Below are 50264 nucleotides of genomic sequence, written 5' to 3' on the forward strand. Positions count from 1 at the left end.
AAGGCAGGCAAGGCAACCCTTTTCGGGCTGCCCTGCCTGTCTTTTTTTCTTTGGCCTATTTTGCAACAGGCCCTTTTATAGGCATAAAAAAGGATGGGGCCTCATAGGGATAGGGCAGACACCAAAGAAGGATGTGACGATATGACTGAGCGAAAGGGTGGAGAAGGGTATTTGCAGGCAGCGGCTCTGCTGCCGCCCCATCTGCGGCGGCAGGCCCAACAGGTGGACAAGGCCAGTCAAGCCCGGGCAGAGGAGCTGCGCCTGCGGGCGGGTCGGCCCATGGCGGTGGTGTACCCGGAGGGAGAGCAGTTTGTTTCGGGAGAGGCGCCGGTTTGTCCAAGGGATTTGGAACTGGTGTTGGAGATCGCCACCCAGGCCTCCGCACATACCGCCCTAGAGCGGATGCGCAGCGGCTTTTTCACTATACGGGGCGGCCACCGTGTCGGTATCTGTGGCAGCGCGGTGATGAAGGATGGAGAGGTATACAATCTGCGGCAGCTGTCCTCTCTGGCCATCCGTATCGCCCGGCAGGTGCTGGGAGCGGCCGCTCCGGTGGTGGACAGGCTGTGGGCAGGACGGAGATTTCAGAGCACACTCATTCTATCCCCGCCGGGAGGAGGAAAGACCACCTTGCTGCGGGATCTGATCCGGCGGCTAGCGGATGGGGAGGGCCATCCGCCCCTGCGGGTAGGGGTGGCGGATGAACGGGGGGAATTGGCGGCTATGTGGAACGGCGAACCCCAGCTGGATGTGGGCCGGCAGACCGATGTAATGGATGGCTGTCCGAAGGGAACAGGGCTTCTGATGCTGTTGAGAGGCATGAACCCGCAGGTGTTGGCCGCTGATGAGATTACCGCCCCAGAGGACTGTGCCGCACTGTTAATGGCAGCCAACTGTGGGGTAAGTCTGGTGTGTACTGCCCACGCCGCCAATCTGGACGACCTCCAAACCCGGCCTTTGTACAAGCCTCTGTTGGAAAATCGGTGTTTTCAGAAGTTGGTGGTGCTTGCCCGACAGGGAGACCAGCGGGTCTGCCAGGTAAGTGAGCTGTGATCCGTCTGATGGGGGCTCTGCTGACGGCGGGGGGTGGAGCCTTTTTGGGATTTGCTGCCGCGGGACGGCTGACCCGCCGGGCCAGGGTGCTGAGGCAGCTGGCGGGCGCTTTGGAGCAAATGGACCGGGAGATCTCCTTCCGGCTCACTCCAATGCCTCAGGTAATGGAGCGGCTTGGCGTGGAGTATCCTCCGCCGGTGGGAGTGCTTTTTTCCCACTGTTGCCTGGGCTTTGACGAGCTGGGGGGGCGGTCCCTGGCGGAGATCTGGAGGACCGCCCTGACAGAGAGCGATTTGGACCTGGAGGACCGGGAAATCGCGGTTTTGGACGAGCTGGGGGAGGTGCTGGGCCGGTTCGAGGAGTCTGGCCTTCGGACCGCTCTGGCCCGGGCGGCGGAAGAACTGAGCCAGGCGGCGGAGCTGGCCCGGATGGAGGCTGAAAAACGGGGCAGGATGTACCGGGTGCTGGGACTAGCCGTAGGCGGGCTGCTGGTCATTCTGCTGCTGTGAAGGAGCGAAGAATATGGATGTAGATCTGATCTTCAAAATCGCCGCCATCGGAATTCTGGTGTCGGTGCTCAATCAGGTGCTCTCCCGGTCCGGCCGGGACGAGCAGGCCACCATGACCACCCTGGCGGGGCTGGTGGTGGTACTCATGATGGTGGTCCAACAGATCAGCAGCTTGTTTACGCTGGTCAAGGACCTCTTCGGGCTGTAGCCATGGAAACCATGCTGAAGGTGGGAGCGGTGGCGGTGATCGCTGCCCTGTGCGCCGTGATGATCAAGGGCACCGCCCGGCAGCTGGCTCTGGTACTGTCTCTTACTGCTGCCGCCATGATTTTGACGCTGGCCTTTGGGTCAGTAGAGGATGTGGTGGCCATGGCGGAGGACCTGAGAGATATGGCGGGCCTGTCCCCGGCAGTAGTGGCTCCCGTCATCAAAACAGTGGGTATCGCCATCCTTACGCACATTGCCGCCCAGGTATGTAAGGACGCGGGGGAGGGAGGGATTGCCGCTGTCACGGAAACTGCCGGCTCCGCTCTGGCCTTGTGTACCGCCCTGCCCCTGCTGAGGGCGGTACTGGATACAGTGGCGGCCCTGCTGTGAGCCTGTGTTGCTTGGAAATCTGCCACAAAAGAGGAGGGAAGGACCATGATGCGGCGGCTGGCTATGTTGGCAGTGCTGTTAGTGGTACTGACGGGTACAGCCTGGGCCAGCGAAAGCGTGCTGGATGCCCAGTCAGAGGCTTTGGGACTGGAGGCGCTGGAGGATGCCGGGGCAGAGTGGATGCCAGATGTGGACCTGAATGCCGGGTTGGACCTGGATCAGAGCATCGGCCAGCTCTTGGACACCGGTAATGCACAGCTGGGCGGCGTGCTTCGTAAAGCCCTGCGCAGCGGCGCCCTGCTGCTGGCGGTGGTGCTCTTCTGCTCTTTGACTGAGGGAATGGGAGCGGGGCAGGGGCCGGTAAACGCGGTGGCCCTGGTAGGAGCACTGGCAGTAACGGCGGTGGCGGCGGCTGACGCCAATTCTCTCATCGGTATGGGGCGGGAGGCCATCGACCACATGGAGAGCTTCTCCAAGCTACTGCTTCCGGCGGTGACAGCGGCGGCCTCCGCTGCTGGAACCCCCGGCGGGGCAGTGGCCCGGCAGCTGGCCACCATGCTCTTCTCAGATCTGCTCATTACCCTCATTAACCGGGTGTTGCTGCCTCTGGTATATACCTATATCGCTGCCTGTGTGGCTTGGGCAGCGGTGGGCAACGAAGGGCTTAAGCGAATGGCCGCCACATTGAAATGGGCGGTGACCACCGTGCTCACTGCAGTGCTCATTCTCTTTGTGACATACCTCACCATCAGTGGGGTCATCGCGGGCACCACCGACGCCCTTACCGTCAAAGCCGCCAAGTTTACCATGTCCAGTATGGTGCCTGTGGTGGGAGGTATCCTGTCTGATGCGGCGGAAACAGTGCTGGCGGGGGCTGGCATTTTGAAGAACACAGTGGGGATCTTTGGGATGCTGGTGGTGATTGGCATCTGTCTGGTTCCCTTTCTCCAGCTGGGGTTCCACTATCTGACCTATAAGGTGGCCTCCGCGCTCAGCGCTACCCTGTCGGGCAGCCGGGTAGCAGCCCTCATCGACCAAATCAGCGGAGCCTTTGGTCTGGTGCTGGGGATGACCGGGGCCTGTGCGCTTTTGCTGCTCATCTCCATGGTAGCCGCTGTGTCGGCGGCAGGGGGAGGCTGAATATGGTTGAATTTCTGGGAAAGTGGCTTATGGGGGTGACCTGCGCGGCGCTGATTTTGGCATTGGCGGAAGGACTTTCCCCGGAGGGGGGACCTAAGCGGGCGGCACGGCTGGCGGGAGGGCTGCTTCTGCTGTTGGCGGTGGTCAAGCCTCTGTTGGAGTTGGATGGCAGCGCCCTCACCCAGGCCATGACGGAATACCGCCTGGACGCAGAGATCTCTGCCCAGGCGCTGGAAGGGGAGAACAAAACCCTGATGAAGGACATCATAGAAACCCAGTCTGCCGCATATATTCAGGACAAGGCGGCAGCGCTGGGCATCTCCTGCCAGGTGCGGGTGGAGGCTGACGAGGCGGTGGATTATCCAGTTCCAAAGGTGGTCACCGTCACAGGATCGCTCTCCCGTGAACAACGGCGGAAGCTGACGGAACAGATTGAAGCTGACTTTGCCATTCCGGCAGATCGGCAGTATTACGAAAGCGGGGGAGTGGAATGAGCGCTGGGAAACCGGAAAAGGGCAGTCCCCTGGCCCTGTGGAAAGAACGGCTGACCGAGCTGTTCCACCGGTATCAATATGCGCTGCTGGTGGTAGCGGCAGGGGTGGTTCTGATGGTCCTGCCCGCCTTGGGCGGAGAGTCCAAGGCGGAGGAGCCCCAGCAGGAAAGCGTCCAGGAGGTGGAATTTGGAACGGAGGAGCTGGAGGGACGGCTGGAGGAGGCCCTGTCCCAGATGGATGGGGTGGGTGAGGCAAAGGTGGTGCTCACGCTGCGCAGCGGCCCCAGCCAGGTGCTGGCGCAGGACATCCAGCGGTCGATTGGGGAGGATCAGAGCCAGTCCACTCAGTCCACGGTGGTGATCTCCCAGGGGTCGGGCAGCGAGGAGGCGGTGGTCCTTCAACAGCTTTCGCCCCAATATCAAGGCGCACTTGTGGTATGCTCCGGCGGAGATGACCCCGCAGTGCGCCTGCGGGTGGTAGAGGCGGTAGCCGCCCTCACCGGGTTGGGGGCCGACAAGATCTCAGTATCAAAAGGAAAGTGAGGCTGTAACAGTATGAACGTTTGGAAACGCAACGCGGTAGTGGCGGCAGTGGTGCTCTTCGTGTGCGGGGCGGTGTATCTCAACTGGTCCTATCAGAAGGAGCAGACGGAGGATGTGGGCAAGACCTTGGGAGAGGCGGAGCTTGTGTCCATGCAGACAGCGGATCCATTGCTCTCAGCCAGCCCTAACCCATCTGCCACTCCGGCGGCTTCCCCTGACCCGAGTACCAATGCCCAGTCCAGCGGATACTTTGACGCCGCCCGGCTCAACCGTCAGGAAGCGCGGGACAGTGCGCTGTCCATTTTACAGGATGCGGCGGCCGACGAAAGCGCAACCGAAACCATAAAGGCGGAAACCAGCGCGGCCATCCAAACCCTTGCTGACTATACCGTATCGGAGGCCCAGATCGAAAATCTGGTCACTGCCAAGGGGTATGCCGACTGTGTGGCTTTTATCAGTGACGGCAGCGTCAGCGTGGTGGTTTCAGCCTCTGCCGATGGCCTCACCGACGCAGACGTCGCCCGTATCACTGAGATCGTCACAGGCGAAACCGGAATAGAGGCCAGTAATATCAAGATCATTGAGGCGCAGCCCTGACGATTTGCTCCGGCTCCTGGAAAAAATCAGTTGTAATTTCCCGCATTTGTGATACAATATCAGCATACCCCCGCCATAGGCGGGAAAAGCGGAAGGTATTTTCGCGTTTTGCGTACAAAGCGCGCACTGCTGATGTTGCGCCATACCCGGTATGGGGCGGCGGCGGTACAGTACACAAAAGGAGCGTGACCGGAATGGGCGATGGAAAGGAATATATCTCCCGGCCTGACGAGCTGGGCAATATCCACATCTCAGAGGATGTTCTGGCTGTGATCGCGGCGGCGGCTGCCACGGAAGTGGAGGGCGTGGGCAGCCTGTCCACGAACCTGAGCAGCGACATTGCGGAGCTGCTGGGCGGAAAAAAGAATCTGTCCAAGGGCATCCGCATTACTATGGTGGAGGAGAGCGTCCGGGTAGATGTCTCCCTGCTCATCAAATACGGCTATACCATCATTGATGTGGCCAAAGAGGTACAAAACGCTGTGTACCACGCCATTGAGAATACCAGCGGCCTATCTGTGGAGCATGTCAACGTCCATGTGGCCGGTATTCTGTTTGACAAGGAGCACAAGTAAGTGCAGAATAGGACCCGGGGCAGAAGCACCTGCCCCGGGTCTTTTGCGCTTTTTGGCAGGACAGTTCAGAAGAAAAAGCTGGAATCTGAAGTCTAATTTTCAAATAGCTCTTTCCTTTCTGCATACATTTGATGTATAATCATAGCAACAATGAATATCACCGGCCAAGAACGCCGGAATGGAGGAACCATCATGACCAGAACTGCCGCCCGAGAGATCGCTGTCCACCTGACCTTTGAGCTGGGTTTCACCGGACAGACCGCCCGAGAGCTGCTGGACGAGGCCCTCAACCGCAAGACCTTTGCCCTCATTGGGCAGGAGGAGCCCCTGTACGCCGAATTTCCCAACGAGACCCAACGGACCTATATTACCCGTCTGGTAGAAGGGGTGTATGAGCACACCCCTGAGCTGGACGAGTATATCTCCAAATATGCCATTGGCTGGAAGTTCTCCCGGCTGAACCGGGTGGCGGTGGCCATTATGCGGGTGGCCATGTATGAGATTTTGTATATGCAGGATATCCCCAACGCTGCTGCCATCAACGAGGCCCTGGAACTGGTAAAGCACTATGAGGAGCCTGAGGTGGTCTCTTTTGTCAACGGCATCCTGGGGGCCTTTGTCCGTGGAGAGCACATCCCCGACCCAGTTGGTCTGAAGGAGCAGCAGCCGGAGGACCAGGCATAATGCGCACGCTTGGCATCGACACCAGCAACTATACCACCTCTGTAGCTGTCTTTGACGGGGAGGTGGGCGAAAACGCCGGCCGTCTTCTGGAGGTGCGCCCTGGTGAGCTGGGCCTGCGGCAGAGCGATGCCCTGTTCCAGCATGTAAAAGCCCTGCCCAGCCGCTTTGCCCAGCTGAAGGAGGGAGGCTGGCTGGAGGGGCTATGTGCTGTGGGAGCCTCTACCCGTCCCAGGGCGGTAGAGGGTTCCTATATGCCCTGTTTTCTGGCGGGGGAAAGCCAGGGCCGCACCTTGGCTTCCGCTCTGGGCATCCCCTTTTTTGCCTGCTCTCACCAACAGGGCCATATCGCCGCCGCCGCTTGGTCGGCGGGCCGTCTGGATCTGTTGGACAGGCCTATGCTGGCTTGGCATCTGTCCGGCGGTACCACCGAGCTGCTCTATGTGGAGCCGGATGGGGTCAACGTGAAGGCTACTCTGCTGGGTGGTACCAGCGATATCTCCGCCGGCCAGCTGATTGACCGAACCGGTGTGCTGCTTGGACTGGAGTTCCCGGCAGGCCGGGCGGTGGACCATCTCGCCCGGGAGGGAAACGACAGCAAGTTTTCTGTAAAGCTAGATAACTTTACCTTTTCGCTCTCCGGGATGGAAAACAAAGTCAAAACTATGGCGGAGCAGGGGGTAGAAAAAGCCGACATTGCCCGCTTTGCCCTGTTGACGGTGGCTGATGTGGTAAAACGCACCACACTAGCGGCGCTGGAGCAATATCCAGGCCTGCCGGTGCTGTGCTCCGGCGGCGTGGCCTCCAACACCCTGCTGCGTCAGGTGATGGAACCGCTGGGGGCAGTATTTGCTCAGCCACGGTTCTCCACCGACAACGCCATGGGGACCGCCATTCTCACCTGGAGAGCTGTAAAGGCGGGTGACCTTACATGAGTGATGTTTACACGGTTTCTCAGGTCAATCAATATATCAAGACCCTCTTGGACCGAGACCAAGTACTGACTGCCCTGTATGTGCGGGGTGAGATCTCCAACTACAAAGCCTATCCCTCAGGTCACCACTATTTTTCTTTGAAGGACGGGGAGGGGGCCATTCGCTGTGTCATGTTCAAGCGGGAGGCAATCAGCCTCCGGTTCCGGCCGGAGAACGGCATGAAGGTCATTGCCTTTGGCCGGGTGGCGGTGTTTCCGCGGGATGGACAGTATCAGCTGTACTGTTCCACCTTGACCCCGGAAGGGGTGGGAGATCTGCATCTGGCCTTTGAGCAGCTCAAGCAGAAGCTGTACGCTGAGGGCCTCTTTGATCCGGCCCACAAAAAGCCCATTCCACAATACCCCAGGCGCATCGCCCTTATCACTTCGTCCGCTGGGGCGGCAGTGCGGGACATGGTGCGCATCCTGGGGGCACGGTGGCCCATGGCTGAGGTTTTTGTGCTGCCGGTGCGGGTCCAGGGGACGGAAGCCCCTGGCGAATTGTGTGCCGCCCTGGCCTGGGCCAACCGGCATTGGGTGGCTGACCTCATTATCACCGGCCGGGGTGGCGGGTCCATGGAGGACTTGTGGGCCTTCAATGACGAAAACGTAGCTCGTACTATCTATCATTCAGACATTCCAGTGATCTCGGCAGTGGGACACGAGCCCGATGTGACTATCGCTGACTTTGTGGCAGACCTGCGGGCGGCTACCCCTTCTAATGCTGCCGAACTGGCGGTACCAGACCAGAACGATGTGGCGGTGCAGCTGCGGCAGATATCCGGACGGATGGCCCAGGCCATGGGTCGGCGGCTGGAGGCAGCCAGACGAGAGCTGGACCGCGCGTCCCAATGCCGGGCGCTTCAAAACCCTATGAACTATGTGGACGACAAGCGGATGCTGTTAGACTATCAACGGGAGAAGCTGGCGGCGGGCCTGACCGCCTCCCTGAGCCGGGAGCGGGAACGGTTTGCCGCTCTGGCCTCAAAGCTGGATGCACTCAGCCCGTTGAAGGTACTGGGGCGGGGCTACGCCATTCCTCAAAAGGAGGATGGCGGTGTAGTCCGTTCCACTACTGATGTGATTCCCGGCGATGCCCTGCGTTTGCGGGTAGCGGATGGCGAAATATCCTGTCAAGTGGTCTAGCTTGACGGCATTTGGAAAGGATTTATGGAGCATGGCAGAAGAAAAAAAGACCTTTGAGCAGGCCATGAGCCGGCTGGAGGAGATTGTAAAACGACTGGAGCAAGGAGACGCTCCTCTGGAGGAGGCCCTGACTCTTTTTGAAGAGGGGACGGGACTACTGGGCCGCTGTTCGGCCCAGCTGGATAGTGCTGAGCAGAAGGTACGCAAGCTGCTGGCCGGACCGGATGGCCAGCCGGTAGAGGAGCAGTTTGAGGAGGGGCAGGCATGACGGAGCAGGAGCGACTAGACAGCCACAGAGCTAAGGCGGAGGCCTGGCTGCGGACATGTTTTCAGGATCGGGCGCCCAGAGGGGACCTCTACGATGCTATGAACTACAGTTTGCTGGCCGGAGGTAAACGGATCCGGCCTGTGCTGCTGCTGGAGGCCTGCCGTCTGTGCGGCGGGGATCTAGAACAGGCGCTGCCCTTTGCCGGAGCCATTGAGATGATCCATACCTATTCTTTGATCCATGATGATCTGCCCTGTATGGACGACGACGACCTACGCCGGGGCCGGCCCACCAACCATAAGGTATATGGAGAGGCAACTGCGGTGCTGGCGGGCGACGGCCTGCTGACGGCGGCCTTTGAATGGATGCTAGACCCGTCGGTGACGCTGCCCCCCCAGCGGGTGCTGGAGGCGGCGGGGGTGTTGGCCCGGGCGGCCGGTGCCCAGGGCATGGTGGGCGGACAGGTGTTGGATATGGCAGGGGAGGGCCACGCAATGGGCCTGACCGAGGTGGAGGAACTCCAACGCCTTAAGACCGGCGCCCTTATCCGCGCCGCGGCCGAAATGGGTTGTGTGCTGGCTGGGGGCACTCAGGAGCAGCGGCAGGCGGTATGCCGCTATGCCGAGCGCATTGGCCTTGCCTTCCAGATCCAGGACGATATCCTGGACGTGGTGGGGGACGAGGCCACCCTGGGTAAGCCGGTGGGCTCTGATGCCAAAAGTGAGAAAAATACCTTTGTCACCCTGAAAGGGCTGGAGGAGTGCCGCCAGCTGGTTGAGAAATTGACCGAAGAGGCGGTAGCGGCTCTTTCAATCTTCGGAGCAGAGGGAAACAGCCTGTGTTGGCTGGCACGTTCCCTGGCCAGCCGCGAAAAGTGAGGCGAATATGAGAAACGTAGTAGACTTTCTCACCGGTAATTTGATTTTAAATCTGGCAATTCTAGCCTGGGCGCTGGCTCAGTGCATCAAAATGCTGCTGACCCTTTTCACCAAGAAAAAGTTGGACTGGCACTACATCATGTCCAGCGGCGGAATGCCCAGCTCCCACTCTGCTTTTGTGTGTGCCTGCGCATCCTCAGTGGGGTTTATGTATGGCTGGAGCTCTCCGCTGTTCAGTATTGCGGCGGTGGTGGCCATCGTGGTTATGTATGACGCTGCCAACGTCCGCAAAGCGGCAGGAGAGCAGGCCAAGATCCTCAATTATATCATGGACCACTGGACCGAGATGAAGCCCGCCATCTTCGGCAAGGAGCTGAAAGAGCTGCTGGGCCACACTCCATTCCAGGTCCTGATGGGCGGACTTTTGGGTGTAGCAATCGGCATTGTGGGCGCCTGGCTGTGGAGCTGAGTCCCACCTATCTATCCTTCTCTGGGAGGTGTTACCATTCTTAGTCTGGAGCAATGTTCCAACGATCTCAGTGCCCTGACCGATAGCGAGGCTGTGACCCTCTGCGGTTTGCTGCGGGCCCGTATTTTGGACGTGGTCTCCCATACCGGCGGCCATCTGGCCTCCAGCCTGGGGGCGGTAGAGCTGATCGTTGCTATCCATCGGGTATTTGATACCGGCCGGGACCGGCTGGTCTTTGACGTGGGCCACCAGTGCTACGCCCATAAGATCCTTACCGGCCGCAACGAGGCCATGGAGACCTTGAGAAGCCTGGGTGGTCTGGCGGGCTATCCCAAGCCTTCAGAGAGCAGCACCGACGCCTTTATTGCCGGACATGCCTCCAACTCAGTTTCCGTGGCTCTTGGAATGGCAAGGGCAAGAACTTTACAGCATTTGAATTACAGTGTTTTAGCACTGATCGGAGATGGCGCTCTCACAGGTGGATTAGCCTACGAGGGACTGTCTGACGCAGGGGACAGTAAGGAGCCGTTGATCGTCATTCTCAACGATAACGGCATGTCCATTACCAAGAGTGTGGGCGGTGTGGCCGATCATCTGGCCCGCCAGCGGCTCAAGCCGCAATACCTGCATTTCAAGCGGGGCTACCGTAAGGTTATGGGGGTCATCCCCCTGGGCAAGCACATCTATCGGGTAACCCACAAGGTCAAAACCGCCATCAAGGAAACGCTGCTTCCATGCAGTCTCTTTGAGGATATGGGTTTTACCTATCTGGGCCCAGTGGATGGACATGACGTGAAACGACTGACCCGGCTGCTGAAGTATGCCCGGGATCTGAAAGCCCCAGTCCTGCTCCACGTGCGAACTGTAAAGGGAAAAGGCTATACGCCTGCTGAGCGGAATCCTGACCAGTTTCATGGGGTTGGACGGTTTTGCGTGGAGACAGGAGAGGTTATTAAGGGCACCGGCACGAACTTCTCAGCCATTTTCGGACAGACCATGTGCCGCCTGGCAGAGCAGGACCCCAAGCTGTGTGCCATCACAGCGGCCATGCAGGGGGGAACGGGGCTCAATGGATTTGCCACCCGTTTCCCGGAGCGTTTTTTTGATGTTGGCATTGCTGAGGGCCATGCAGTGGCTATGGCTGCCGGCATGGCCAAGCAAGGGATGATCCCTGTATTTGCGGTTTATTCTTCCTTTCTGCAGCGGGCTTATGATATGCTCCTCCATGACGTAGCCCTCCAGGGGCTCCACGTTGTATTCGGTATCGACCGGGCCGGGCTGGTGGGGGAAGACGGGGAGACTCACCATGGGGTCTTTGATCCTGCCTTTCTGGATACAGTGCCTGGTATGACGGTACTGTGTCCTTCCAGCTATTCTGAGTTGGAGGCTATGCTTCGCTATGCCATCTATGAGGTAAAAGGCCCGGTAGCTGTCCGCTATCCCCGAGGCAGCCAGGGGGATTATCAGGAGAACTCTGGCCCGGAAAAGACTGTTATACTGCGTGCTGGCAAGGATATTACCTTGACGGGATATGGTATCACGATCAACAGTTTATTGGAGTGTGCCAATCGGCTGGAGGGGGATGGTATCCAGGTAGAGGTTGTCAAGCTCAATGCCATTACCCCTCTGGACCTTGCGCTGGTAGCGCAATCGGTACAGAAAACGGGGCGGCTGTTGGTGGCAGAGGAGGCAGCTCCAGGCAACTGTGTGGGGCAGCGCCTGGCCGCAGGTCTGTTGGAGTGGGGGATTGCCGCCCGGATGGCGCTGGTCAATACTGGCCCCGGTTTTGTGACCCATGGCTCGGTAAACCAGCTGCGGGCCCTGTGTGGGCTGGACGGAGCATCCTTATACAAAAAGGCGTTGGAGGTCTGTGGGCATGGCAATCGTTAAAAAGAGACTGGACGTGCTGTTGGTGGAGCGTGGGCTGGCGGAAAGCCGTCAGAGAGCCCAGGCAGTCATCATGAGCGGACAGGTCTTTGTAAAAGAGCAAAAGGTGGACAAGGCGGGATCCCAGATCCCAGAGGACGCCCCCATTGAGGTGCGGGGGCAGACCCTGGCCTATGTGAGCCGGGGCGGTTTAAAACTGGAGAAGGCCATGAAGACCTTTACAGGCATCCAGCTGTCAGGGGCGGTGTGCGGCGATATCGGCGCCTCTACCGGCGGATTCACAGACTGTATGCTGCAAAACGGCGCCTCTAAGGTGTACGCTGTGGATGTGGGTTATGGTCAACTGGCTTGGTCTCTTCGCAGCGATGAACGAGTCGTTTGCCTGGAGCGAACCAACGCCCGATACCTGACCCACGAGCAGATTCCCGATGAACTGGACTTCGCCAGTGTGGACGTGTCCTTTATCTCCCTGAAACTTATCCTGCCTGCCCTGTGTAGCTTGCTGAAAGAGGGAGGGCAAGTAGTTTGCCTTGTCAAGCCGCAGTTTGAAGCGGGGCGGGAAAAGGTGGGGAAGAAGGGTGTGGTACGGGACCCCGCTGTCCACCTGGAGGTATTGCAGCAATTTCTGAAAAATGCTGCAGAGGCAGATTTTTCTGTAAAGGATATGACCTTTTCGCCAATCAGAGGACCCGAGGGCAATATCGAATATCTGGGCCATCTGCTGGCCGGTGGGGGCAAAGCCCTTTGGACCGGAGATCCGGCAGCCCTGGTCGAGGCGTCCCACGCGGCCCTGGAAGGAGCCGGACAATGAAGGTAGTATTGAGCCCCAACCCCTATCGGGACCGGGGACTGAAGGCCGCCCAGGCGGCGGAAAAGATCCTGAAGGCCGCAGGAGTGGAGACAGCCGTCTGTCTGCCATTTGCGGTGGAAGGGGGGAATATGGAGTTTCCCAAGCACATCCAGTTTAAGAAGACAGAAGAGGAGCTGAAAGATGCCGATATTCTGGTGTGCTTTGGCGGTGACGGCACCATCCTCCATGCCGCTAAGGATGCCAATCAGTTCCATGTACCTATTTTGGGGGTCAATCTGGGCAGCGTGGGTTTTATGGCGGAGCTGGAACTGGGGGAGCTGTCCATGCTTTCCCGTCTGCCTGCTGGCAAGTATAACGTGGAGAGCCGGATGATGCTGGACGTGACGGTACGCCGGGAGGGCCGGGTGATTTATTCCGATATCGCCCTCAATGATGCAGCCCTCACCAAGGGCGCGGTGGCTCGGGTGGTGGATCTGGAGGTGCTGGGGGATAAGACCACCATCACTAAAATGTCCGCTGACGGGGTGGTTATTTCTACCCCCACCGGCTCCACCGCCTATTCCATGTCGGCAGGAGGTCCCATTGTGGAACCTACGGCGGAAAATATCATTGTTACCCCCATCTGCCCCCACGCCCTGTCTGCTCGATCATTTGTTCTAGGGCGGGAGCGGACGGTGTCTATCAAGCTGGGCCGAATGGCCCGCAAGACCGCCTTTTTGTCGGTAGACGGAGGAAAAGCTTTTAAACTCAATGGTGGGGATGTAGTGGAGACCAGAGTCTCCAAATCCAAGACCAAATTGGTCCGGGTTACCGGTCGAACATTCTATGAGATTTTAAATCATAAATTGGGAGGTGCGTAAGCTATGAAGGCGAAACGGCAGCAGGAGATTTTGCGGATCATTGCGGAGCAGGATGTGGATACCCAGGACCAGCTTCTGACAGAGCTGCGGGCCAGAGGGGTACAGTCCACTCAGGCCACCATTTCCCGGGATATCAAGGAGCTCCATCTGATCAAGGAATTGACGGGTTATGGGACCTATCGTTACGCCGTTTCGGAGCGGAAGGCCTCTCTGAATATTGCCGGCCGGCTGCGTACCATTTTTAAGGAGGGAGTCACCTCCTTTGATGTGGCACAGAATATTGTGGTACTCAAAACCATGCCTGGGCTGGCCTCGGCAGCCTGCGCCGCCATCGACGGCATGGATATCCCCAGTCTGGTGGGCAGCCTGGCGGGAGACGATACTGCCATCCTTATCATGCGCACCAACGAGGATGCGGCGGAGTTCTGCAACGAGATTCATGCGATGCTCAAATGATTCGGGGGAAGCTGTTATCCTGCTGGATACAAGCCCGCTGTGCCTTTTGAGGGACAGCGGGCTTGCTCCCCCTTAGCAATCACAATATCAGATAGACACTTAATTCGGGCCGAGAGGCGCGAATCTGTAAGGCGGTGGCAATCATGCTCTCTCTGCTCCACATCGAAAATATTGCGGTGATCCAGACGGCGGACATCCAGTTTGATCGGGGCTTCAACGCCCTTACCGGTGAGACCGGCGCGGGCAAGTCCATCGTGGTGGACGCCATCGGGGCCATCATCGGCGAGCGTACTAGTCGGGATCTGATCCGCACCGGGGCCAGGTCGGCTCTGGTCAATGCGGTGTTTACCGGCCTTCCAGCCCTGGATTGGTTTCTGGAAAACGGGGTCGGACCAGACGAGGAGGGAAATCTGCTCATTCAGCGAGAGATCCAGCCAGATGGTAAAAATGTCTGCCGCATCAATGGGCGGCTCATCACAGTGTCCCAGCTGCGGCAGCTGGGCCGTCAGCTGCTCAACATCCATGGCCAGCACGATGGTCAGCAACTGCTGGATGAACGGTGCCATCTGGACTATCTGGACGGCTTTGGGGCCACAGGCGGGCTGTTGGAGCAGTTTCGGACGGTCTATGGCAGGCTGGCAGCCCTCCGGCGGGAAATTTCCGCACTACAAATGGACGAGGCGGAGAAGGCCCGGCGGATCGACAGCCTGGAGTTTCAGATCGGTGAGTTGGAGCGGGCCGGGCTGCGGTCTGGGGAAGAGGAGGAGCTGACCGGGCGCCGGGATCTGCTGCGCAATGCGGGCAAACTGATGGAGTCGGTAGAGGGGGCCCATTTGGCCCTGACCGGCGACGAGGAACGGGTGGGAGCCGCTGCTTTGTTGGGAGAAGCGGAGCAGTCTCTTCATGCGGCGGCCCGCATCAGTGCTCAGGCGGCGGAGCTGCTGGATAAGCTCACTGAGGTGCGCTGTGCCGCTGACGACCTGGCCGAACAGGTCCGGGATCTGCGGGACAGCTTTGACTTTGAGCCGGGGGAGTTGGATGAGATCGAGAGCCGGCTGGACACACTCCACCGGCTGAAAAAGAAGTACGGCGGATCGGTAGAGGAAATGCTGGACTACCTGGAACGATGTAAAAAAGAGCTGGATGAGATCCAATTCTCTACCGATACCATTGCCCGACTGGAGAAGGAGAAGGCCAAAGCGCTGGAGAGTGCCCAAACAGCGGCCAAAACGCTCAGCGATGCTAGAAAAACGGCTGCCAAGGCGCTGGAGTGGCGTATTCAAAGCGAATTAGCTCAGCTGGATATGCCAAAGGTCCGCTTTCAGGTAGAATTTGGAGCCAAGCCGGGGGAGTTTGCCATGGACGAAACCGGTATGGACGAGGTCCAGTTTCTCATGTCCGCCAATGTGGGGGAGGACCTGAAGCCCATCCAAAAGATTGCCTCCGGAGGTGAGCTGGCCCGTATTATGCTGGCTCTGAAAAACGTGTTGGCGGAAAATGACCAGGTGGGTACCATGGTATTTGATGAGGTAGACACCGGAGTGTCCGGTCGGGCCGCCCAGAAGGTGGCGGAAAAGCTGGCGGATGTGGCCCGCACCAAGCAGGTGCTGTGCGTCACCCATCTGCCCCAGCTGGCCGCCATGGCTGACGTTCACTTCTCGGTGGAGAAGGGGGAGAGGGGTGGACGTACCTATACCCAGGTGGAGCGGCTTACCCGGGACCGCCGGTGTGAGGAACTGGCCCGGCTTACCTCGGGTGAGCATGTTACAGATGCTACCCTCAGCGCCGCCGGTGAGCTGTTGGACGGTGCACTGGCCCACAAGAAACTGCACAAAAGCTAACTTTTGTTGAGTTAATAGAGCAACACTGTATGTTGGTATAAAAATGGGGGAGGCTATGGCCTCCCCCATTTGAAATTTTTGGGCTGGAAATTGGACAGGGAAGAAGAGGGAGCAATCGCGTTGTTTATGCCACAGGAAGTTTTCCTTGTGAGAACGCTTTTTTTATAGTATACTATGTAGAGTCGATTTTACGAAAAAGAGGTTATTTGCATGGATCACGCCCGTTATGAAAGTCCCCTTTCTTCCCGGTATGCCAGCGACCAGATGCAGTATATTTTTTCCCCGGACAAGAAATTCTCCACCTGGCGGCGTCTGTGGGTCGCCCTAGCTCGGGCGGAGATGGAGTTGGGTCTGCCGGTGACCGCTGAGCAAGTGGCTGAGCTGGAGGCCCACCTGACCGACATTGATTATGAGAAGGCCGCCCAGTATGAAAAGAAGCTGCGCCATGATGTGATGGCCCATGTCCACACCTACGGGGACCTGTGTCCCAAGGCTATGCCCATCATCCACCTGGGGGCCACCAGCTGCTATGTGGGGGACAACACCGACGTTATCCTGATGCGTGAGGGGCTGTGCCTGATCCGGGATGAGCTGGTGCGTGTATTGGACCGTTTGGCCAGGTTTGCCCGGCAGTACAAGGCTCTGCCTACCCTGGGCTTCACCCACTTTCAGCCCGCCCAGCTGGTTACCGTGGGAAAGCGGGCCACCTTATGGATGAACGAGCTGCTGCTGGATCTGGCCGATGTGGAGCATCGCATCAACTCCCTGAAGCTGCTGGGCTGTAAGGGCACCACCGGTACCCAGGCCTCCTTCCTGGAGCTCTTTGACGGCGACCATGAGAAGTGCCGGGAGCTGGACCGGAAGATTGCCGCCGAGATGGGTTTTGCTGCTACTGCTCCGGTGTCCGGCCAGACCTATTCCCGGAAGGTAGACTATCAGGTGCTCTCCACGCTGTCCGGCATTGCCCAGTCGGCCAGCAAGTTTGCCACCGACATGCGCCTGCTGTGCCACCTGAAGGAGGTAGAGGAGCCCTTCGAGAAGAACCAGATCGGCTCTTCCGCCATGCCCTACAAGCGCAACCCCATGCGTTGTGAGCGCATCTGTGCGCTGGCCCGGTATGTGATGGCCGACGCAGTCAACCCCGCCATCACTGCCGCCAGCCAGTGGTTTGAGCGCACCCTGGACGATTCAGCCAACAAACGTCTCAGTGTGCCCGAGGCCTTTTTGGCGGTGGATGCCATTCTCAACATCTATGCCAATGTGGCGGATGGACTGGTCGTACATGAGAAGGTCATCCAGAAGCACGTGCTGGAGGAGCTGCCCTTTATGGCCAGCGAGAATATCATGATGGACGCAGTCAAGAAGGGGGGCAACCGTCAGGATCTCCATGAGCGCATCCGGGTGCTCAGTCAGCAGGCGGGTGCCAATGTAAAGGACCTGGGTTTGTCCAACAACCTCATCGACCTGATCGCCGCCGATCCGGCCTTCTCCATGCTCAGCCGGGAAGAGCTGACCGCCCATCTGGAGCCTGCCCGCTATGTGGGCCGTTGTCCCGAACAGGTGGAAGAGTTTCTGACAGAAGAGGTGGAGCCTGTCTTGGCCCGGTATCCCCAGGCCTTGGCCGGCCAGACCGCGGAGTTAAAGGTATAAATGGGATTTGAACGGGAAAACAAGGAGGAAATCACGATGGAAAAGGCAGTACGGCGCATTGGTGTATTTACCAGCGGAGGAGATGCCCCTGGCATGAACGCGGCCATTCGTTCGGTGGTGCGTACCGCAATCCACATGGGTATTGAATGTGTTGGTATCCGGCGCGGCTATCACGGACTCATCAACGGCGACTTTGTTACCCTGAACTTTGACAGCGTCAGCGGCCTGTCCCGTCGGGGCGGTACGATGCTTTATTCTGCCCGCAGTGAGGATTTCAAGTCTGAAGTAGGCAGAGAGCGTGCTGTGGCCACCTGTAAGCTGCTGGGGCTGGATGCCCTGGTGGGCATTGGCGGCGACGGTACCTTCCGGGGCCTGCTTACCCTTGCCGACAAGGGTCTGAGTGTAATCGGCATTCCTGGAACCATTGACAACGATATTGCCTGTTCTACTTATACGATTGGCTATGATACCGCTTGCAATACCGCTGTTGAGTCTATTGATAAGCTGCGGGACACCATGCAGTCCCACGAGAGATGTTCGGTGGTGGAGGTCATGGGCCGTCACGCCGGCCATGTGGCCCTCAATGTAGGTGTGGCCTGCGGTGCCACTGCTGTACTGGTTCCTGAACAGGTGGTCAATTATGAGACGGATCTGGTAGAGCCCATCCGCCGGGCCCGTCTGTCGGGACGCACCCATTTCATGATCATTGTGGCAGAGGGTGTTCAGGGCGGCGCCTATGAGGTGGCCAAGCAGATTCACGAGGCTACCGCGCTGGATACGCGCGTTACCATTCTGGGACATGTTCAGCGTGGCGGCGCGCCCACCGTCCGTGACCGAGTAGCTGCTACTTATATGGGGTATGAGGCAGTCCGGCTGTTGGCTGAGGGCAAGACCTGTCGGGTGGTAGCTATGGACGGCGAGTCCTATGTAGATTACGATATCCACGAGGCTTTGGCCATGAAGAAGGGTTTGGATCAGCAGACCTATACCGTTATGCGGGCCCTCACCGGCGTGCAGTAACCAGCAAAAAGGGCGGCCATCTGGCCGTCCTTTTCTCTAACATTATAGCAAAAAATAGGAGCCGTTCCCATGAGTGGGAACGGCTCCTTGTATGTTTGAGATTACATCTCGGTGGTGAGGACCTTCTTCAGGCGGGCAAAGCGGGGGAGAGCGTTCTCCTTGGGACCATTGGCCTCACCCTGGATGAGGGGGAGGACATAGTCGATGAAGGGCTGCTCCACACCGTTTCCAGCGGCGTTGATCCACTCACGGGGCACCTTCTTCTCGAAGTTGGCCACGATGTCCAGGGGCTGGAGGACGGTCTCGCACTTGTAACCGCCGTCGCGGGTGCACTGGAAGGCAACCATCTTGTCGGTGGTACCGGCCACAGCGGCCTCCACAGCGGCCTTACCGGCGGCAAAGGCCTCGTCGATGTCGGTCTTGGAGCCCACATGGGAGCCGCAGCGCTGGAGCAGGGAGAGCTCGATGCCGCGCACCTTGGCGCCGGTCTTGTTCTTGATGATGTCAGCCAGCTTGACAGCCAGACCACCCAGCTGGGCGTGGCCAAAGCCATCGGTGGCGGAGGTCTCAGCCTCAGACACGAAACGGCCGTCGGCATAGTGGATGCCCTCGGACACGGCCACCATGCACTTGCCGGTCTTGTTGTAGATGTCGGTCACATCCTTGACAAACTGGTCCATATCAAAATCCACCTCGGGCAGGTAGACCAGGTCGGGACCACAGCCGGTCAGGTTGGCCAAAGCGGCGGAGCCAGCCAGCCAGCCGGCGTGACGGCCCATGATCTCAATAACGGTGACCATGCCGGTATCATAGACGTGGGCGTCCTGCCACACCTCAGCGCAGGAGGTGGCAATATACTTGGCGGCAGAAGCGAAGCCGGGGCAGTGGTCGGTGCCGTTGAGGTCGTTGTCGATGGTCTTGGGCACGCCCATGATGCGGCACTCATAGCCCACCTTCTGCATATACTTGGAGATCTTATTGCAGGTGTCCATGGAGTCGTTGCCGCCGTTGTAGAAGAAGTAGCGCACGTCATACTTCTGGAAGATCTCCAGAATGCGCTTGTAGTCGGTGTCGTCCTTGTCGGGGTCGGCCAGCTTATAGCGGCAGGAGCCCAGAGCAGAGGAGGGGGTGTACTTCAGCAGATCCAGCTCCGCCGCGTCCTCCTGGCCCATATCGTACAGCTTGTCGTCCAGTACGCCCTTGATGCCGTGGGCCGCGCCCAGAACCCGGGTGATACAGTCGGTGTCCAGGGCGGTGCGGATCACACCCAAAGCACTGGCGTTGATGACGGCGGTAGGACCGCCGGACTGGCCGATGATGCAAGCGCCTCTCAGTTCACTCATGAAAGTTGCCTCCTGTTAGTTGAAAGTTTTTTTACAAATTTTTATTTTGCGGGAATATCATATCACGTCCTCTTGAAATTATCAATGAAAACTGTTAAAATCTATTTTGCATTAAGAAAAGGAGATGACTGCTATGCCTCTTGTAACCACAAAGGAAATGTTCCAGAAGGCCTATAACGGCGGATATGCTATTGGCGCTTTCAACGTGAACAACATGGAAATTGTTCAGGGAATCACAGAAGCCGCCAAGGAAGTCAACGCCCCCCTGATTCTTCAGGTGTCCAAGGGTGCCCGGGCTTACGCCAATCATACCTATCTGGTGAAGCTGGTGGAGGCCGCCATCATCGAGACCGGTCTGCCCATCTGCCTGCATCTGGATCACGGCGACAGCTTTGAGACCTGTAAGAGCTGCATCGACGGCGGCTTTACCTCCGTCATGATTGACGCCTCTTCCAAGCCCTTCGCTGAGAACATTGAGATCACCAAGAAGGTGGTGGAGTACGCCCACGACCACGGAGTGGTGGTAGAGGCCGAGCTGGGCGCTCTGGCCGGCGTAGAGGACGAGGTCAATGTTTCCGCCGCTGACTCCCATTATACCCGCCCCGAAGAGGTGGAGGAGTTTGTGACCAAGACCAACTGTGACTCCCTGGCCATTGCCATCGGCACCAGCCACGGCGCTTATAAATTCACCGCCGCCCAGTGCACCCGCAACGAGAAGGGCGAGCTGGTTCCCCCGCCCCTGCGCTTTGACATCCTGGACGAGGTAGTCAAGCGTCTGCCCGGCTTCCCCATTGTGCTCCACGGTTCCTCTTCCGTGCCTCAGGAGTATGTGAAGATGATCAACGAGAACGGCGGCAAGATGCCCGACGCCGTTGGCATCCCGGAGGAGCAGCTGCGTCAGGCCGCCCGGGGCGCTGTGTGTAAGATCAACATTGACTCCGATCTGCGCCTGGCCATGACCGGTACCATCCGTCAGTTCTTCACCCAGCATCCCGACAAGTTTGACCCCCGCGAGTATCTGAAGCCTGCTCGGGCCAACATCAAGGAGCTGGTCAAGCACAAGCTCATCAACGTGCTGGGCTGCGACGGCAAGGCCTGATTTTCATACCGCACGAAAAAAGGAGAGGGGAGACCCTCTCCTTTTTGTGTCTATTTTTCCAAGGTTCCTCTTGTCCCTATCCGGCATAGAATAGCGGGAAAGGGGAGAAGGATTATGTGGCAGCCTGTTCCATACAATCGCAGGTCAGCGGTGAGTTATGCACACCGCTGGGCCTTTGGCCGTAACCCGGCCTATTATGACTACGAAGAGGTGGGGGGCGACTGCACCAGTTTTGCTTCCCAGTGCCTGTATGCCGGTATTGGGGTCATGGATTACACCCCGGAGTACGGCTGGTATTACCTGGACGCCAATAATAAGGCTCCGGCCTGGTCTGGGGTGGAATTTTTTTACCGTTACCTTACCAATGGTCAGCTTCGCCCTGGACCCTATGCTGTAGAGACTGGGCTGGACCTGCTGCTGCCGGGGGATTTTGTTCAATTCAGTCCCCAGGGCGGCGCCTTTACCCATACCGCAATCGTGGTTCAGGTGGGGAACCGGCCTACTTTGCGCAATACCCTGGTGGCTGCCCACTCCTATGATGTGGACCGAAAGCCCTTGAGCAATTACATGTTCCAGGCCATTCGGTATCTTCATATTTTAGGGGGTTGGCGGGAACGAGAAAAATAGTATGTAAAAAGGCCGCCCATAAAGGCGGCCTTTTCTCAGTCTATCAGTCTATGAGTTGGCTGTCAACCAAAAGCTATGTATGGGCAGAATGGCTGGGCTATCTTGATCTTTGATGTGCCAGTTGATCTAAAAGCAGTCACAAAATTGCTTTTCCGGCTATATGGCAGACCGGATGATGGATTGACAAAGGCTTGTAGGAATGGTATGGTGTTTCCGAAGATTGTGCGTTGAATTGGCATGGCTAGAGCCAGCCGGTTGCTGTATTACGTACTGCCGCAAAAACAAAATCAACAACCACAAATTTTTATTTTGTTGTAGAGCCCGTTGGGCCTGGGCTGGGATTTTTCTGGGTGTCAGGCCCGGTGGGGGACCCGTTTCAGCCTTAACTCTTAACTCAACAAAATAAAAATTTTGTTGAGTTAAGAGGAGGTAAAACCATCCTATGGACCACAATGACTATAAACTGACCGCTCCAGAGCTGCTGCGCAACTTCCTGGTCTATCATGAGACCATCCAGGGCCACTCCAAGAAAACTGTGGATGAATACTATCTGGACCTGCGCAATTTCTTCCGCTACATCAAGATCGAAAAAGGCCGGGTACCCCGCACCGCCGAGCTGGACCAGATCGATATCGACGATCTGGATTTGGATCTGGCCAAGTCCGTTACCCTCAGCGATGTGTACAGCTACATGAGTTACCTTAGCCGGGATCGAGTCAAGCACGCCAACAGCCCCACCTCCGGCTACGGCCTGGAGCCCACCGCCCGTGCCCGGAAAATCGCCGCAATCCGTTCTTTTTATAAGTATCTGTCCAGCAAAGCGAAGCTCATCAGCGAAAATCCTATGCAGGATCTGGATTCTCCCCGACTGAAAAAGTCTTTGCCACGGTATCTGTCCCTGGATGAGTCCATCCAGCTGCTGGAGGCCGTGGACGAGCCCAACCGGGCCAGGGATTACTGTATTTTGAGCCTGTTCCTCAACTGCGGGTTGCGGATTTCTGAGTTAGTTGGACTTAACTTAACGGATGTCCGGGAGGAACAGTTGAGGGTGCTGGGTAAGGGCAATAAGGAACGGATGATCTTCCTCAATGAGGCCTGCCGGGATGCTCTGGACGACTGGCTGACTGAACGGAACAACCAGGCGGCGGCAGATAAAAACGCCCTTTTTCTCACCCGTTCCCATACCAGAATGACCACGGCGGCGGTCCACTATATGGTCAAGCAGCGGCTTTTAAAGGCGGGACTGGACCCAGCTCTCTACTCAAGCCACAAGCTGCGCCACACCGCTGCTACCCTGATGCTGCAAAACGGCGTGGATGTACGTACTCTTCAGGAGGTGCTTGGCCACGAGAACCTGAACACCACCCAAATTTACACCCACGTGGATAATGAAAATCTCCGGGCGGCAGCCCGGGCCAATCCTTTGGGTAAGGTGCGGAAAAAGAGCAAAAAATCCAATGATGAAGATGTGTAATGATCTGTAGACGCAAAAATGGCCGCCTTTTGGCGGCCATTTTGTGTTTCTTTACTTATTTGCCAGGGCAGACAGCTCGTTCAGTGTCACCTGATAGGCCCGCCGGGCGTGGGTGAGCCATTGAGGCTCCTCGGTGGGAATTGGCAGCGCCTCCCCCCTGTTATTCAGGATGGTTTCTGCTATCCAAGCCAGGAAGGCGGGGTTCTTTACCAACACCGGCCCAGTGATGTGGGTGCCGATCACATGATTGAGGTAAAATCCTTCGGCCCCTCTCTCCTGCTCATTTCCCATACCCATGGTCATGGCTGAGCAAAGAGGGTTGTCCACTCCGGCGGTACAGGAGCACTTGTTCATAAAGCCCACCACCGGCTGGGAAAACAGGGGTGTTTGGGCGATGATATCGTGGGGCACCCTCTTGTCGGTCTCCACGGTAGTAAACTGCCCAAAGCCCAAGCCCTCATGCACTGTCCCCTTCTGATCGGTGATAGATTCCCCCAGCAGTTCCATGGCATTGCCGGTGAAAAATACCAGCCCACCCTTATCGGCGGCCTTTTTCAGGGCTTCTTTGCAGGGAGACAGCCAGGATAGAGCTGCCTTTTGGATACGTTCTGCGCCTGCCCCCATATAGATGAGGTCTGCCCCGGTAAAATCGGGGGTATCGTCACAGCCAACGGCCCGAATTTCCACCTCCGCCCCACGCCAGGTCAGATAACGGGAGAGTAAGGTGAGATTGGCGTATTCCCCATAGAGGCTCATTGCCTCCGGGTAGAGATGCAGCAACGTGATTTTCATGGCGGCCCCTCCTTATTCCGTCCGCTGGACTTTACTCAGCAGCTTGTCCCGGTCTGAGAAACAGGTGACCACATACAGGTCCTCTTCCCCGTTCCCCGCCAGCAGTTCCACTGCCTGAGCCACAGTGTCCAGACAAGTGATCTTCTCCTGGGGTACCGCCGAGCAGTCAAAGCGCAGGGCCAGGTCGTTGACATACTTGCCACACAGTATCACACGCTGGACATGAGGGGCGCTGAGCTGGTCAAAGTCAATGTCCCACAGCCAGCTGGTTTCGCCAGTGAAGTATTTGCGGCTGATGGCATCCACGATAACCAGTACCGAGCAGGGTTTTCCTGTGTCCTTGATGTACCGCAGATTGGTGTCATAGGCCACCGAGTTCTCATGCTTGCTGGTAAGCAGAGTGCCATGGTGTTTCCCCAGAGTGAAGGTGACCATCCGGCCGTTTTTCAGGATGTAGCTGCCCAGTACCTGTGCAATGGTCCCCTTGTCCACCCCGCACAGCCGGCACAGAGACCAGGCTGCCAGGATGTTGTATACGTTGTAGATACTGCGGAAGCTGAGGGCAAGTTCGGTATCCCCGTCCAGTACCAGCCGTCCATCCTTTAGATCCAGACCTGTTGCGGCAAAATCGGGGGTGTGCCGGTGGTGGCCGCAGACAGTACAGCGGTAGTGTCCAATGTGGTTATAGTGATACAGGGTATATTCCATCTTCCCCTTACACACCGGGCATCGGGCGCCGTCATCATAGATCCCATGGTGCTCTTTTGTGGCCCCATCCCAAGCCTCCAGGCCAAACCACTTTACTTTGTCGTGGCCCTGAGCAAAGCAGGACACCAGAGGGTCGTCAGCGTTAAGCACCAGGGTGGTATCCGGGTGGATGGCGGGCAGAATGGCGTCATACACCCACTCCGGGTGGCCGTTGCGGGTGAGTTGGTCCCGGTAGAGGTTGGTGATGACGAAATGGGTGGGGTGAAACCGCTGGAAGCTGTAGCGGGCATACCGCTCGTCGCTCTCCAGCAGCAATACGTCCCCCTTCATCTTTCCTCCCAGAGTGCAGTGGGTGAGGATGAGGGTGGTGACTCCCTCGATCTGGTTGGAGCCCTCGGCGTTGTACACCACATCTTTCCCAGCGGCCTGAAGAACGGAGGCAATCATTTCCACGGTGGAGGTCTTGCCGTTGGAGCCAGTAACAGCGATGACATAGCTGGGTAGCTTTACCCGGCCCAGCACGTCGGGACAGAGTTTCAGGGCAAACTGGCCGGGAAGACTGCTTCCCTTACCCAGAAGCTTGCCCGCGAAGCGCAGCAGCTTACACAAAACAATGGCCAGAGCCATTCGCATGTAATATCCACTCCTTCCAGATTCTTAACATGCATATTTTAATTATACCCACCCTTCTGTCTGGAAGTCAACGGGCGGGAGGAGCGCAAAGTATATTTTATCGAGAAACGCGATATGCTGTTTTAATTTAGTTCCAGTGCAAACAGCGCAGCACCCAGAGCGCCGTTGAGCTGGGCCTGGTCGGACACGAGCAGTTCTACCCCCAGCTCCCGCTGGATAGCCTCCACCACACCACGGTTCTTGGACACTCCACCCGTCATCATATAGTTGGGCTCACCTCCCAACCGGCGGCACAGGGCGGCGGTGCGGGCGGCAACCGACTGATTCAGGCCGTGGATGATATCCCCCCGGCTCTTGTTCTGAGCAATAAGGGATACCACCTCCGACTCGGCAAAGACGGTACACATGGAGGAGATGACGATCTCCTCCTTCCACTCCAAGCCGATCTGGCTCATCTCCTCCATGGACAGCTCCAAGGTACGGGCCATCAGCTCCAGAAACCGACCGGTACCGGCGGCACATTTGTCATTCATCAGGAAGTTGACCACATTCCCCTCCCCATCCAGCCGGATGACCTTGCTGTCCTGGCCGCCAATGTCGATAATGGTACGCACGCTGGGGTCCAGAAAGTAGGCCCCTTTGGCGTGGCAGGTGATTTCAGTGATGGACTTGTCCCCCTGCTGGATAGCGGTGCGGCCATAGCCGGTGGTGACAGTAGCGGCAATGTCCTCCCGGCGCAGTCCTGCCTGAGTCAGGGCCTGTTCCAGAGCCCGCTCCGCACCCGCCGAGGCCCCCGCCCCGGTGGGCAGGATCACTCCGGCCACCAGGTTTTTGTCCCGATCCAAAATGGCCACATCTGTACTGGTGGAGCCGCTGTCAATGCCCACATAATACCGTCCGCTGCTCATGTTCCTCTCTCCTTTTCTCTGGCTGGGCTGTGCCGGAGCCATAGTCTCGGCAAAGGCCTCCAGCCTGGTTGACAGCTGGCCGCTGCTCCCCGCTGTGTAATCCGACTCAAGCTTGAGCATGGGCACACTTAGCTCGTGCCGCAGCTTGGAGTACTCAAAACCGTAGTAATCGCAGAATTTTACCGTGTGGTATACCACCCCCTTCAGATGAGGGTCGTTGACCAGCTGCCGCCGCCCAGCGGCATCAGTCATACGCATACAGGGGGTCTGTTCCAGCAGAGCTCCAGCATACCAGTCCATCAGGGCGTCAAAATCACCCTTCTCCGGCGGCTGGGCCACGCTGCGGTTGTGGACACAGGTGTCATTACGCACCGGCAGGGGCAGGGACTCGGCCATTGTCTGAAAGAGCTTGTCTCCCACCCGGCCACCCAGTACGCTGAGGTAGGGCTGGCTGGGCTGCTCCATGGGAACAAAGGCAGACCGGAAGACTTGTGGATCAAAGGCGGCTCCTTTGTAGGCCCCGTAGGCCTCCGCCAGTCGAAGCAGTTCCCCCTTCATCCGTTGCCGGGCGCACTGGTCCCCACAGTGGAGCAGGTCCATAAGAAAGAGAAAGTCCAGTTTTCCGTGTTCTTCCAGAATATCGTACACACTGCGGATTACATCGCAGCAGTTGACCAGCACCAGCTCCTTCACCTGCCCTGACAGGCAAGCCTCCAGCACCGCCTTGCCAAAGCCGCACAGGTTGGGATGTCCCAGCTGGTCGCTGAGAGGAAAGCCGTCAGGCATCTGGTCCAGTACGGCGCAGTTCCCTCCCAGAGCGGCCAGCAGCTCTACCGGCGTGTATTTGCAGATATAATGAGTGGTCATAGGGCCTTTTCCCCCTTCTCCTGTTTCAGCATCTCCACAAAGGCCTCCATTCGGGTGGCCAGCTGGCCCTCGCCGCCATGGCTGCGGTCACACCCATCCCCGTCCAGTACCAGACAGGGAATCTCAGACGCCTCAAAGCGTTCTTTGGCCAGCTGTGCACCTCCCAAGGTGTGTTTGCACCCCCAGTGACAGAACCACACCGCGCCGTCGGCTTTCACCTGCCGGGCAGCCTGGATACCCTTGTCGATGCGGCGGGACACTGGACCATTGAAGGCGGAGTACACCACACGCTGGGCCATAGCCTGGAATGGGTCCTCTGAAAAGGTGGGCTGGATACCCTCAAAGCACATATCACACCCAACCAGCTGTACCGCCCGGTTAAAATCGGTGACCTGCCGCAGGGGGGCTACCCAGAATGGGGTGGTGTGATGCCACAGTAGCCGCACCCCCTCCGCTGTCGGGGCCTGCTGGGCGTCCTTCAGGCATTGGAGGGTGAAGGCCTCTGTCTCCGGGGTACCCAGCAGGATATGGAGGGCAAAGGCGGCGAACATCTCCCCTGTCATCTCCCCAATGAGCAGCTTGTCTGCCCGCTGGGTCAGAAAGCGGTCGTAGTTGGCAAGACTGCGATTGCTCCGGGCCACCGTCTCCTCCAGTGCAGACAGGCTCAGTTTCTGGCCGGTCTGCTTCTCCAGAAAAGCCGTCATGTCCTTGAGCTGGCCAGCTACATAGTCTACAGCCCCCTGGTCGGTGCGGTAGGGCACGTCGATCATGAAGTGGGGCACATCAAAATACTCCGCCAACCGACGGAAAGTAAGCATATTGGCATCACATGCCAGAGTGGTGCTGAGGATAAACCGTGGCTTGGGCATCAGCTTCTTTTCCGCCGCCCCAATAAAAATTTTGTGGTAGGAGCAGAAAGTCTCAGGCAGACCCTCGCTCTCGGCATAACGGAGGAAGGTCCCCTCTGCCTGGGTACCGGAGAGGAAGCAGCCAAACCCCTCACAGGAATAAGGGAATAACCCAAGTACCTGTAGCGGCTCGCAGGGCAAAAACAGACTGACCATGGCGGCCTTATCCGGGTGGGCCAGAGGGGCAATCATAGAGTCCATGGTCTGGACCGCAGCCATCTGGGCCGAGCGGGTCATCCCCCTGCCAGGGGCGAAGCGCAACTGCATTTTTTTGGCCCGGTAGCCGGTGGTGAGCCACTGTCGGGCCTTTTCCGGGTCCTTGTCACAAAGTGTCTGAATCCACGCACCAAAGGATGTTACAATGTCTTTCATGGGAAACCTCACTTTTTACAGCGTGAAGCGTGGAGATAACCTATCCCCACGCTTCACGCTCCATACTATCAGGGTTTACAGATTCCGCAGGGGGCATACCCCTGGTCGATCAAATCCTGCCGGGATCCGGTATAGTCCTGGCGGTTGGCTTCATTCATACTCTCCACCCCGGAGCAATCAGGCAGATGAAACTTTTTGGAGTTGGTATTGAGTACGTAGCTGCCTGTCTGATCCTGGCTGTTGTCCTCCCCGCTGCCGGCAGCGGTCTGGGCAGGAGCGGAGACCTGGGGAAGCGCTTCCCCACTCTTGGCGCTGGCGCCGGTGGCGTAGTCGATGGTGACACCCGGTTGGACGTTGTAGGCATAGACACAGAAGGTGACCCCTTCCCCGTCGTCCTCTACACTGTAGGCCTCCATCAGCACCCCGGAAGCCACCAGATTATCCCCGTCAAACACCGGGGTTACCCGGTAGAGCACATGGTTGTCTGTCTCCTTGACGTAGTCGGCCACCATATTTTCAAAGGGGAGCATCCCGTCCACGTTCATGTACCGAGTGCCGGTAATGAGATTTTCCTCGTTGGCGTTCTCGCCGGTAAGCTGGAAGCCGATGAGGTGGCATCGGTTATACAGGTATTGGCCGTCGTACTGGACGTTGATCCAGCCGCTGGGGGTCACCGAGCTGATGCTCTCCCGGTCCTCGGTAGGCATCAGATCCTGTCCCACGCAGGCATAGGCCGACCCGCACCGCCCCAGAGAATCCAGGGGACTATACGTTTCAAAGGAATTGGTGGTATAGTCTTCCTCAGTAAAGAAGGGCTGGTTGTCATTAATGGTCACATAGGGTTCCCCGGCATAGGTAGGCAAGTCGGACAGGCCGTAGGAGACGGCGGTCTGGGCGGCGGGGAGCATATCGCAGCCCCCCAGTAACAGCGCGAACGCCATAGCCAGAACCAACACAGCGGAAGAAATACGTTTCATCTGGTATAGACCTCTTTCGTTAAAATTTTGTGGGAGGAGCCGGGAAATTCCACCATGGAATCCAGGTTAAACCGGGCCGTTGGATCGAAATCCAGGCGGGCGTCGGCAGGATAGACCCGGTTCCATCGGTAGACCACCAGGCGTTCCACCCTGTCCAGCCAGGGGGTCAGGGGCGGAAACTCAGCAAAGCAGTATTCCCCCGCCCCAGCCTGGTCCAAAAAGTCCTCTGCTGGGTGTAGGTTGACAGGGACTGGATCAAATTGCTTGGCGGAATAGGGGGTCATCCAGATAGGGGCTTCTCTCACCATTGCCAGCACATCTGCCCGCAGCAGGCGGTCCATACTTTGCCGCCGGCCATGGAAGGCCATGCCGCCCTTGTCGTCCACACATAGGATCAGCTTCATGTCCCATCCCTCCCTGGTATTTTTTTCGGACATAGATTTTTATTATAGCATCATCCGCAAAGAGAGGCAAGAGAAGGCAACCTCTCCCGTCGGGATACAGAATGAGCCGTCCAGTAGAACTAACGAGAGGACATAGAAAAGGCCGGCTGCGGAAACTCCGCAGCCGGCTGTCATTACGCTCTTGGGTGAGCCTTGTTGTATACGTCCTTTAGTTTTTGACTGACCAACTGGGTATAGATCTGGGTGGAGGAAATGTCGGCATGGCCCAACATTTCCTGGATGGAGTGGAGATCGGCACCGTTTTCCAACAGATGGGTGGCAAAGGAGTGGCGCAGGGTGTGAGGAGTGATATCCTTTTGAATCCCCGCTTTCTCCTGATAGTGTTTGATGATCTTCCAGAAGCCCTGGCGGCTCATACGCTCCCCGCTCATGTTGACAAACAGCGCTTTTTCATCGGGATGTTCCACCATCTGAGGACGCACCCGCTCCACATAGTACTGCAATACCCGTACAGCGGTCTGGTATAAAGGTATGACCCGCTCTTTCCCGCGGCTGACACAGCGGACAAAGCCAGTGGAAAGATTTAAATTGTCCAGGTTCAGCCCAATCAATTCACTGACCCGGATGCCTGTGGCATAGAGCAGCTCCAACATGGCTTTATCCCGAGAGCCTTTGCTATCAGAGGGGTCGGGCTGCTCCAAGAAGAGTTCTACTTCCCGGGAGGTGAGAATGTGGGGCAACTTACGTTCCACTTTAGTTTGGGGGAGTCCACGGGCCGGGTTTTCCCGCACTTGGCCGATCTCCATGAGCCAGGTATAAAAGGATTTGAGAGAGGCTTGGCTCCGTGTAACGGTGGCGGCCGATTTTCCGTGAGCCATCATATTGCTGGTGTAGGCCTCCACATCGGCGTGGGAGGCCTGTACCGGCGAAAGGCCCGCCTCTCCCAGCCAGCCCAAATACTGACGCACATCCCGCAGATAGGAACTGAGTGTGTTGGGAGATGCCCGCTTTTCTTCCATTAAAAATCGTTCATAGCCATTCAGATACTCCATCTGTCCAACACCTTCTTATTTTCTCTCTGTCAACTTACAAGAATAGCTGCCGCATTGGATAGCAGAGCGGGTACCGCAGTCTGCTCCAGCAGGATACACACACAAAGAATGCCGCCGCACATAGCACAGCGGACAAGGCAGTCCCGACCCCAGAGGACTCTCCCCTTTTCCTCGCCCCGCACTCGGGCGGCCAGAGCACGGGCAGACAGGAAACTCTGCACTCCTAATATAAAAAGGACAGGCAGGGACAAGATTTCCCCAATGCCGAACACCAAACAGGCTAACAGCCAGCCAGAGCCGCCAAATGCCCGTACAAAGGATGCGATGGAAAAGGCTAATAAAAAGCCACGGACTCCGAAGAGAATGGGAAGCCCTAAGACGCCCAAGGCGGTAAGACCAAGCAGAAGGGCCAGTAAAGGCCAACGCAAGGTGTCCCACACCTGAGACCACAGTGTTGGGGCGTCCACAGCCCCAGATTGGGCAGCCTGTAAAAAAGCCTGCAAATAGGCGTTCAGACTGGTCTCTCCTGCCCCCCCTACCTGAGCGGCCACCAAACATCCGGTTAGACCACCGGCAAGAAAGCAAATGGAGAGTATGATTAAGGTAGGGATGATTCCTTCCGTTGGTATATTCCAGGCAGCTACAATGGTCCTGCGCACACGCTTCACCTCCCACGGAAAAGCCTATGCGTCATAGAGTATCAGTAGACCTGCCTGTTTATCTGTTGTCTTTACTATAGCCTAACCAGAGACACGGTGCAAGGTAAGGCGAAGAAAAAAGTCATTTTTGTATATTATGTCAAATATTTATGTAAAATAAATTATGTAAACTAAAAATAGCGTGCAGGACATTGGAATTTGCTAATATGACAAAAATACTTTTGCAAAAAGAAGAATATGGAAAAAATCATCAGCAAAAACCGGTATCTTCCCTTCTGTTTACTCCTGTAAGTGAGCTTCATAAATGGGATCTGTCTTTATTTTCATTTTTAAATCAGACTGAGAACATGGAAAAGCTGCCTCCGCACATTAAATTTGCAAGAAATCAAAATCGATCATGCGGTCCGTTTTTGAAAAATGATTGATTTTGATTGGAATAACTACATAGAGAATATGAGCGATTTTGATTATTTTGAAACCGGACAAGCGGTGATTGATTTTGAATGTTTTAAATGTATGAAGGATCGCAAGCAAAGAGCTTTTAAGTGCTTAGACCAGCTATCCCCTCCCCTCTCAAAAAACGATTCATCTCGTAAAATGCAAGAAATATTTCATGCAAAAAAAAGAACAAGCCCTACTTCTCAAAGAAGTTGTTCTTTTGAGTAGCGGAGCTTGTTCGAGTGCTAGTTGGTGATGCCAATTTGTAATATCACAAATTGTATATCTTGCTGTTTAATCTGCCATACCGGCGTCAATGGCCTTAAGAGCAATGGCACATTCAAGCCGCTTGCGTTCCAATTCACAGCCTACCTTATGAGGATGCTTGATATCGCCGCCTACGAGCAAATTGGAGGCCGAGCAGCCGCCGGAGCAATAGAAACGGGCCCAGCAGTGGGCACACTCTTCCCTGGTATATACATTGAGACCGGCAAACTGGCTGGACAGGTTGCTGTCGAAGCTGTTGTCTTTTACGCTGCCCAGCTTGTAAGCCTCATTGCCCACAAACTGGTGGCAGGGATAAATATCGCCATCAGGTGTGACTGCCACATATTCACAACCAGCGCCGCATCCCCGCAGCCGCTTAATGACGCAGGGACCTTGGGACAGGTCCACATTAAAGTGGAAGAAGTTTGTTTCCCGGTGGTCCTTCAGATACTCCGCCAGGCGCTCGTATTCCGCTTTCAGCTCAGGCAGGTCGGCTTCCTGGAGAGCATAGGGATCGTCCTCCTTCCCTACCACCGGCTCCACCGACACATTTTTGCCGATAGAAGCCAGCTCCTTTACATCTTCAGCGAAATCCTTGTGGAACCGGGTAAAGGTGCCGCGCAGATAGTAGTCCTTGGTGCCACGGCCAGCGATGAGCTTTTGAAACTTGGGCACAATCACATCATAGGAGCCCTTGCCGTTGATGGTAGGCCGCAAATCGTCATTGACTTCCTTCCGACCATCCAGAGAGAGTACCGCATTGGACATCTCACGATTGATGTACTCAATATTCTCATCATCCAGCAGCACGCCGTTGGTGGTGATGGTAAAGCGGAAACACTTGTTATGCTCCTTTTCGATGGAACGGGCGTATTCCACGGTGGCCTTCACAGTGTCCATGGCCATCAAGGGCTCACCCCCAAAGAAGTCCACCTCAATGTTGCGGCGGTTGCCAGACTTGGCGATGACAAAGTCAATGGCCTGCTTGGCGGTTTCAATGTCCATGGTCATCCGCTTACCGGTGCCAAAGTCGCCGGTGGAGGCAAAGCAGTATTTACACCGCAGATTGCAGTCATGGGATACATGGAGGCAAAGGGCTTTTACCAGGGCCTGCTGCTGCATGGAAGCAGCTTTGTCCCGGTCAATATAGTCGTCCTGTTCAAAAAGCAGGCCTTCTTTTTTCAGTTCCCGCAGTTCTTCCCAGATCTCGGCCAAAGCGGCTGGGTCATACTGGGGCAGCGCGGCAATCAGCTCCTCCGGTAACTCGCCCTGAAGGCTCTCCCCATCTTCTTCCCTCTTTGCCAAGGCGGTGAGTAGGTCATAGGTCAGCTCGTCCAGCACATGAACAGCGCCGCTGTTGACATCCACGGCGATGCGCACGCCGAGACACTGAAAGGTATGTACCATAAATTTCGATTCCTTCCTCAGAGCATGGAAAAGGGTGGGTTTGCACCCACCCTTGCCCTGTTGTTTGTTAGCGGTTCTCGCACTTCTGATTGGCCACAGTGCAAGAGGTCTTACAGGCGGACTGGCAGGAGGTCTGGCACTCGCCGCAACCGCCGTGGGCGGCGCTCTTCTTCAAAGTCGCGCCGTTGAGCGTCTTAATATGCTTCATTCTGATTTTCCCTCCCAAATAGAAACTTTAAGACATTATACCATAGCGTCCGGTTAATTTCAACGCTTTCTGTGTTTTTTCCGTTTGGTTCCGCCGGAGCCGCTGCCGATCAGCCCGGCGGCTGCCCCGCCGCAGAGGGAGCCGCAGAGCAGACCGATGCCCCCAGCCTCCAAAGATACATCCCGGAAGCACAGAGCACCCAAGGTGAGCACCAGCAGAAAGAGCACTACCCCGGTAAGCAATCCCGCGGCCAGTCCCCCGCCGCAGCGACGCACTGTCAGCAGTCCACCGCAGAAGCCTCCCAGTACACAGCCCACAATGGTGATCTGATAGGTAAGCTCCATGCTCAGCAGTCCGCCAGAGATAGCCGCCGATGCGCCCAGCAGGAACAGCAGGCATACACCCAGGGCCAGCAGTCCTCCCAGCAGGATGCCCAGTGCACAGCGGAGCAGCTTCGCCCCCTGGTCTTCCTCCTTTTTTCGCATAAAAATACCCTCCCTTGCCACAGGTTCCTGATGAAACCTATGCCGGGAGGGCATTTTATATTACTTCTTGTCCTTAGCGTCCTTGGTCTCGCCGGGGCCTTCCTCTGTGGTCTGGGTGCCGCGGGTGGACACAGCCCACTTGGTGAACTCCATGCGCACACGGTCGGAGCTGGTCTCGATCACGATGGTGTTCTCCTTCACTGCGCAGATGGTACCTACAATACCGCCGATGGTGGTGATCTGATCGCCTACGGCCAATTCAGAACGCATCTTGGCAGCGGCTTTCTTTTTCTTGTTCTCCGGCCGGATCAGCAGGAAATAAAACACCGCCACAAGAAGCACGATCGGAATAAGCATTCCCATAAGACTACTTGTCGTGTCGACACTGGTGGTGCTGGACAACATCGCGTTGGCAACCTGTGCTGTCAATACAATCCCCTCCGATTTTAGCTTTGACGATTCGTCATCAGTGGAACATTATAAAACGAAATGCAGGTTTTGACAAGTCTTTTTCGCTATTTTTCACAGATTGTTTCAAATCCTGCCAGCCAGTTTTTCTGAGTATTCCGCCCGGAACGCGGCAAACTGCCCTTTGTCCAAGGCATCTCGGATACACTGGGCCAGCTTATTGTAAAAATAGAGGTTGTGCATGACTGCCAGGCGCATGGCCAGCATCTCCTCGGCCACAAACAGATGGCGCAGATAGGCCCGGGAAAAGTTCCGGCACACCGGACAGTCGCACTGGGGGTCAATGGGCCGCTCATCTGTCTTATACTTCTCATTGCGGATGTTCATGGCTCCCGACCAGGTGAACAGCTTGGCGTGGCGGGCGTTGCGGGCGGGCATAACACAGTCGAAGAAATCCACCCCACGGGCTACCCCCTCGATGATGTTGGAGGGAGTGCCCACTCCCATGAGATACCGTGGCTTATCTTGTGGCATATATGGCTCCACCGCGTCGATGATGTCATACATCACTTGGGTGGGCTCCCCTACCGCCAGACCACCAATGGCATAGCCCTCACAGTCGATTTTAGACGTCTCCTTCATGTGCCAGATCCGCAGATCGGGAAAAGTAGCGCCCTGGTTGATGCCAAAGAGCATCTGATGGGGATTCACTGTGTCGGGCAGGCTGTTGAGCCGGTCGTGCTCCACCTTGCATCGCTGAAGCCACCGCAGGGTGCGCTCGCAAGAAGCCTTGGCGTATTCATAGGTGGCGGGGTTTTCTACACATTCATCAAAAGCCATGGCGATGTCGCTGCCCAGATTGGACTGGATCTGCATAGACTCCTCAGGCCCCATGAAAATCCGCCTGCCGTCGATGTGAGAGGCAAAGGTGACCCCCTCCTCCTTGATCTTCCGCAGACCGGACAGTGAAAACACCTGAAACCCGCCGGAATCGGTGAGAATGGGCCCGTCCCACCGCATAAATTTGTGGAGTCCACCCATCTGGCGCACCACTTGGTCGCCGGGGCGGAGATGGAGGTGGTAGGTGTTGGACAGTTCCACCTGGCATCCAATATCCTTCAGATCAAAGGCGGACAGGGCTCCCTTGATGGCACCCTGGGTACCTACATTCATAAAAACCGGCGTCTGTACGGTGCCATGGGCGCAGGTAAAGACGCCCCGGCGGGCCTTGCCCTCGGTCTTGATTACTTCAAACACAGTAAAACTCCTTTATCTTGCAAGTGTCTTTTATCATACCAGAACTGCGGACAAAGCACAAGGGACAGCCGCCTGCTCCGCGAAAAAACGGACCGTCTCACTGAGACGATCCGTTTTGGTTATGATACACTGTCCATCGTTTGTTTGACCACTGACTCCATGATATCCCCCGTCATAGCTCCCGGTACATAGCCATACACGTTGCCATTGGCGTCGATCATAAAGGTGGTGGGGAAAGCGGAAATGCCGTAGTAGGCAAATACCTCGCCTGTGGTATCCATCACCACGGGGAAGGTATAGCCATGGTCTGAAAGAAATTGCTCTACCTCTTCCTGGGATATATCCTGGTTCATAGGGTTAGTGTCGGTTTTGGGGTTGGCAACCCCAAGTACCACCAGATCCTCCCCATTTTCTCCATAGGCCTCATACAGTTTTTGAATGTCGGGCATTTCGCTCTGACAGGGGCCGCACCAAGTGGCCCAGAAGTTGAGAAATACTGTCTTGCCCTTGTAGTCGGACAGGGTATGGGTATTGCCATACTGGTCGGTGAGGGTAAAGTCAGGGGCTTCCACCGTTGGGTTCTGGCTGGGAGAGGGCTGGGCGCTTTCCGTGACATCAGGGGTTGGGGATGCTGTTTGTGTACTTTGGTCTGGAGTCTCCGTGGCGGCTCCCCCTCCTACCACGGATAGGTAGCTGGTAATGCCGTTCATAAAGCCAGTGAGCGTCATGATACCCATGAGCACCAGCAGAGCTGCCCCCACTTTGCCGGTGTACCGGACCACCTTCTGGTGTTTCTTGAAGAAGTTCAGCACCGTGCCGGTAAAGATGCCCACCGCCAGAAAGGGAATGACAAATCCAGCGGTATAGACGGCGATGAGCAGAAAGCCCTTGCCTGCGCTGGCGGCGGAAGAGGCCATCAGCAGTACGCTGCCAAGGGTGGGTCCTACACAGGGGGTCCAGGCAAAGCTGAAGGTGAAGCCAAGAACCAGGGCCACCAAGGGGTTCATGGCCCATTTGTCCAGCCGAAAGGGCAGCCGGTGCTCCTGCTCCAAAACTGACGCCTTCCCTAAAAATCCGAACTGATATATGCCGAAGAGGATCATGATGATACCGCTGATCCGGGCAAACCAGGTCTGATTGCCGCTGAAGAAGCGGCCGGCAGCTGTAAAGCCTAATCCCAGTATAAAGAAGGCAAAGCTGATTCCCACCACAAAGAACAGCGTGTTGATCAGCACCTTGCCTCGGGGGTAGCGGATGGCACCGTTCTCGTCCACTACCCGGGCGCCCCCAGCCAGATAGCCTACATACAGAGGTACCAGGGGGAGCACACAGGGAGAGAAAAAGCTGAGCAGACCTTGGATAAAGACGGTGAGTACCGGCACGCCGGTCTCCAGCTGCAGATTCATAGGGACTCTCCTTTTTGTGTGGATTTCAGCTGGCGTTCCAGGTCAATAAGCCGGACCTGAGCCAGCTTGGCCCGGCAGCCTTGGTCCAGATCGTCAAAAAGGTGATCCATCACACCGGCCATACCAGAGGCCACCATACAGCCGCAGTCTACCCCACCGCCACTGTGCCAGGCGGGCTCCACAAATCGTACCGCCAGCGCATCAGCCACTACATCCAAAGTCAGTTCCGCAGGGTCAACAGTGATCTGATAGCCTCCCTCGGTCCCGGTCCGGGTGGTTACCAGCCCCGCCTTTTTCAGCTTGGCCATTACCTTGCGGACCCGGGCCGGGTTGGTGCAGATGTTGGAAGCGAGCTCCTCGCTGGATAGCATACACCCCCGTTTGTCCAGATAGATCAGGGCGTGGACCGCCACACAGAACAGGCCATTCATGAAAGGTGATTCTCCTTTACACTTGTTTCAGCAGGTACTCTTCCGCCCAGTGGGCAGCGTTTGCTCCGTCAGCGGCGGCGGTGATGACCTGCCGCAGAGCCTTGGTACGCACATCCCCGGCAGCAAAGACTCCGGGTACGTTGGTACGACAGCTCTCATCAGCTATCAAGTATCCAGCCTTGTCGGTTGTGACCTGCCCAGTGAAGAGTGCGGTATCTGGCACACGACCCACCGCCACAAAGAGGCCATCACAGGCCAGCTCTGTTTTTGCTCCGGTCACCACATTCTCCAGTTCTATTCCTGTCAGGCGCTTCTCCTTGCGTAATGCTGTAACACGGCTGTTCCAGAGGATCTCCACCCCAGCCTCCTCTAAAGCCTTGTGATATACCGCCGATGCCCGCAGACTGTCCCGCCGGTGGATCAGGTATACCTTTTTGCAGAGTTTGGACAGGTAGAGGGCATCCTCCACAGCGGTGTTGCCGCCGCCGTTGACCGCCACCACCTTGCCCCGATAACCCATGCCGTCACAGGCGGCGCAGTAGGCGACACCTCTCCCCCGCAGTTCACTCTCTCCGGGGAGGCCCAGCTCCCGGGGGTAGGCCCCGGTGGCCAGAATCACCACGTCGGCGGTGAGATCGCCCTCGCTGGTGTGGAGCACCTTGGGAACGGCGGTCAAGTTTGCGCCAGTCACCTCAGCATAGATGGTCTCTGCCCCGTACTTCCTGGACTGTTGCTCCATCTTCTCCCCCAGCTCAAAGCCATCCACTCCATCGGGAAATCCGGGGTAGTTGTCGATGGTGGAGGTGGTGGCCATCTGCCCACCGGGAGACAGCTTTTCCACCACCGCTGTTTTCCGGCCGCTGCGGGCGGCATAGAGGGCGGCCGTATATCCGGCGGGACCGCCGCCCACGATCAAGATCTCATACTGTGCCATGCCGGTTACCTCCTCTTTCTATTAGAGCCCCATCCAGTCAATGATCTGGGCCTTGGAACCGGGGTTTACAATGGGCTCCCCAGCCACCCCATTCCGGAAGAAAAACAGGGTGGGGATTACCTCTACCCCAAACTGCTCCTCCAGACCGGGCTCCTCGTCAATGTTGATCTTGCCAACTACCACCTGGCCGTCAAACTGCTGGGCAATTTGATCCAGCACCGGAGCGATCCGGCGGCAGTAACCGCACCAGGGAGCCCAGAAGTCCACCAGCACCGGTTTGTCGGAATGGAGTACCAGTTCTTCAAAGTTTTCTTTTGTAATGGTAATGGGAGTCATATCCATCGTCCTTTCTTGGTTTGATTCAGGCTGTGGGCCTGTTTTAGCATATCCTTTAAACTGTAACTTTATTTGTTGCACTTTATACTGTAACTATATCAGTTACAGTTAGCGTTGTCAACCCTTTTTCCTGCTTTTTTGCTGGGGCTGCTGATGGACACCTTTCAGATGGGGGCGGCATAGGCTGTCATGTGGCAAAGCCACAAGCTAAGCGGATCAAAGGAGTACAATATGAACCACTATCTTCCCTCTGATCGGGAGTGGAGACGGAAACAGGAGGGCGCGGCCTGCTGCTGTCCGCCGGGCTGTTGCCCGCCGCCTTGTCCCCCTCCCTGCCCTGTGCCCGGACCTACTGGTCCCACAGGGGCAACCGGTCCTGCAGGCGCTACTGGTCCTACCGGACCTGCCGGGTCGGGTGGAGCAGGTCCCACCGGTCCTACGGGGGCCACGGGCCCGACTGGACCTGCCGGTCCGGCCACGCCGGGTCCCACCGGTCCTACCGGAGCTGCGGGAACCACTGGTCCTACCGGACCGACTGGACCTCAGGGTGTCTCCGGCCCGACTGGCCCAACCGGTGCAGCCGGTGCTACCGGCCCCACCGGTCCTCAGGGTATTCCCGGCCCGGATGGAGCCACTGGCCCAACTGGGCCCCAGGGCATTCCCGGTCCGGATGGAACTGCGGGTGCTACCGGTCCTACCGGACCCACTGGACCCACTGGCGCTGCTGGGACAGCGGGTGTTGCCGGTCCCACTGGTCCCACTGGTGCCGCCGGGACAGCGGGTGCTGCCGGTCCCACCGGACCCACTGGTCCTGCCGGCACTGCCGGTACGGCGGGTGCTACCGGTCCTACTGGACCTACTGGCCCAACCGGCCCTGCCGGGGAGACCAACGCGGCGGCTACGGTAAGCACGTTGGAGTCTAACGCCACACTGGCCCAGACCATCAGTATCGTTAACCAAATCATTCAGAATCTTCAGGCCGCCGGTCTGATGAATTCCTGACCTGCGGGAGAGGAGGGCATTGGGCTCTCCTCTCCTCATTTGAAGGGGGAAAACAGCATGAAGATCGTAGTCTATGCCATCAGCAAAAATGAATCCCAATTTGTGGACCGTTGGATGGATTCTATGGGAGAGGCGGACCAGGTGGTGGTGCTGGACACAGGTTCCACAGATGATACCGTGGAACGGCTGCGGGCTCGGGGCGCTCAGGTCACGGTGGAAGAAATCTCCCCCTGGCGGTTCGATGTGGCCCGCAACCGCTCTCTGGAGCTGGTGGAGGAGGATGCGGATATCTGCGTGTGTACCGATCTGGACGAGATATTTCACCCTGGTTGGCGGTCGGCTCTGGAGACAGCCTGGACCCCGGAAGCCGGTCAGGCCAGATACCGGTACACCTGGTCTTTCCGGTCCGATGGCGGCGAGGGGGTAGTGTTCTGGTATGAGAAGATCCACCGCCGCCACGGCTATCGTTGGGTCCACCCGGTCCATGAGGTACTCCAGTGGGTGGGTCCTGGCCAAGCGGGGCCCATGGTGACGGCAGCAGGGGTACAGATGGACCACCACCCGGACCCAAGCAAATCCCGGGGGCAGTATCTTCCTCTGCTGGAGTTGTCGGTACAGGAGGCCCCGGAGGATGACCGCAATGTCCACTATCTGGGCCGGGAATACTTTTTCTATGGGCGATGGGAGGACTGTATCGTCACCCTAAGGAGGCACCTGTCTCTGCCCACTGCCACCTGGAAGGATGAACGGGCGGCCTCTATGCGGTATATTGCCAAAGCGTATTTGCAGAAGGGAGACCCCATCCAGGCCAGAGGCTGGTTTTTCCGGGCTGCCGCTGAGGCTCCACACCTGCGGGAGCCCTGGATGGACCTGGCCATGCTGTGCTACCAGCAGGAAAATTGGGATGGGGTGCTCTATTTCACTGGGATTGCTCTGGCTATCACTGTACGTCCGGATACTTACATCTGTGAGGCCGAGCCCTGGGGGCCCCTTCCCTACGATCTGCGCTGTCAGGCCTATTTCCGTACCGGACGAAACAGTCTGGCTTTGGAAGAGGCTCAAAAAGCCCTGTCTCTCTCCCCCACCGATCCCCGTCTAAGGGGTAATGTGGCTGTGTTGAGCCGAATGCAATGAGAAATAAGGGTATGAAAAGGCCGGGGCTGCGTGGCAACCCCGGCTTTTTCAAAAAATCTTAGCAAATAAACATGGCGTCTCCAAAGGAGAAAAAGCGGTATTTCTGCTCCACTGCCTCCTTGTAGGCGGCCAGAATGTGCTCCCGGCCTGCCAGGGCGGACACCAGCATGATGAGGGTGGACTCTGGAAGGTGGAAATTGGTGATAAGACAGTCCAGTGCCTTAAATTTGTAGCTTGGATAAATAAAGATATTGGTCCACCCAGCGCTTTCCTTCAAGGTACCATCCTCCGCCGCCCAGCTCTCAATAGTGCGGCAGGAGGTAGTGCCCACACAGATCACCCGTCCCCCTTCCCGCTTGGTACGGTTGATGAGTTCGGCGGTTTCCGCCGGGACCATACAATACTCAGAGTGCATCTCGTGATCCAGGATGTCCTCCTCTTTTACCGGACGGAAGGTGCCCAAGCCCACGTGGAGGGTCACATAGGCCAGATTTACCCCCATGTCCGCCACCTGCTTCAGCAGATCCTTGGTAAAGTGGAGCCCGGCAGTGGGGGCCGCGGCGGAGCCTACCTCCCGGGAGTAGACGGTCTGATACCGCTCCGGATCGTTCAGCTCCGCTTTAATATAAGGCGGCAGGGGCATTTTGCCCAGCTGCTCCAGCTTCTCCAGGAAGATGCCATCATAGTCGAAGCGGACCAGCCGGTTGCCGCCCTCCAGCACCTCGGTGACCTCCGCGGTAAGCTGTCCCTCTCCAAAAGATACCTTGGTGCCCGGCTTCATTTTGCGGCCCGGCCGTACCAGGCACTCCCAGGTCTTGTTTCCCCGATCGATGAGCAGCAGCACCTCCACCGCTCCCCCACCGGGCTCCCGATGGCCGATCAGCCGGGCGGGCAGCACCCGGGAGTCGTTGAGTACCAGGCAGTCTCCCGGCCGCAGCAGCGTGGGCAGGTCGTAGAAATGCATGTGTCGGGTTTCCCCGGTGTGCTTGTCCAGTACCAGCAGCCGGGATGCATCCCGCTTTTCCAGCGGAGTCTGGGCAATCAGCTCTTCCGGCAGTTCAAAGTCAAAATCTGATGTTTTTATGGCTTGCGCACCTCGATTCCAGTATAGTAAAAGGTAAGGATATCCTTGTAAGTATACCCCTGCTGGGCCATGGCGTAAGCACCCCACTGGCTCATGCCTACGTTGTGGCCCCAGCCGGAGCCGTTGATGGTAAATACGGTGGAGCCGCTGGTGCTGCTGCCGCCGCCGGACTGGGCCTGGCTGACCTGGCCGCTGCCATCAATGAGATAGGCGTTGTTTCCCAGAGCAGCGGTGTTGCCGCTGCCGTCAATGGCATAGGCACCATCCAAACTGCTCAAAGTGCCGCTGCCGTTGAACGTGTATCCCCCAGTCCCAGTGGAGCTGCCGCCGCCGGAGCTGGTAATGGTATAGTGGATGGAACGCAGCCCTAGGAAGGTGCGGCAGTCATCCCGAATCTTACTCCAGCTTTTGCCGGAGGAGTCGATAAAGGTAATCTCAATGGCGTTGCCGGTGGGACTGGTCTTGGTAACCTTGAAGTCCACGATGCCCGAGTTGGCATATCCCTTGGAGTTGAGCAGGTCGGTAAGCTCCTGGGCGGTATAGGTCACAGTCCAATTATAGTTGGAGATCTTGGAGGATACCGATGCCTCATAAGGATCGTACTTCCCTACCAAATACCCCACATCGTTTCCCCATACATTGACGGCGCTCTCGGTGGCGCCGCCGTCATGGGAGGAATATACCGCCTCAATGAGGGAACCGCCATACCAGGCGTATTCTCCATAAGTCTCGTCCACTGCCCGGCTGCTGGTGGCGGTCACCTCATCCATTCCATAGTAGACCTGGCAGTCGGTGGAGTTGCACAGATCAAAGCCCTGGCTTTGGTGCTTGCTTGACACATAGTTGCGATAGGCATAGGTGCGGGCACACACGGCCTGGGCCTTCAGGGCTTCCAAGGGCCAGGAGGCGCTCATCTCCTGGACGATAACTCCCTGAACATAATCCTCCAGGGGGATGACATTGCTGACAGTCAGGTTGCCGCCGTTCACCCGCTGGTACTGAAAACCGCCATAGTAGGTGCAATTCCTGAAGATGGTCTCGGTCTGGATGGAGTTGTCCAGGCCGGGAGCAATGCCCAGGCACAGACTGCTTCCTCCATCAAACTGGAATAAAATCTGGCTGGTACCCGTCTTGACCACCGATACACCGTAACTGGAGGTGCCTGTCACTTCGATGCCAACCAGGCCCAGGCTGGTCTGGGCGGCCTGGGCTTCCTCCTGGCTGAGATAGGCCCCCACCCGTGCCTGCCATTCCCCATTGATCCAGGCCGCAAATCCGCCGGGGTAGAGCGAAGCGGCGGCAGAGGCGTCCGCATAAGAGCCATAGGAGCCGGGCAGCTTCAAATGCCAGCACCCCACCGCGATATTGGAGGTCAGGGTATCGAAATAACCAGACCAGTTTCCGGAGGTGCCATAGTACACATTCTGGGTCTTGACCACCGAAATAGCGGTTTCCGATGTCTGGGCCAGCTGCACAAAGTTCCGGCTGCTGTCATAATAGCCCAGCCGGTAGCCGCTGCCCACGTCGTTGAGCAGATTAGCGCCGGGCAAAGCAGTGGAGCCGTAGAACAGCCCAACCTTGATGGTGGGGTTGACGGTCACAGATGCTGCTCCGGCAGGAACTGTTCCCAGCGGTATTGCAATAGCCAGACCAAGGGCAACAGTCTGCACAAATTTTATCACTATTTTTCTGTTCATTTGTTGGAAATCCCATCTCGCTTTCGTTGACAGTTTACCAGAACTTGTGGTACAATTTTGCAAACTAACTAGCGAAATTCACACTTGCAGAATAGAGGCGCGGCTGTTCAAGAGTACCGCGGGGAGGGCGACCGGGCCCGGAGAACCGTGAGAAAGGGGAGGCCGCCGAAGGGACGTTCCCCGGCGGGGCGTTTACCTGGTTGCCCGGTGAAGATCCGTGCGACTGTCGCCGCAAACGCGGCGGAGTGCTGTCTGCTTTTGTCGGATAATGGCAGGGTCGCGCTGTCCCTGCCATTATAGTACAAAATCAGCAGTTCTGTAAACTGCTGATTTTCTTTTTTATCACCAGTTTCCGGTCTGAGACAGGCCGGTGATGGAATAGGATTTGAGCAACGGAGGTATCGGTCATGGAAAAATATAAAGTAGGCGTCATCGGCGGCACCGGTATGGTGGGCCAGCGTTTTGTTTCCCTGCTGGAGAATCACCCCTGGTTCCAGCTTACTGTCATTGCGGCCAGCAGCCGCTCCGCTGGCAAGACCTATGAGGAGGCCATCGGCTCCCGCTGGGCGCTGGAGAACCCCATGCCCGAGGAGGCCAAGGGTATGGTGGTCATGAACGCGGAGGCCGATATTGAGACCATTGCCTCCCAGGTAGACTTTGTCTTCTCCGCTGTAGATATGAAAAAGGAAGAGATCCAGGCTCTGGAGGAGGCCTATGCCAAGCACGAGTGCCCTGTGGTCTCCAACAACTCCGCTCACCGCTGGACGCCCGACGTTCCCATGGTGGTGCCCGAGATTAACCCGGAGCATATCAAAGTCATCGAGGCCCAGCGAAAGCGACTGGGGGTGGAGCGCGGGTTCATTGCCGTCAAGTCCAACTGCTCCCTCCAGAGCTATGTTCCCGCCCTGCACCCCCTGCGCGGCTTCGGTCTGAATCAGGTGCTGGTCTGCACCTATCAGGCCATTTCCGGCGCGGGCAAGACCTTTGATACCTGGCCTGAGATGGTGGACAATGTGATCCCCTACATCGGCGGCGAGGAGGAGAAGAGCGAGCAGGAGCCCCTGAAGCTGTGGGGCAAGGTGGAGAACGGGGTCATCGTCAATGCCCAGTCCCCTTCCATTACCGCCCAGTGCCTGCGGGTGCCCGCGTCCAACGGCCACATGGCTGCTGTGTTCGCACGGTTTGAGAATAAACCCTCTATGGAGGAGATCAAGGAGATTTGGGCAAATTTCAAGGGCCGCGCCCAGGAGCTGGCCCTGCCTTCCGCTCCCAAGCAGTTTTTGCACTACTTTGAGGAGCCCGACCGTCCCCAGACCCGGCTGGACCGGATGACTGAGGGCGGCATGGCGGTCTGTATCGGCCGTCTGCGTCCTGACACGCAGTACGACTATAAGTTCGTCTGCCTGTCTCACAATACCCTTCGCGGCGCCGCAGGCGGCGCAGTCCTTCTTGCCGAACTTCTGTGCGCGGAGGGTTACATTTCAAGGAGGTAACCCTATTATGAGAGAGCCTGTTTTTACCGGAGCCTGTTCCGCCATCATCACCCCGTTTGACCACAGCGGCGCCATCAATTATGACCAGTTTGGGAAGCTCATTGACGAGCAGATCGAGCGTGGCCTGGATGCCATCTGTGTCTGTGGTACCACCGGCGAGTGTTCCACCCTCACCATTCGGGAGCACATTGCTGCCGTGGAATACTGTGTCAAGCGGGTAAATGGCCGGGTCAAGGTCATCGCTGGCGCGGGGAGCAACGACACCTCCGCTGCCGTCTACCTGTCCCAGCACGCTCAGGACTCCGGCGCCGACGCCCTGCTGCACGTCACCCCCTACTACAACAAGGCGTCCCAGACTGGCCTCATCAAGCACTACGAATACATAGCCGACCGGGTACAGCTGCCCATTATCCTCTATAATGTGCCGTCCCGGACCGGTGTTTCCTTTACCGCTGAAACCTATAAGGTGCTCTCCCAGCACCCCAACATCAATGGCGTCAAGGAGGCCAGCGGCAACTTCTCTCTGCTGGCCCACACCCTAGCCATCTGCGGCGACGACTTCTACGTCTGGTCGGGCAATGACGACCAGGTGGTGCCCATGATGAGCCTGGGCGCCAAGGGTGTTATCTCGGTGGTGGCCAATATCGCCCCCGAAATCATAATCCAGATGACCCATCTGTGCCTGGAGGGCAATTTTTCTAAGGCTGCCGCCATTCAGCTGGGGTACATGGACTTTATCGATGCCCTCTTCCTGGAGGTCAACCCCATTCCAATCAAGGCCGCTATGAATCTGGCGGGCTACGACATCGGCTCTCTGCGTCTGCCGCTGTGCGATATGTCCGACGGTCCGCTGGAGGTCCTCCGTCAATCCATGATGAAGGCTGGACTGCTCAAAGCATAAGAGGCTTGACCCAGGAAAGGATGTTATAATATGTTTCGATGGATCCTCTCCGGCTGCAACGGCCGGATGGGCCGGGCGGTAGAGCGTCTGTGCGCCGCCCAGCCTGATTTGGAGATCGTGGCCGGATTTGACCTGTTGGGAATTGCTGAGGGGGATTTTCCTGTCTTCTCCTCCCCTGCTGAATTCAAGGGGCAGGCCGACGTGGTAATCGACTTTTCCTCCCCTGCTGCCCTGCCTGCCCTGCTGGATTTCTGCCTGGAACGACGCGTCCCAGTGGTGCTGGCAACCACTGGCTATTCCCAGGAGCAGCTGGTGGCCATTGACCAGGCGGCCCGGACGATCCCCATTTTCCGCTCTGCCAATATGTCTATAGGGGTCAATGTGCTGCTGGCACTGGTCCGGCAGGCGGCCGCCGCTCTGGGGCAGGACTACGATATTGAAATCGTGGAGCGGCACCACAATAAAAAGGTGGATGCTCCCAGCGGTACCGCACTCATGATCGCCGATGCGGCGGCCCAGGCCCTCCCCTATCAGCCGGAGTATGTCTATGACCGCCACAGCGTCCGCAAAGCCCGGGAAAAGCGAGAGATCGGCATCTCCGCTGTCCGGGGCGGCAACATTGTGGGAGACCATGAAGTGATCTTCGCCGGTGAGAATGAGGTCATTGAGCTGCGCCACTCCGCTATGAGCCGGGAGGTCTTTGCCTCCGGCGCCATTCGGGCAGCTCGCTTCTTGGCTGGTGTGGAGGCTCCTGGGCTTTACTCCATGGCTGATTTGGTGGGAGAAAGACAACAATAAAAAGGAACTCCGCGGAATATCACTTCCGCGGAGTTCCTTTTTATTGTTCCGGCTGGACCGGCGGGTCCTTCTTCAGCGGTTTTCCGTCACCGTCGATTTTTTTGGCTCTCAGCCGGTTGTTGACCCACTCCCGTACCAGGGCATAGAGCACCGCAAAGGTGGGCACGCCCAAAATCATACCGGGAAAGCCAAACAGACCGCCGCAGGTGACGATGGAGACCAGTACCCAGATAGCGGAAAGGCCGGTGCTGTCCCCCAGGATCTTGGGACCCAGGATGTTGCCGTCAAACTGCTGCAAAGCGATGACCAGGGCGAAGAACCGGAGGGCGGCCCATGGGTCCACAATGACCAGAATAAAGAGACAGGGAATGGCGCCGATGATAGGGCCGAAGAAGGGGATGATGTTGGTGACGCCTACTGTAACACTGACCAGCATGGGATAGGGAATGCGGAAAATGGCGCACAGGAGAAAGCACAGCACACCGATGATGGCCGAGTCAATGATCTTGCCATTGATAAAGCCCACAAAGACATGGTTGGCGTGGCCGCAAATCTGGAGTAGCCGGTCGGAGCGCCGTTTGGGCAATACCGCATAAAGCAGACGCTTGAGCTGCGGGACCAGCCGCCCCTTCCCTGCCAGCATGTAGATGGAGGAGATCAGGGCGGTAATGCCGGAGATTACGCCGTTTCCAATGGCAAAACCTACATCCAGCAGCTGAGGCAGGGCCTGGGCCACCTGTGAGCTGATTTTACTCATCATGCTCTGGAAATCACCCAGGGCGGTGTTGACACCTTCCGGGTCCAGATGGAACTGCACCGTCAAATCCTGTACCAATTGATTCAGACTGTCCATGTAACCCTGCATATTTCCCGCAAGGTCTTTGACGCTCTGCACCACCTGAGGAATAATAAGCCCAAGCAGAACGGCAACTACCGCAAAAGCCAGCACATAGACCAGCAGAATGGATAGCCCACGCTTATATCTGCTGTTGGCAAAGAGCCTCCGTTCAAAGAAGCACATGGGAGTGTTGAGCAGATAGGCAATAGCAAAGCCTACGATGAAGGGGGACAAGACCCCCATAAATTTGTCGATACGGATGGTTACCACATCGAGGTTGTTCAGTCCCACATAAAATAAAATGGCGACCAGCAGAACGATGAGCAGTTGAAGGTGATTTCCGTCCAGGATATACCATTTTTTCTTTTTCTCCTGCTCCTCTTTGTCGGACATGGCTGTTTCCTCCTTTGCAGTTTGCCATACACAACTTACTGGCGTTTAATAAAGTATATTGTATCATGGCCGCCTCTCCCCCGCAATGGTACTGTAGAAAAAAGCAGAGAAAAGGGGCTGCCGTAAGCGATACGGCAACCCCTGAGAAATCAGCCCTGAAGAGAGGCCCGATGGAAGACCTTTTTGCCCTTCTTAATCATGACACCGTCGCCGCTAAGTCGGTCAGCGGGCACAGAAGTGTTCACATCGGATACCTTCTCCCCGTCCAGCTCCACGCCGCCCTGCTCGATGAGACGGCGGGCCTCCTTCTTGGAGGGTACCAGGCTGCACTTCAGCATCAGGTCCAGGATGCCGATGGCCCCGTCGGTAAGGTCGGAGGCCTCCAGCATGGTGGAGGGCACGTTGCTCATGTCACCGCCTCCCACAAAGAGCGCCTTGGCGGCCTCCTGCGCCTTCTTGGCCTCATCCGCGCCGTGGACCAGCTGGGTCAGCTCAAAGGCCAGAATCTCCTTGGCGGTGTTAAGCTGGGCCCCTTCCCATTTGTCCATCTCGTCGATCTGCTCCAGAGGCAGGAAGGTGAGCATCCGCAGGCACTTGAGCACGTCGGCGTCGCCGATGTTGCGCCAATACTGGTAAAATTCGTAGGGGCTGGTTTTGTTGGGGTCCAGCCACACAGCGCCCTTCTGGGTCTTGCCCATTTTCTTGCCCTCGGAGTTGAGCAGCAGGGTGATGGTCATGGCGTGGGCGTCCTTGCCCAGCTTGCGGCGGATGAGCTCGGTGCCTCCCAGCATGTTGGACCACTGGTCGTCGCCGCCGAACTGCATGTTGCAGCCGTAGTGCTGGAACAGGTAGTAGAAATCGTAGGACTGCATGATCATATAGTTGAATTCCAGGAAGGAAAGCCCCTTCTCCATTCGCTGCTTGTAGCACTCAGCCCGCAGCATGTTGTTGACGGAGAAGCAGGCGCCCACATCCCGCAGCAGTTCAATATAGTTGAGTTTCATCAGCCAGTCGGCGTTGTTCACCATCTGGGCCTTGCCCTCGCCAAACTCAATGAACCGCTCCATCTGCTTTTTGAAACAATCGCAGTTGTGCTGGATGGTTTCAGGGGTCATCATCGTGCGCATGTCGGTGCGGCCGGAGGGGTCTCCCACCATGCCGGTACCGCCGCCGATGACAGCGATGGGGCGGTTGCCCGCCATCTGGAGCCGCTTCATCAGGCACAGGGCCATAAAGTGTCCCACATGGAGGGAGTCGGCGGTGGGATCAAAGCCGATGTAAAACACCGCCTTGCCCTCGTTGACCATCTTGGAGATCTCCTCTTCATTGGTCACCTGGGCAATGAGGCCGCGGGCCTTCAGTTCTTCGTAACAGGTCATATTCTTTCTCCTTTATTGCTGATATTCTTTTTGTGATGATTCTTCTGCGCAAAAACGCCCTCTGTCCGTAAGGACAGAGGGCGTAAAAACGCGGTACCACCTCTGGTTTGCCGTTTTCTCACAAAAACGGCCTCATGGAGTGCCAACACACTCCGGCGCAATAACGGGCGCACCCGACACGGCCCTACTGGGGGTCTCCCCTGTTCAGGCGGCTGCTCCAGGGTGTATTTCCCGGCCTGTCCCCTCCCCCTCACACCAAACCGGGGGCTCTCTGAGCGGAACATAGGGCAGTACTTCTCCCTGTCATTGCAGTTTCATATTGAACTGGATTATAATATGTCTCTCCACATTTGTCAAGTGGTAGAAGGCGGCCCGGAGCGGTGTGCTCCGGGCCCGCCATATCTGCAAGTAAGCCTGTAAGCCGGGTTCTGTCCTTTAAGACAGCCATCTATCTCGACGCACCGTTGCCGGTACGCTCAAGCCGCCTCCCTGGGACGGCCGGGCCGGCCTGTTGTCCCTCCACGGCGTTGCTCCGGATAGAGTTTACAGCGATGGACTGTTCCCAGCCATCGGGTGAGCTCTTACCTCGCCTTTCCACCCTTACTGACGGCTGAGCCGTCAGCGGTATATCTCTGTTGCACTTTTCCTAGGGTCGCCCCCGGCGGGTGTTACCCGTTATCCTTGCCCTGCGGAGCCCG

At 57.2% G+C, this 50264-nt stretch carries 52 protein-coding genes, 1 other RNA gene, 1 riboswitch and 1 other annotated feature; of the genes, 30 read left to right on the forward strand and 23 right to left on the reverse strand.

What is annotated here, in order from left to right; genetic code table 11:
• Positions 1-141 precede the first annotated feature (141 nt).
• The 22 genes from spoIIIAA to Q0J75_RS05570 all read left to right on the forward strand — a co-directional run bounded on the left by spoIIIAA (position 142) and on the right by Q0J75_RS05570 (position 18447).
• A complete protein-coding gene (spoIIIAA, locus tag Q0J75_RS05465; protein WP_297197847.1) occupies positions 142-1053 on the forward strand; it encodes a stage III sporulation protein AA in 912 nt (303 codons plus the stop codon).
• Entirely contained in the window at positions 1050-1562 is a 513-nt protein-coding gene (locus Q0J75_RS05470) for a stage III sporulation protein AB (protein ID WP_297197850.1), read from the forward strand. The genes spoIIIAA and Q0J75_RS05470 overlap by 4 nt, the downstream gene beginning before the upstream one ends.
• 13 nt (positions 1563-1575) lie before the next feature.
• A complete protein-coding gene (gene spoIIIAC / locus Q0J75_RS05475; RefSeq protein ID WP_297197853.1) occupies positions 1576-1770 on the forward strand; it encodes a stage III sporulation protein AC in 195 nt (64 codons plus the stop codon).
• Positions 1771-1772: 2 nt separating this feature from the next.
• Positions 1773-2159, forward strand: a complete 387-nt coding sequence (locus Q0J75_RS05480; protein WP_297197857.1) for a SpoIIIAC/SpoIIIAD family protein — start codon at positions 1773-1775, stop codon at positions 2157-2159.
• 45 nt (positions 2160-2204) lie between these two features.
• A complete protein-coding gene (locus Q0J75_RS05485) occupies positions 2205-3299 on the forward strand; it encodes a stage III sporulation protein AE (protein WP_297197860.1) in 1095 nt (364 codons plus the stop codon).
• A gap of 2 nt (positions 3300-3301) precedes the next feature.
• Positions 3302-3793: a stage III sporulation protein AF gene (locus Q0J75_RS05490; RefSeq protein WP_297197863.1), complete on the forward strand. Its 492-nt coding sequence runs from the start codon at positions 3302-3304 to the stop codon at positions 3791-3793.
• Entirely contained in the window at positions 3790-4335 is a 546-nt protein-coding gene (locus Q0J75_RS05495; RefSeq protein WP_297197866.1) for a stage III sporulation protein AG, read from the forward strand. Before Q0J75_RS05490 ends, Q0J75_RS05495 begins: the two co-directional genes overlap by 4 nt.
• Before the next feature lie 12 nt (positions 4336-4347).
• The gene (locus Q0J75_RS05500) at positions 4348-4932 is read left to right on the forward strand and encodes a SpoIIIAH-like family protein (RefSeq protein ID WP_297197869.1); all 585 of its coding nucleotides are present in this window, start codon (positions 4348-4350) and stop codon (positions 4930-4932) included.
• A gap of 194 nt (positions 4933-5126) precedes the next feature.
• The gene (locus Q0J75_RS05505) at positions 5127-5507 is read left to right on the forward strand and encodes an Asp23/Gls24 family envelope stress response protein (protein ID WP_297197873.1); all 381 of its coding nucleotides are present in this window, start codon (positions 5127-5129) and stop codon (positions 5505-5507) included.
• Between the two features lie 192 nt (positions 5508-5699).
• Positions 5700-6191 carry a transcription antitermination factor NusB gene (gene nusB / locus Q0J75_RS05510; protein ID WP_297197876.1) on the forward strand — a complete coding sequence of 164 codons (492 nt, stop codon included), beginning with the start codon at positions 5700-5702 and terminating at the stop codon, positions 6189-6191.
• The gene (locus tag Q0J75_RS05515; RefSeq protein ID WP_297197879.1) at positions 6191-7123 is read left to right on the forward strand and encodes a DNA-binding protein; all 933 of its coding nucleotides are present in this window, start codon (positions 6191-6193) and stop codon (positions 7121-7123) included. Before nusB ends, Q0J75_RS05515 begins: the two co-directional genes overlap by 1 nt.
• On the forward strand, positions 7120-8307 hold the full coding sequence (gene xseA, locus Q0J75_RS05520; RefSeq protein WP_297197882.1) for an exodeoxyribonuclease VII large subunit: 1188 nt from the start codon (positions 7120-7122) through the stop codon (positions 8305-8307). The genes Q0J75_RS05515 and xseA overlap by 4 nt, the downstream gene beginning before the upstream one ends.
• 31 nt (positions 8308-8338) lie before the next feature.
• The gene (gene xseB, locus Q0J75_RS05525) at positions 8339-8575 is read left to right on the forward strand and encodes an exodeoxyribonuclease VII small subunit (RefSeq protein ID WP_297197885.1); all 237 of its coding nucleotides are present in this window, start codon (positions 8339-8341) and stop codon (positions 8573-8575) included.
• Positions 8572-9453: a polyprenyl synthetase family protein gene (locus Q0J75_RS05530; RefSeq protein WP_297197887.1), complete on the forward strand. Its 882-nt coding sequence runs from the start codon at positions 8572-8574 to the stop codon at positions 9451-9453. Before xseB ends, Q0J75_RS05530 begins: the two co-directional genes overlap by 4 nt.
• A 7-nt stretch (positions 9454-9460) precedes the next feature.
• The gene (locus Q0J75_RS05535) at positions 9461-9922 is read left to right on the forward strand and encodes a divergent PAP2 family protein (protein ID WP_297197890.1); all 462 of its coding nucleotides are present in this window, start codon (positions 9461-9463) and stop codon (positions 9920-9922) included.
• A gap of 45 nt (positions 9923-9967) precedes the next feature.
• Positions 9968-11812, forward strand: coding sequence for a 1-deoxy-D-xylulose-5-phosphate synthase (dxs, locus tag Q0J75_RS05540; RefSeq protein WP_297197989.1), 1845 nt, complete (start codon positions 9968-9970; stop codon positions 11810-11812).
• Positions 11799-12620 (forward strand): TlyA family RNA methyltransferase, encoded by an 822-nt coding sequence (locus Q0J75_RS05545; RefSeq protein WP_297197892.1) that lies wholly within the window; start codon positions 11799-11801, stop codon positions 12618-12620. The genes dxs and Q0J75_RS05545 overlap by 14 nt, the downstream gene beginning before the upstream one ends.
• Entirely contained in the window at positions 12617-13480 is an 864-nt protein-coding gene (locus Q0J75_RS05550) for an NAD(+)/NADH kinase (protein ID WP_297197894.1), read from the forward strand. The genes Q0J75_RS05545 and Q0J75_RS05550 overlap by 4 nt, the downstream gene beginning before the upstream one ends.
• A gap of 3 nt (positions 13481-13483) precedes the next feature.
• Positions 13484-13936 (forward strand): arginine repressor, encoded by a 453-nt coding sequence (locus Q0J75_RS05555; protein ID WP_087333961.1) that lies wholly within the window; start codon positions 13484-13486, stop codon positions 13934-13936.
• Between the two features lie 143 nt (positions 13937-14079).
• Positions 14080-15777, forward strand: a complete 1698-nt coding sequence (recN, locus tag Q0J75_RS05560; protein WP_297197897.1) for a DNA repair protein RecN — start codon at positions 14080-14082, stop codon at positions 15775-15777.
• A gap of 210 nt (positions 15778-15987) precedes the next feature.
• Positions 15988-17427, forward strand: coding sequence for an adenylosuccinate lyase (gene purB / locus Q0J75_RS05565; RefSeq protein WP_297197898.1), 1440 nt, complete (start codon positions 15988-15990; stop codon positions 17425-17427).
• Positions 17428-17463: 36 nt separating this feature from the next.
• Positions 17464-18447, forward strand: coding sequence for an ATP-dependent 6-phosphofructokinase (locus Q0J75_RS05570; RefSeq protein ID WP_297197901.1), 984 nt, complete (start codon positions 17464-17466; stop codon positions 18445-18447).
• Positions 18448-18548: 101 nt separating this feature from the next.
• Here Q0J75_RS05570 and Q0J75_RS05575 read toward each other — a convergent pair whose 3' ends face one another.
• Positions 18549-19790 (reverse strand): 6-phosphofructokinase, encoded by a 1242-nt coding sequence (locus Q0J75_RS05575; RefSeq protein ID WP_297197903.1) that lies wholly within the window; start codon positions 19788-19790, stop codon positions 18549-18551.
• Positions 19791-19923: 133 nt separating this feature from the next.
• Here Q0J75_RS05575 and fba point away from each other — a divergent pair, with 133 nt between their 5' ends.
• The 3 genes from fba to Q0J75_RS05590 all read left to right on the forward strand — a co-directional run bounded on the left by fba (position 19924) and on the right by Q0J75_RS05590 (position 22990).
• Entirely contained in the window at positions 19924-20889 is a 966-nt protein-coding gene (gene fba, locus Q0J75_RS05580; RefSeq protein ID WP_297197906.1) for a class II fructose-1,6-bisphosphate aldolase, read from the forward strand.
• Positions 20890-21003: 114 nt separating this feature from the next.
• Positions 21004-21516 carry an amidase domain-containing protein gene (locus Q0J75_RS05585; protein ID WP_297197909.1) on the forward strand — a complete coding sequence of 171 codons (513 nt, stop codon included), beginning with the start codon at positions 21004-21006 and terminating at the stop codon, positions 21514-21516.
• 442 nt (positions 21517-21958) lie between these two features.
• Entirely contained in the window at positions 21959-22990 is a 1032-nt protein-coding gene (locus tag Q0J75_RS05590; protein WP_297197912.1) for a tyrosine recombinase XerC, read from the forward strand.
• A gap of 51 nt (positions 22991-23041) precedes the next feature.
• On the opposite strand, the gene Q0J75_RS05595 is transcribed toward Q0J75_RS05590, so the two are convergent.
• The 17 genes from Q0J75_RS05595 to trxA form a co-directional block, all read right to left on the reverse strand.
• A complete protein-coding gene (locus Q0J75_RS05595; protein WP_297197915.1) occupies positions 23042-23782 on the reverse strand; it encodes a hypothetical protein in 741 nt (246 codons plus the stop codon).
• A gap of 12 nt (positions 23783-23794) precedes the next feature.
• Complete coding sequence (locus tag Q0J75_RS05600; RefSeq protein WP_297197920.1) at positions 23795-25123, reverse strand: Mur ligase family protein; 1329 nt, start codon at positions 25121-25123, stop codon at positions 23795-23797.
• A 122-nt stretch (positions 25124-25245) separates the two neighbouring features.
• Positions 25246-26898, reverse strand: a complete 1653-nt coding sequence (locus tag Q0J75_RS05605) for an acyl-CoA dehydratase activase (RefSeq protein WP_297197923.1) — start codon at positions 26896-26898, stop codon at positions 25246-25248.
• On the reverse strand, positions 26895-28178 hold the full coding sequence (locus Q0J75_RS05610) for a 2-hydroxyacyl-CoA dehydratase subunit D (RefSeq protein ID WP_297197926.1): 1284 nt from the start codon (positions 28176-28178) through the stop codon (positions 26895-26897). The genes Q0J75_RS05605 and Q0J75_RS05610 overlap by 4 nt, the downstream gene beginning before the upstream one ends.
• 68 nt (positions 28179-28246) lie before the next feature.
• On the reverse strand, positions 28247-29155 hold the full coding sequence (locus Q0J75_RS05615) for a DNA/RNA non-specific endonuclease (protein WP_297197930.1): 909 nt from the start codon (positions 29153-29155) through the stop codon (positions 28247-28249).
• Complete coding sequence (locus tag Q0J75_RS05620; RefSeq protein ID WP_297197934.1) at positions 29152-29559, reverse strand: hypothetical protein; 408 nt, start codon at positions 29557-29559, stop codon at positions 29152-29154. The genes Q0J75_RS05615 and Q0J75_RS05620 overlap by 4 nt, the downstream gene beginning before the upstream one ends.
• Before the next feature lie 173 nt (positions 29560-29732).
• Complete coding sequence (gene xerD / locus Q0J75_RS05625; protein WP_297197937.1) at positions 29733-30611, reverse strand: site-specific tyrosine recombinase XerD; 879 nt, start codon at positions 30609-30611, stop codon at positions 29733-29735.
• A gap of 29 nt (positions 30612-30640) precedes the next feature.
• Positions 30641-31279: a stage II sporulation protein M gene (locus Q0J75_RS13200; protein WP_363315709.1), complete on the reverse strand. Its 639-nt coding sequence runs from the start codon at positions 31277-31279 to the stop codon at positions 30641-30643.
• 723 nt (positions 31280-32002) lie between these two features.
• Positions 32003-33382: a thioether cross-link-forming SCIFF peptide maturase gene (gene scfB / locus Q0J75_RS05630; RefSeq protein WP_297197940.1), complete on the reverse strand. Its 1380-nt coding sequence runs from the start codon at positions 33380-33382 to the stop codon at positions 32003-32005.
• Positions 33383-33449: 67 nt separating this feature from the next.
• Entirely contained in the window at positions 33450-33590 is a 141-nt protein-coding gene (gene scfA, locus Q0J75_RS05635; protein WP_087188745.1) for a six-cysteine ranthipeptide SCIFF, read from the reverse strand.
• Positions 33591-33649: 59 nt separating this feature from the next.
• Complete coding sequence (locus tag Q0J75_RS05640; RefSeq protein ID WP_297197944.1) at positions 33650-34075, reverse strand: TIGR04086 family membrane protein; 426 nt, start codon at positions 34073-34075, stop codon at positions 33650-33652.
• Between the two features lie 60 nt (positions 34076-34135).
• Positions 34136-34504 (reverse strand): preprotein translocase subunit YajC, encoded by a 369-nt coding sequence (gene yajC / locus Q0J75_RS05645; protein ID WP_297197947.1) that lies wholly within the window; start codon positions 34502-34504, stop codon positions 34136-34138.
• 105 nt (positions 34505-34609) lie between these two features.
• Positions 34610-35740 carry a tRNA guanosine(34) transglycosylase Tgt gene (tgt, locus tag Q0J75_RS05650; RefSeq protein WP_297197950.1) on the reverse strand — a complete coding sequence of 377 codons (1131 nt, stop codon included), beginning with the start codon at positions 35738-35740 and terminating at the stop codon, positions 34610-34612.
• A gap of 119 nt (positions 35741-35859) precedes the next feature.
• Entirely contained in the window at positions 35860-37146 is a 1287-nt protein-coding gene (locus Q0J75_RS05655) for a cytochrome c biogenesis protein/redoxin (protein WP_297197953.1), read from the reverse strand.
• Positions 37143-37577, reverse strand: a complete 435-nt coding sequence (locus tag Q0J75_RS05660) for an RrF2 family transcriptional regulator (RefSeq protein WP_297197956.1) — start codon at positions 37575-37577, stop codon at positions 37143-37145. Before Q0J75_RS05660 ends, Q0J75_RS05655 begins: the two co-directional genes overlap by 4 nt.
• A 16-nt stretch (positions 37578-37593) precedes the next feature.
• Positions 37594-38511 (reverse strand): thioredoxin-disulfide reductase, encoded by a 918-nt coding sequence (trxB, locus tag Q0J75_RS05665; RefSeq protein WP_297197959.1) that lies wholly within the window; start codon positions 38509-38511, stop codon positions 37594-37596.
• 21 nt (positions 38512-38532) lie between these two features.
• On the reverse strand, positions 38533-38847 hold the full coding sequence (trxA, locus tag Q0J75_RS05670) for a thioredoxin (protein WP_297197962.1): 315 nt from the start codon (positions 38845-38847) through the stop codon (positions 38533-38535).
• Between the two features lie 260 nt (positions 38848-39107).
• Here trxA and Q0J75_RS05675 point away from each other — a divergent pair, with 260 nt between their 5' ends.
• Together Q0J75_RS05675 and Q0J75_RS05680 are read left to right on the forward strand one after the other, a co-directional pair.
• A complete protein-coding gene (locus tag Q0J75_RS05675) occupies positions 39108-39770 on the forward strand; it encodes a hypothetical protein (protein ID WP_297197965.1) in 663 nt (220 codons plus the stop codon).
• A 136-nt stretch (positions 39771-39906) separates the two neighbouring features.
• Positions 39907-40983: a tetratricopeptide repeat-containing glycosyltransferase gene (locus Q0J75_RS05680; RefSeq protein ID WP_297197969.1), complete on the forward strand. Its 1077-nt coding sequence runs from the start codon at positions 39907-39909 to the stop codon at positions 40981-40983.
• A gap of 58 nt (positions 40984-41041) precedes the next feature.
• On the opposite strand, the gene queA is transcribed toward Q0J75_RS05680, so the two are convergent.
• Positions 41042-42067, reverse strand: a complete 1026-nt coding sequence (gene queA, locus Q0J75_RS05685; protein WP_297197991.1) for a tRNA preQ1(34) S-adenosylmethionine ribosyltransferase-isomerase QueA — start codon at positions 42065-42067, stop codon at positions 41042-41044.
• Positions 42064-43668, reverse strand: coding sequence for a SpoIID/LytB domain-containing protein (locus Q0J75_RS05690; protein ID WP_297197972.1), 1605 nt, complete (start codon positions 43666-43668; stop codon positions 42064-42066). The genes queA and Q0J75_RS05690 overlap by 4 nt, the downstream gene beginning before the upstream one ends.
• Positions 43669-43848: 180 nt before the next feature.
• Positions 43849-44023, forward strand: a riboswitch (Lysine riboswitch).
• Positions 44024-44171: 148 nt separating this feature from the next.
• Here Q0J75_RS05690 and asd point away from each other — a divergent pair.
• Genes asd through dapB form a run of 3 tightly spaced genes read left to right on the forward strand, consistent with a single transcriptional unit; the run spans position 44172 to position 46956 of the window.
• The gene (asd, locus tag Q0J75_RS05695; RefSeq protein WP_297197975.1) at positions 44172-45257 is read left to right on the forward strand and encodes an aspartate-semialdehyde dehydrogenase; all 1086 of its coding nucleotides are present in this window, start codon (positions 44172-44174) and stop codon (positions 45255-45257) included.
• Between the two features lie 7 nt (positions 45258-45264).
• Positions 45265-46158, forward strand: coding sequence for a 4-hydroxy-tetrahydrodipicolinate synthase (gene dapA, locus Q0J75_RS05700; RefSeq protein ID WP_297197978.1), 894 nt, complete (start codon positions 45265-45267; stop codon positions 46156-46158).
• A gap of 30 nt (positions 46159-46188) precedes the next feature.
• Positions 46189-46956 (forward strand): 4-hydroxy-tetrahydrodipicolinate reductase, encoded by a 768-nt coding sequence (gene dapB, locus Q0J75_RS05705; protein ID WP_297197981.1) that lies wholly within the window; start codon positions 46189-46191, stop codon positions 46954-46956.
• A 40-nt stretch (positions 46957-46996) separates the two neighbouring features.
• Here dapB and Q0J75_RS05710 read toward each other — a convergent pair whose 3' ends face one another.
• The 3 genes from Q0J75_RS05710 to rnpB all read right to left on the reverse strand — a co-directional run.
• Complete coding sequence (locus Q0J75_RS05710) at positions 46997-48187, reverse strand: AI-2E family transporter (RefSeq protein WP_297197984.1); 1191 nt, start codon at positions 48185-48187, stop codon at positions 46997-46999.
• A gap of 149 nt (positions 48188-48336) precedes the next feature.
• Positions 48337-49566 carry a tyrosine--tRNA ligase gene (tyrS, locus tag Q0J75_RS05715; RefSeq protein ID WP_297197986.1) on the reverse strand — a complete coding sequence of 410 codons (1230 nt, stop codon included), beginning with the start codon at positions 49564-49566 and terminating at the stop codon, positions 48337-48339.
• A 73-nt stretch (positions 49567-49639) separates the two neighbouring features.
• Positions 49640-49882 (reverse strand) — a binding site (T-box leader).
• A gap of 85 nt (positions 49883-49967) precedes the next feature.
• An RNA gene (rnpB, locus tag Q0J75_RS05720) (RNase P RNA component class A) lies at positions 49968-50264 on the reverse strand; the annotation flags it as partial.

Origin of the sequence: uncultured Flavonifractor sp., assembly GCF_944385615.1 — a bacterium.
GTDB lineage: Bacteria > Bacillota > Clostridia > Oscillospirales > Oscillospiraceae > Flavonifractor.

Excerpts from the sequence above, each read along its gene's own strand:
- recN (WP_297197897.1), top strand. The coding sequence starts at position 14,080 with ATGCTCTCTCTGCTCCACATCGAAAATATTGCGGTGATCCAGACGGCG.
- spoIIIAC (WP_297197853.1), top strand. The coding sequence starts at position 1,576 with ATGGATGTAGATCTGATCTTCAAAATCGCCGCCATCGGAATTCTGGTG.
- Q0J75_RS05575 (WP_297197903.1), bottom strand. The coding sequence starts at position 19,790 with ATGAGTGAACTGAGAGGCGCTTGCATCATCGGCCAGTCCGGCGGTCCT.
- purB (WP_297197898.1), top strand. The coding sequence starts at position 15,988 with ATGGATCACGCCCGTTATGAAAGTCCCCTTTCTTCCCGGTATGCCAGC.
- xseB (WP_297197885.1), top strand. The coding sequence starts at position 8,339 with ATGGCAGAAGAAAAAAAGACCTTTGAGCAGGCCATGAGCCGGCTGGAG.
- Q0J75_RS05605 (WP_297197923.1), bottom strand. The coding sequence starts at position 26,898 with ATGACCACTCATTATATCTGCAAATACACGCCGGTAGAGCTGCTGGCC.
- Q0J75_RS05530 (WP_297197887.1), top strand. The coding sequence starts at position 8,572 with ATGACGGAGCAGGAGCGACTAGACAGCCACAGAGCTAAGGCGGAGGCC.
- trxB (WP_297197959.1), bottom strand. The coding sequence starts at position 38,511 with ATGGCACAGTATGAGATCTTGATCGTGGGCGGCGGTCCCGCCGGATAT.
- nusB (WP_297197876.1), top strand. The coding sequence starts at position 5,700 with ATGACCAGAACTGCCGCCCGAGAGATCGCTGTCCACCTGACCTTTGAG.
- Q0J75_RS05570 (WP_297197901.1), top strand. The coding sequence starts at position 17,464 with ATGGAAAAGGCAGTACGGCGCATTGGTGTATTTACCAGCGGAGGAGAT.
- xseA (WP_297197882.1), top strand. The coding sequence starts at position 7,120 with ATGAGTGATGTTTACACGGTTTCTCAGGTCAATCAATATATCAAGACC.
- Q0J75_RS05550 (WP_297197894.1), top strand. The coding sequence starts at position 12,617 with ATGAAGGTAGTATTGAGCCCCAACCCCTATCGGGACCGGGGACTGAAG.
- Q0J75_RS05590 (WP_297197912.1), top strand. The coding sequence starts at position 21,959 with ATGGACCACAATGACTATAAACTGACCGCTCCAGAGCTGCTGCGCAAC.
- Q0J75_RS05495 (WP_297197866.1), top strand. The coding sequence starts at position 3,790 with ATGAGCGCTGGGAAACCGGAAAAGGGCAGTCCCCTGGCCCTGTGGAAA.
- Q0J75_RS05555 (WP_087333961.1), top strand. The coding sequence starts at position 13,484 with ATGAAGGCGAAACGGCAGCAGGAGATTTTGCGGATCATTGCGGAGCAG.
- trxA (WP_297197962.1), bottom strand. The coding sequence starts at position 38,847 with ATGACTCCCATTACCATTACAAAAGAAAACTTTGAAGAACTGGTACTC.
- Q0J75_RS05660 (WP_297197956.1), bottom strand. The coding sequence starts at position 37,577 with ATGAATGGCCTGTTCTGTGTGGCGGTCCACGCCCTGATCTATCTGGAC.
- dapB (WP_297197981.1), top strand. The coding sequence starts at position 46,189 with ATGTTTCGATGGATCCTCTCCGGCTGCAACGGCCGGATGGGCCGGGCG.
- scfA (WP_087188745.1), bottom strand. The coding sequence starts at position 33,590 with ATGAAGCATATTAAGACGCTCAACGGCGCGACTTTGAAGAAGAGCGCC.
- dapA (WP_297197978.1), top strand. The coding sequence starts at position 45,265 with ATGAGAGAGCCTGTTTTTACCGGAGCCTGTTCCGCCATCATCACCCCG.
- spoIIIAA (WP_297197847.1), top strand. The coding sequence starts at position 142 with ATGACTGAGCGAAAGGGTGGAGAAGGGTATTTGCAGGCAGCGGCTCTG.
- scfB (WP_297197940.1), bottom strand. The coding sequence starts at position 33,382 with ATGGTACATACCTTTCAGTGTCTCGGCGTGCGCATCGCCGTGGATGTC.
- Q0J75_RS05490 (WP_297197863.1), top strand. The coding sequence starts at position 3,302 with ATGGTTGAATTTCTGGGAAAGTGGCTTATGGGGGTGACCTGCGCGGCG.
- fba (WP_297197906.1), top strand. The coding sequence starts at position 19,924 with ATGCCTCTTGTAACCACAAAGGAAATGTTCCAGAAGGCCTATAACGGC.
- Q0J75_RS05640 (WP_297197944.1), bottom strand. The coding sequence starts at position 34,075 with ATGCGAAAAAAGGAGGAAGACCAGGGGGCGAAGCTGCTCCGCTGTGCA.
- Q0J75_RS05535 (WP_297197890.1), top strand. The coding sequence starts at position 9,461 with ATGAGAAACGTAGTAGACTTTCTCACCGGTAATTTGATTTTAAATCTG.
- Q0J75_RS05600 (WP_297197920.1), bottom strand. The coding sequence starts at position 25,123 with ATGCGAATGGCTCTGGCCATTGTTTTGTGTAAGCTGCTGCGCTTCGCG.
- Q0J75_RS05500 (WP_297197869.1), top strand. The coding sequence starts at position 4,348 with ATGAACGTTTGGAAACGCAACGCGGTAGTGGCGGCAGTGGTGCTCTTC.
- asd (WP_297197975.1), top strand. The coding sequence starts at position 44,172 with ATGGAAAAATATAAAGTAGGCGTCATCGGCGGCACCGGTATGGTGGGC.
- Q0J75_RS05515 (WP_297197879.1), top strand. The coding sequence starts at position 6,191 with ATGCGCACGCTTGGCATCGACACCAGCAACTATACCACCTCTGTAGCT.
- Q0J75_RS05545 (WP_297197892.1), top strand. The coding sequence starts at position 11,799 with ATGGCAATCGTTAAAAAGAGACTGGACGTGCTGTTGGTGGAGCGTGGG.
- Q0J75_RS05655 (WP_297197953.1), bottom strand. The coding sequence starts at position 37,146 with ATGAATCTGCAGCTGGAGACCGGCGTGCCGGTACTCACCGTCTTTATC.
- Q0J75_RS05595 (WP_297197915.1), bottom strand. The coding sequence starts at position 23,782 with ATGAAAATCACGTTGCTGCATCTCTACCCGGAGGCAATGAGCCTCTAT.
- Q0J75_RS05620 (WP_297197934.1), bottom strand. The coding sequence starts at position 29,559 with ATGAAGCTGATCCTATGTGTGGACGACAAGGGCGGCATGGCCTTCCAT.
- Q0J75_RS05480 (WP_297197857.1), top strand. The coding sequence starts at position 1,773 with ATGGAAACCATGCTGAAGGTGGGAGCGGTGGCGGTGATCGCTGCCCTG.
- xerD (WP_297197937.1), bottom strand. The coding sequence starts at position 30,611 with ATGGAGTATCTGAATGGCTATGAACGATTTTTAATGGAAGAAAAGCGG.
- Q0J75_RS05615 (WP_297197930.1), bottom strand. The coding sequence starts at position 29,155 with ATGAAACGTATTTCTTCCGCTGTGTTGGTTCTGGCTATGGCGTTCGCG.
- Q0J75_RS05610 (WP_297197926.1), bottom strand. The coding sequence starts at position 28,178 with ATGAAAGACATTGTAACATCCTTTGGTGCGTGGATTCAGACACTTTGT.
- Q0J75_RS05710 (WP_297197984.1), bottom strand. The coding sequence starts at position 48,187 with ATGTCCGACAAAGAGGAGCAGGAGAAAAAGAAAAAATGGTATATCCTG.
- Q0J75_RS05505 (WP_297197873.1), top strand. The coding sequence starts at position 5,127 with ATGGGCGATGGAAAGGAATATATCTCCCGGCCTGACGAGCTGGGCAAT.
- Q0J75_RS05485 (WP_297197860.1), top strand. The coding sequence starts at position 2,205 with ATGATGCGGCGGCTGGCTATGTTGGCAGTGCTGTTAGTGGTACTGACG.
- Q0J75_RS05585 (WP_297197909.1), top strand. The coding sequence starts at position 21,004 with ATGTGGCAGCCTGTTCCATACAATCGCAGGTCAGCGGTGAGTTATGCA.
- tyrS (WP_297197986.1), bottom strand. The coding sequence starts at position 49,566 with ATGACCTGTTACGAAGAACTGAAGGCCCGCGGCCTCATTGCCCAGGTG.
- Q0J75_RS05680 (WP_297197969.1), top strand. The coding sequence starts at position 39,907 with ATGAAGATCGTAGTCTATGCCATCAGCAAAAATGAATCCCAATTTGTG.